General features: G+C 34.7%; 52 protein-coding genes (2 of these 52 running past the window's edge). 20 read left to right on the forward strand and 32 right to left on the reverse strand.

Annotated features, from left to right (window positions below; all coding sequences use genetic code 11):
- The 4 genes from sufD to BUR17_RS12380 form a co-directional block, all read right to left on the reverse strand.
- Nucleotides 1-1101, reverse strand: the 5' portion of a protein-coding gene (gene sufD, locus BUR17_RS12365) for a Fe-S cluster assembly protein SufD (RefSeq protein ID WP_074230672.1). Its footprint begins 207 nt before the window's first position; 1101 of the gene's 1308 nt are visible here — the first part of the coding sequence; it begins with the start codon at nucleotides 1099-1101; its stop codon lies off the left edge, out of view.
- Between the two features lie 101 nt (nucleotides 1102-1202).
- Nucleotides 1203-1946: a Fe-S cluster assembly ATPase SufC gene (sufC, locus tag BUR17_RS12370; RefSeq protein ID WP_074230673.1), complete on the reverse strand. Its 744-nt coding sequence runs from the start codon at nucleotides 1944-1946 to the stop codon at nucleotides 1203-1205.
- A 137-nt stretch (nucleotides 1947-2083) separates the two neighbouring features.
- On the reverse strand, nucleotides 2084-3532 hold the full coding sequence (sufB, locus tag BUR17_RS12375) for a Fe-S cluster assembly protein SufB (RefSeq protein ID WP_074230674.1): 1449 nt from the start codon (nucleotides 3530-3532) through the stop codon (nucleotides 2084-2086).
- 66 nt (nucleotides 3533-3598) lie between these two features.
- Nucleotides 3599-3928 carry a HesB/IscA family protein gene (locus BUR17_RS12380; protein ID WP_066677384.1) on the reverse strand — a complete coding sequence of 110 codons (330 nt, stop codon included), beginning with the start codon at nucleotides 3926-3928 and terminating at the stop codon, nucleotides 3599-3601.
- A 145-nt stretch (nucleotides 3929-4073) separates the two neighbouring features.
- On the opposite strand from BUR17_RS12380, the gene BUR17_RS12385 reads away from it, so the two are divergent.
- Nucleotides 4074-4910, forward strand: a complete 837-nt coding sequence (locus BUR17_RS12385) for a GLPGLI family protein (RefSeq protein WP_074230675.1) — start codon at nucleotides 4074-4076, stop codon at nucleotides 4908-4910.
- 42 nt (nucleotides 4911-4952) lie between these two features.
- On the opposite strand, the gene ypfJ is transcribed toward BUR17_RS12385, so the two are convergent.
- Nucleotides 4953-5813, reverse strand: a complete 861-nt coding sequence (ypfJ, locus tag BUR17_RS12390; RefSeq protein ID WP_074230676.1) for a KPN_02809 family neutral zinc metallopeptidase — start codon at nucleotides 5811-5813, stop codon at nucleotides 4953-4955.
- A gap of 66 nt (nucleotides 5814-5879) precedes the next feature.
- Here ypfJ and BUR17_RS12395 point away from each other — a divergent pair, with 66 nt between their 5' ends.
- The 3 genes from BUR17_RS12395 to BUR17_RS12405 are packed head-to-tail and all read left to right on the forward strand — an operon-like array spanning nucleotide 5880 to nucleotide 7704.
- Nucleotides 5880-6206, forward strand: coding sequence for a hypothetical protein (locus tag BUR17_RS12395; RefSeq protein ID WP_143747584.1), 327 nt, complete (start codon nucleotides 5880-5882; stop codon nucleotides 6204-6206).
- Nucleotides 6206-6538, forward strand: coding sequence for a hypothetical protein (locus BUR17_RS12400; RefSeq protein ID WP_074230678.1), 333 nt, complete (start codon nucleotides 6206-6208; stop codon nucleotides 6536-6538). The genes BUR17_RS12395 and BUR17_RS12400 overlap by 1 nt, the downstream gene beginning before the upstream one ends.
- 5 nt (nucleotides 6539-6543) lie before the next feature.
- Complete coding sequence (locus BUR17_RS12405; protein WP_185116690.1) at nucleotides 6544-7704, forward strand: glutathionylspermidine synthase family protein; 1161 nt, start codon at nucleotides 6544-6546, stop codon at nucleotides 7702-7704.
- Between the two features lie 34 nt (nucleotides 7705-7738).
- On the opposite strand, the gene ribH is transcribed toward BUR17_RS12405, so the two are convergent.
- The 11 genes from ribH to BUR17_RS12460 form a co-directional block, all read right to left on the reverse strand.
- Nucleotides 7739-8254 (reverse strand): 6,7-dimethyl-8-ribityllumazine synthase, encoded by a 516-nt coding sequence (ribH, locus tag BUR17_RS12410; protein WP_074230679.1) that lies wholly within the window; start codon nucleotides 8252-8254, stop codon nucleotides 7739-7741.
- A gap of 3 nt (nucleotides 8255-8257) precedes the next feature.
- Nucleotides 8258-8968 (reverse strand): YfgM family protein, encoded by a 711-nt coding sequence (locus tag BUR17_RS12415; RefSeq protein WP_074230680.1) that lies wholly within the window; start codon nucleotides 8966-8968, stop codon nucleotides 8258-8260.
- 160 nt (nucleotides 8969-9128) lie between these two features.
- Entirely contained in the window at nucleotides 9129-9665 is a 537-nt protein-coding gene (locus BUR17_RS12420) for an adenine phosphoribosyltransferase (protein WP_074230681.1), read from the reverse strand.
- A 4-nt stretch (nucleotides 9666-9669) separates the two neighbouring features.
- Nucleotides 9670-10860, reverse strand: a complete 1191-nt coding sequence (locus BUR17_RS12425) for an NTF2-like N-terminal transpeptidase (protein WP_074230682.1) — start codon at nucleotides 10858-10860, stop codon at nucleotides 9670-9672.
- A gap of 52 nt (nucleotides 10861-10912) precedes the next feature.
- Nucleotides 10913-11932, reverse strand: a complete 1020-nt coding sequence (locus tag BUR17_RS12430; protein WP_074230683.1) for a hypothetical protein — start codon at nucleotides 11930-11932, stop codon at nucleotides 10913-10915.
- Nucleotides 11933-12082: 150 nt separating this feature from the next.
- Nucleotides 12083-13414 carry a quinol:cytochrome C oxidoreductase gene (locus tag BUR17_RS12435; protein WP_074230684.1) on the reverse strand — a complete coding sequence of 444 codons (1332 nt, stop codon included), beginning with the start codon at nucleotides 13412-13414 and terminating at the stop codon, nucleotides 12083-12085.
- An 8-nt stretch (nucleotides 13415-13422) separates the two neighbouring features.
- Nucleotides 13423-14109 (reverse strand): c-type cytochrome, encoded by a 687-nt coding sequence (locus BUR17_RS12440; protein ID WP_074230685.1) that lies wholly within the window; start codon nucleotides 14107-14109, stop codon nucleotides 13423-13425.
- Entirely contained in the window at nucleotides 14102-14623 is a 522-nt protein-coding gene (locus BUR17_RS12445) for a DUF3341 domain-containing protein (RefSeq protein ID WP_074230686.1), read from the reverse strand. Before BUR17_RS12445 ends, BUR17_RS12440 begins: the two co-directional genes overlap by 8 nt.
- Nucleotides 14610-16007 carry an NrfD/PsrC family molybdoenzyme membrane anchor subunit gene (gene nrfD / locus BUR17_RS12450; RefSeq protein WP_074230687.1) on the reverse strand — a complete coding sequence of 466 codons (1398 nt, stop codon included), beginning with the start codon at nucleotides 16005-16007 and terminating at the stop codon, nucleotides 14610-14612. Before nrfD ends, BUR17_RS12445 begins: the two co-directional genes overlap by 14 nt.
- Nucleotides 16008-16037: 30 nt before the next feature.
- Nucleotides 16038-19100 carry a TAT-variant-translocated molybdopterin oxidoreductase gene (locus BUR17_RS12455; protein ID WP_074230688.1) on the reverse strand — a complete coding sequence of 1021 codons (3063 nt, stop codon included), beginning with the start codon at nucleotides 19098-19100 and terminating at the stop codon, nucleotides 16038-16040.
- A 24-nt stretch (nucleotides 19101-19124) separates the two neighbouring features.
- Complete coding sequence (locus BUR17_RS12460; RefSeq protein ID WP_074230689.1) at nucleotides 19125-20483, reverse strand: c-type cytochrome; 1359 nt, start codon at nucleotides 20481-20483, stop codon at nucleotides 19125-19127.
- A gap of 184 nt (nucleotides 20484-20667) precedes the next feature.
- Between BUR17_RS12460 and BUR17_RS12465 the strand changes: the two genes are divergently transcribed.
- Nucleotides 20668-21204 carry a sporulation protein gene (locus BUR17_RS12465; protein ID WP_074230690.1) on the forward strand — a complete coding sequence of 179 codons (537 nt, stop codon included), beginning with the start codon at nucleotides 20668-20670 and terminating at the stop codon, nucleotides 21202-21204.
- A 53-nt stretch (nucleotides 21205-21257) separates the two neighbouring features.
- On the opposite strand, the gene BUR17_RS12470 is transcribed toward BUR17_RS12465, so the two are convergent.
- From BUR17_RS12470 to BUR17_RS12495, 6 genes are all read right to left on the reverse strand, one after another.
- Entirely contained in the window at nucleotides 21258-22532 is a 1275-nt protein-coding gene (locus BUR17_RS12470) for a DUF6080 domain-containing protein (RefSeq protein ID WP_074230691.1), read from the reverse strand.
- A 77-nt stretch (nucleotides 22533-22609) separates the two neighbouring features.
- Nucleotides 22610-23962, reverse strand: coding sequence for a T9SS type A sorting domain-containing protein (locus BUR17_RS12475; RefSeq protein ID WP_074230692.1), 1353 nt, complete (start codon nucleotides 23960-23962; stop codon nucleotides 22610-22612).
- A 67-nt stretch (nucleotides 23963-24029) separates the two neighbouring features.
- A complete protein-coding gene (locus BUR17_RS12480) occupies nucleotides 24030-25571 on the reverse strand; it encodes a protein adenylyltransferase SelO (protein WP_074230693.1) in 1542 nt (513 codons plus the stop codon).
- Between the two features lie 77 nt (nucleotides 25572-25648).
- Entirely contained in the window at nucleotides 25649-28030 is a 2382-nt protein-coding gene (locus BUR17_RS12485) for a penicillin-binding protein 1A (protein WP_074230694.1), read from the reverse strand.
- A 6-nt stretch (nucleotides 28031-28036) separates the two neighbouring features.
- Nucleotides 28037-28498, reverse strand: a complete 462-nt coding sequence (locus tag BUR17_RS12490; protein WP_074230695.1) for a gliding motility lipoprotein GldH — start codon at nucleotides 28496-28498, stop codon at nucleotides 28037-28039.
- A complete protein-coding gene (locus BUR17_RS12495; RefSeq protein WP_074230696.1) occupies nucleotides 28491-29939 on the reverse strand; it encodes a PSP1 domain-containing protein in 1449 nt (482 codons plus the stop codon). The genes BUR17_RS12490 and BUR17_RS12495 overlap by 8 nt, the downstream gene beginning before the upstream one ends.
- 277 nt (nucleotides 29940-30216) lie before the next feature.
- On the opposite strand from BUR17_RS12495, the gene BUR17_RS12500 reads away from it, so the two are divergent.
- The 7 genes from BUR17_RS12500 to BUR17_RS12530 all read left to right on the forward strand — a co-directional run bounded on the left by BUR17_RS12500 (nucleotide 30217) and on the right by BUR17_RS12530 (nucleotide 38069).
- Complete coding sequence (locus BUR17_RS12500) at nucleotides 30217-31455, forward strand: OmpP1/FadL family transporter (protein ID WP_074230697.1); 1239 nt, start codon at nucleotides 30217-30219, stop codon at nucleotides 31453-31455.
- Between the two features lie 9 nt (nucleotides 31456-31464).
- A complete protein-coding gene (locus tag BUR17_RS12505) occupies nucleotides 31465-33030 on the forward strand; it encodes an SGNH/GDSL hydrolase family protein (RefSeq protein WP_074230698.1) in 1566 nt (521 codons plus the stop codon).
- Between the two features lie 85 nt (nucleotides 33031-33115).
- Complete coding sequence (locus BUR17_RS12510) at nucleotides 33116-34054, forward strand: ribose-phosphate pyrophosphokinase (RefSeq protein ID WP_074230699.1); 939 nt, start codon at nucleotides 33116-33118, stop codon at nucleotides 34052-34054.
- 56 nt (nucleotides 34055-34110) lie between these two features.
- Nucleotides 34111-34755: a 50S ribosomal protein L25/general stress protein Ctc gene (locus BUR17_RS12515; protein ID WP_074230700.1), complete on the forward strand. Its 645-nt coding sequence runs from the start codon at nucleotides 34111-34113 to the stop codon at nucleotides 34753-34755.
- A 157-nt stretch (nucleotides 34756-34912) separates the two neighbouring features.
- Nucleotides 34913-36133: an aminotransferase class V-fold PLP-dependent enzyme gene (locus tag BUR17_RS12520; RefSeq protein ID WP_074230701.1), complete on the forward strand. Its 1221-nt coding sequence runs from the start codon at nucleotides 34913-34915 to the stop codon at nucleotides 36131-36133.
- Between the two features lie 47 nt (nucleotides 36134-36180).
- Nucleotides 36181-37296 (forward strand): aspartyl protease family protein, encoded by a 1116-nt coding sequence (locus BUR17_RS12525; RefSeq protein ID WP_074230702.1) that lies wholly within the window; start codon nucleotides 36181-36183, stop codon nucleotides 37294-37296.
- 140 nt (nucleotides 37297-37436) lie between these two features.
- A complete protein-coding gene (locus BUR17_RS12530; protein WP_066678884.1) occupies nucleotides 37437-38069 on the forward strand; it encodes an NAD(P)H-dependent oxidoreductase in 633 nt (210 codons plus the stop codon).
- A gap of 165 nt (nucleotides 38070-38234) precedes the next feature.
- Here the strand turns inward: BUR17_RS12530 and BUR17_RS12535 are convergent, their stop codons facing one another.
- From BUR17_RS12535 to hemA, 8 genes are all read right to left on the reverse strand, one after another.
- The gene (locus BUR17_RS12535; protein ID WP_228418720.1) at nucleotides 38235-38444 is read right to left on the reverse strand and encodes a hypothetical protein; all 210 of its coding nucleotides are present in this window, start codon (nucleotides 38442-38444) and stop codon (nucleotides 38235-38237) included.
- Nucleotides 38441-38677, reverse strand: a complete 237-nt coding sequence (locus BUR17_RS12540) for a hypothetical protein (protein WP_074230703.1) — start codon at nucleotides 38675-38677, stop codon at nucleotides 38441-38443. Before BUR17_RS12540 ends, BUR17_RS12535 begins: the two co-directional genes overlap by 4 nt.
- A gap of 235 nt (nucleotides 38678-38912) precedes the next feature.
- Nucleotides 38913-39944 (reverse strand): uroporphyrinogen decarboxylase, encoded by a 1032-nt coding sequence (hemE, locus tag BUR17_RS12545; protein WP_074230704.1) that lies wholly within the window; start codon nucleotides 39942-39944, stop codon nucleotides 38913-38915.
- 37 nt (nucleotides 39945-39981) lie between these two features.
- The gene (locus tag BUR17_RS12550) at nucleotides 39982-40668 is read right to left on the reverse strand and encodes a uroporphyrinogen-III synthase (RefSeq protein WP_074230705.1); all 687 of its coding nucleotides are present in this window, start codon (nucleotides 40666-40668) and stop codon (nucleotides 39982-39984) included.
- Nucleotides 40668-41324 carry a peptidoglycan recognition protein family protein gene (locus tag BUR17_RS12555; protein WP_074231215.1) on the reverse strand — a complete coding sequence of 219 codons (657 nt, stop codon included), beginning with the start codon at nucleotides 41322-41324 and terminating at the stop codon, nucleotides 40668-40670. Before BUR17_RS12555 ends, BUR17_RS12550 begins: the two co-directional genes overlap by 1 nt.
- A gap of 6 nt (nucleotides 41325-41330) precedes the next feature.
- Nucleotides 41331-41912 carry a DUF1287 domain-containing protein gene (locus tag BUR17_RS12560; protein ID WP_074230706.1) on the reverse strand — a complete coding sequence of 194 codons (582 nt, stop codon included), beginning with the start codon at nucleotides 41910-41912 and terminating at the stop codon, nucleotides 41331-41333.
- Between the two features lie 184 nt (nucleotides 41913-42096).
- Nucleotides 42097-43005, reverse strand: coding sequence for a hydroxymethylbilane synthase (hemC, locus tag BUR17_RS12565; protein WP_074230707.1), 909 nt, complete (start codon nucleotides 43003-43005; stop codon nucleotides 42097-42099).
- Entirely contained in the window at nucleotides 42992-44266 is a 1275-nt protein-coding gene (hemA, locus tag BUR17_RS12570) for a glutamyl-tRNA reductase (protein ID WP_074230708.1), read from the reverse strand. Before hemA ends, hemC begins: the two co-directional genes overlap by 14 nt.
- A 240-nt stretch (nucleotides 44267-44506) precedes the next feature.
- Here hemA and BUR17_RS12575 point away from each other — a divergent pair, with 240 nt between their 5' ends.
- The 6 genes from BUR17_RS12575 to BUR17_RS12600 all read left to right on the forward strand — a co-directional run bounded on the left by BUR17_RS12575 (nucleotide 44507) and on the right by BUR17_RS12600 (nucleotide 50901).
- Nucleotides 44507-45532 (forward strand): rod shape-determining protein, encoded by a 1026-nt coding sequence (locus BUR17_RS12575; RefSeq protein WP_066678895.1) that lies wholly within the window; start codon nucleotides 44507-44509, stop codon nucleotides 45530-45532.
- 31 nt (nucleotides 45533-45563) lie between these two features.
- Nucleotides 45564-46418: a rod shape-determining protein MreC gene (gene mreC, locus BUR17_RS12580; RefSeq protein ID WP_074230709.1), complete on the forward strand. Its 855-nt coding sequence runs from the start codon at nucleotides 45564-45566 to the stop codon at nucleotides 46416-46418.
- A complete protein-coding gene (locus BUR17_RS12585) occupies nucleotides 46411-46917 on the forward strand; it encodes a rod shape-determining protein MreD (RefSeq protein ID WP_074230710.1) in 507 nt (168 codons plus the stop codon). The genes mreC and BUR17_RS12585 overlap by 8 nt, the downstream gene beginning before the upstream one ends.
- A complete protein-coding gene (locus tag BUR17_RS12590) occupies nucleotides 46914-48941 on the forward strand; it encodes a peptidoglycan D,D-transpeptidase FtsI family protein (RefSeq protein WP_074230711.1) in 2028 nt (675 codons plus the stop codon). The genes BUR17_RS12585 and BUR17_RS12590 overlap by 4 nt, the downstream gene beginning before the upstream one ends.
- The gene (rodA, locus tag BUR17_RS12595; protein ID WP_074230712.1) at nucleotides 48938-50185 is read left to right on the forward strand and encodes a rod shape-determining protein RodA; all 1248 of its coding nucleotides are present in this window, start codon (nucleotides 48938-48940) and stop codon (nucleotides 50183-50185) included. The genes BUR17_RS12590 and rodA overlap by 4 nt, the downstream gene beginning before the upstream one ends.
- Before the next feature lie 134 nt (nucleotides 50186-50319).
- Nucleotides 50320-50901 carry a pentapeptide repeat-containing protein gene (locus BUR17_RS12600; RefSeq protein WP_074230713.1) on the forward strand — a complete coding sequence of 194 codons (582 nt, stop codon included), beginning with the start codon at nucleotides 50320-50322 and terminating at the stop codon, nucleotides 50899-50901.
- A gap of 182 nt (nucleotides 50902-51083) precedes the next feature.
- Here BUR17_RS12600 and BUR17_RS12605 read toward each other — a convergent pair whose 3' ends face one another.
- Together BUR17_RS12605 and BUR17_RS12610 are read right to left on the reverse strand one after the other, a co-directional pair.
- Nucleotides 51084-51773 (reverse strand): C40 family peptidase, encoded by a 690-nt coding sequence (locus BUR17_RS12605; protein WP_074230714.1) that lies wholly within the window; start codon nucleotides 51771-51773, stop codon nucleotides 51084-51086.
- Nucleotides 51774-52111: 338 nt separating this feature from the next.
- Complete coding sequence (locus BUR17_RS12610) at nucleotides 52112-54307, reverse strand: glutamine synthetase III family protein (RefSeq protein ID WP_074231217.1); 2196 nt, start codon at nucleotides 54305-54307, stop codon at nucleotides 52112-52114.
- Nucleotides 54308-54523: 216 nt separating this feature from the next.
- On the opposite strand from BUR17_RS12610, the gene BUR17_RS12615 reads away from it, so the two are divergent.
- A complete protein-coding gene (locus BUR17_RS12615) occupies nucleotides 54524-57019 on the forward strand; it encodes a toxin-antitoxin system YwqK family antitoxin (protein ID WP_074230715.1) in 2496 nt (831 codons plus the stop codon).
- A 283-nt stretch (nucleotides 57020-57302) separates the two neighbouring features.
- A protein-coding gene (locus BUR17_RS12620; protein ID WP_074230716.1) for a DUF6909 family protein crosses the window boundary here: on the forward strand, nucleotides 57303-57671 show its 5' portion. It continues 1323 nt past the right edge of the window; the window shows 369 of its 1692 coding nt (coding positions 1-369); it begins with the start codon at nucleotides 57303-57305; the stop codon falls past the right edge of the window.

A 57671-nucleotide genomic window follows, 5' to 3' on the forward strand; every position in this document is an offset into this window, starting at 1 on the left:
CACGTCGTCTGCAAAGATCTCCAATTGAGGTTTTGTATCAATTGTAGCTCCTTCGCTTAAAAGAACGTTATTATTTTGCTGATAAGCATTGGTTTTTTGTGCCAATTTATCTACAAAAACTTTTCCGTTGAAAACTCCGTGAGATTTATCTTTAAAAATACCTTTATAATTCTGGTAACTTTCACAGTTTGGCTGATTGTGGTGAACAGCAGTGTGGTGATCTACCAACTGATCTTTACCGATAATCGTGATTCCGTTCATGAAAGAATTGATATTCGATCCGTTTTGAATAAAATCTAAATTATTTCTAACGATTTTTCCGCCAAAAGAAAAAGTATTAACTGTCGTTAAACTGTCTCTTTCCTGTTTTGCAAAAGTATGATCTACCAAATAAGAAGTATCGTTGTCATTCTGCAATTTATGCCAATCTGCTTTTGCATTCGGTGATGTGAAAATTTCTGTCACAGAATTGGTGAAAACATACGTTTCATCAAAATTGTGGTGGCTTTCAATCACTTCAACTTTTGCTCCTTCTTCTACAATCAATAAATTTCTTGTGTTGTAAAATGTGTTTTCTTCCTGATTTTGAGAAAGATAAAAAACGTGAATTGGTTTTTCAATCACAACGTTTTTAGGTATCTTTAGGAAGAAACCATATTTGCAATACGCCTGGTTCAGATTAGTAAAAGCTAAATCTTTTGCTGCAATTGTATTGAAATAGGTATCGAAAACATCTTTATGATTTTCGTCATTCAAAGCGTAATTGAATGATAAAAACTCTGCGTTTTCAATAGAAATCTTAGAAAGCTCTTTGTGAAGCTGACCGTTTACAAAAACAATCCAGTCAAAATTTTCTTCTCCAAAATGCAGCTCATCAAGCTGCTCTTTGGTGATGTTATGGCTTTCTTTCGGGAAAAAATTATAATCTTTCTCGATGATTTCTTTAATGTTGGTATATTTATATTCTTCGTCTTTCTTTGTAGGAAAACCAAGTTTAACAAATTTCCCTAATGCTTCAACTCTCGTTTCATCTAAAAAACGGTGACGAAGGGTACTAAGAAATTCGCTGTGATTATTTAAAATTTGTTCGTTTAAACTCATTATTTGAACGTTTATTTTGTCGTCGTAAAAAGTTTAGATTCCTACAGAATGACAAATATTGCGTTTAATTTTTAAATTTTTAAATGCTTTGAATCTTTAAATTAATTAAGCAACCAGTCGTAACCTTTTGCTTCTAATTCTAATGCTAAAGATTTGTCGCCTGTTTTAATGATTTTTCCGTTCGCTAAAACGTGTACATAATCAGGCTGAATATAATTAAGCAATCTTTGATAGTGCGTAATCAAAAGAACTGCATTTCCTTCGTTTTTGAAAGTGTTTACACCATCTGCAACGATTCTTAATGCATCGATATCTAATCCTGAATCTGTCTCATCCAAAATAGCTAATTTAGGATTCAGCATCATCATCTGGAATATTTCGTTTCTTTTTTTCTCACCTCCCGAAAAACCTTCGTTCAATGATCTAGAAAGGAAATCTTTTTTAATACCTAATTTCTCAGAATTTTCACGAATCATTGCCAACATTTCTTTTGCAGGCATTTCTTCTAATCCGTTTGCTTTTCTGTTTTCATTTAAAGCTGCTTTAATGAAATTGGTCACAGAAACTCCAGGAATTTCTACAGGATACTGAAAAGAAAGGAAAATACCTTTGTGAGCTCTTTCTTCAGGAGCATCTTCGATGATGTTTTCACCATCAAATAAAATTTCACCTTCAGTAACTTCGTAATCTTCTTTCCCTGCAATTACAGAAGAAAGAGTAGATTTTCCGGCTCCGTTTGGTCCCATGATCGCATGAACTTCGCCCGGTTTTATTTCAAGATTGATACCTTTTAATATCTGTGCGCCATCTTCAATTCTGGCGTGTAAGTTTTTGATATTTAACATTATATATGTTTAAAACTTTTTTATAATTTAATTTTTGTTATTTCGACGAAGGAGAAATCTTTTAATTGAGATTCTTCACTCCATTTCATTTCGTTCAGAATGACAAAAAACGTGTCAGGCTGAGCGGAGCAGAAGTGTTATCCAACAGAACCTTCCAAAGAAATCTCCAATAATTTCTGAGCTTCAATAGCAAATTCCATTGGAAGTTTATTTAAAACTTCTTTACTGAAACCATTTACAATTAAAGCAATTGCTCTTTCCGTATCGATACCTCTTTGGTTACAGTAGAAAATCTGGTCTTCACCGATTTTTGAAGTTGTAGCTTCATGTTCTAACTGTGCAGTTGGATCTTTAATCTCGATGTAAGGGAAAGTGTGCGCTCCACATTCGTTACCCATCAATAATGAGTCACATTGCGAGAAGTTTCTTGCTCCTTTTGCAGAAGGCATTACTTTTACCTGTCCTCTGTATGAGTTTTGAGATTTTCCTGCAGAAATTCCTTTAGAAATAATCGTTGATTTTGTATTCTTTCCAATGTGGATCATCTTTGTACCGGTATCTGCATACTGATGATTGTTGGTTACCGCAATAGAATAGAACTCACCGATTGAACCATCACCTTTTAAGATACAAGAAGGATATTTCCAAGTTACAGCAGAACCTGTTTCAACTTGCGTCCAAGAGATTTTTGCTTTATACTCACAAAGACCTCTTTTGGTTACGAAATTGAAAACTCCACCTTTTCCTTCTTCATTTCCTGGATACCAGTTTTGAACGGTAGAATATTTAATTTCAGCATTATCCATTGCTATTAACTCTACAACGGCAGCGTGAAGCTGATTTTCATCTCTTGACGGAGCAGTACAACCTTCCAGATAAGAAACATAACTTCCTTCATCTGCAATAACAAGTGTTCTTTCAAACTGGCCTGTTCCTGCCTGATTAATTCTGAAATAAGTTGAAAGTTCCATCGGACATCTTACCCCTTTTGGAATATAGCAGAAACTTCCGTCAGAAAATACTGCGGAATTCAGTGCTGCATAAAAGTTATCTCCTCTTGGAACTACTTTTCCAAGGTATTTTCTTACCAAATCCGGGTGATTTTTGATTGCCTCAGAGATTGAGCAGAAGATAATTCCTTTCTCAGCCAATGTATCCTGAAATGTTGTTTTTACAGAAACAGAATCGATTACGATATCAACAGCAACACCCGAAAGTCTTTTCTGTTCTTCTATGTTGATTCCTAATTTTGCAAAAGTTGCCAATAATTCCGGGTCAACTTCATCTAAGCTTTCCAATTCAGGCTTTGCTTTTGGCGCAGCATAATATTTTATTGCTTGAAAATCTGGTTTTTCGTATTTGATATTCGCCCAAGTAGGCTCAGCCATTTTCAACCAAATCTTAAATGATTCCAAACGCCATTCTGTCATCCATTCCGGCTCTTCTTTCTTCGCAGAAATTGCACGGACAATGTCTTCATTTAAACCAATTGGGAAATCTTCGTAGTCAATCTTGGTTTCCCAACCAAATTCATATTTTTTATTTTCTAAGTCGACTCTTAAATCGTCTTCAGTATATTTACTCATTTTAATAGATTTTAGAAATTAGAAATAAGATTCAGATAGTTCCAAATCAATAGTTCCAATGTCTAATTATAAGCTAAAACTCTCTCCACAACCACACGTTCTGGATGCATTAGGATTATTAAAAATAAATCCTTTTCCATTTAAACCTCCGGAATATTCTAAAGTGGTACCTGCCAAGTAAAGTATAGATTTTTTTTCAACAACGATTTTTATTCCGTTATCTTCAAAAATCTGATCTGTTTCGTTTTGTTTATTGTCGAAACCTAACATATACTCCAGTCCTGAACATCCACCGCTTTTTACCCCAACTCTTATATAATCTTCAGCAGGGTTAAAGCCATCTTCTGTCATCAGTTGAATCGCTTTTACCTTTGCCTGATCTGAAACCTTTATCATTGTATTAATTTAGAATGATTTAATCTTGCAAAAATACAAACAATAATCAGTAAATAAAAATCGACGTTTTTATTTTATCGATTTTTATCATCGATGCTTTAACTTTGATGTGTATTTAAAATCAAAACTATAAATCAGGAAAATAATGAAAAAATTGGGCATCCTTGCTGTAGCCTTACTTGCGCAGGTTACTTTCGCACAAACTAACAGATTTGTTTATCAGGTAACCTCAAAACCAGATATCAATAATAAAAGTGATATTAAAACTGAAAATGCTTATTTAGACATTTCAGCAGAAAAATCAATGTTCTATTCTGAGAATAGAATTAAAAGAGATTCTGTAATGAAAGCCAACTTTCAAAGTGGGGGAGCGAGAGGTTTTAACAGAGAACAAATGGATGGTTTGAGAACGAATATTAATTATTCAATCGAAAAAAATAAAAAAGATCAGAAAATTATTTACAAAGATCGTTTGGGAAGAGATCAATATTCTTACGAAGAAGATAGACCTCTGAACTGGAAAATTTTATCTGAAACCACAAAAATTGGTGATTATAAAGTACAAAAGGCTGAAACGGATTTTGGCGGAAGAAAATGGACGGCATGGTTTACCACAGATCTTCCTTATCAGGATGGACCTTATAAATTCAGCGGGCTTCCCGGTTTGGTTGTAAAAGCGGAAGATTCTACCGGAGATTATTCTTTCGATTTAATGAAAAACTATAAGATTTCTGACTTTCCTGAAATGGTTACATTTGGAAACGTTATGAAAGTAAAAAGAACGGATTATGTAAAACAACAGGAAAAATATAAAACTGATCCGGCGTCTTTTATGAATAGCCAACGTGGAGGCGGAGGAATTTCTGCTCCAATGAGAATTGGCGGCGGTGGAAATCAAAATCCTGCAGATATGAGAAAGCGAATGGAAGAAAGAGCAAAAGAAGAGGCGAAGCGAAATAGTAATCCTATCGAGCTAAAATAAAATAAAACAAAAAGGTCTGAAGAAATTTCTTCAGACCTTTTTTTATCTTAAAAGTTGACTAAAAGTGTCTCCCTGTTTGATGTCTCCGGAATTATATCCTTTCATAAACCATTCTTTACGTTGTGCTGATGAACCGTGGGTAAAGCTTTCCTGATTTACATAACCTTGTGATCTTTTTTGGATATTATCATCACCAACTGCTTCTGCAGCATTGAGTGCTGATTCTAAATCTCCAGGCTCTATAAATGATTTTTCTCTGTCACCCGTAACTCTAGACCAAAGTCCGGCATAAAAATCTGCCTGAAGTTCTGTTGCTACAGAAATCTGATTAAGTTGTGCTTCAGAATATTTTCCGCTACGTCTTGCTTTATCGGTTTCATTTAAAGTTCCTAAAAGATTTTGTACGTGATGTCCCATTTCGTGTGCGAGAACATAAGCTACAGTGAATTGGGTTACTTTTGCTCCAAATTTCTCTTGTAGCTCATTAAAGAAACTCATATCCATATAAACAGACTGATCTGTCGGACAATAAAACGGCCCCATTGCAGATTGTGCTAATCCACATCCGGAATCTGTATTGCTTCTGAATAAAACGACTCTTGCCGGTCGATATTGAAGGCCATTTTCTGCGAAAACTTTAGTCCAGGTTTCTTCGTTTTCGGCGGTAATCATTTCGATCATCTCACCAATTTTTTTGTCAGCTTCTGTAAGCTCTCTTTGCTCAGTCTGCGCACCAGTATTTGAAACTCCTGAAGAAAGAATTGCAGAAGGATCACCACCTAAGAAAAATACAATAGCAGCAATAATTATTGTGCCTAATCCGCCGCCAACAATTGCGCCTCCGCTACCGCCTGAAGCACGTCTGTCGTCTACATTTGTACTTCGGTCTTCAGTCCATTTCATATTAAAATAATTTTAAGAGTAAAGTTAAAATTTTAAATAATATTTTTGTCAAAAATTACAATTAAAGTGAGAAAAATTCAAATTGCTCTTTTGTTTTTTAGTTTAATGGGTATTACTGCCTGTAACGACAGTGAATCCAAAGAAGATGAAGTAAAAGATATTGATAAAAAATCGGCAATCGAAACCGAGCTTTCTGTGCAGCACATCGATACTGCAGATGTTTTAATAACAAAACATAAGATCTGGAAAAATAATAAACTCTTTAAAGAAATTATAAAAAGAGATACTATTCCGAGTTTGGGAGATACATTGCAGACCGTAGAAGATGAGGCCGGAAATGAGCATAACGCTAAAGTGAAAAAAGATTACGAATTTTATATAACCGTTCAGTAATGAAAAAGTCTAGTTCTATAAAATTACTTTTCGTCACAGGAATTCTTGCTTCCTGTTCTCAGGAAAAGCCAAAAAATCACTGGGATAAAGAGAAAAAGGTTTACATGAGATCAGATACTACTGCATCTTATTCCAGATCGCATGGTTTTATGACTGGTTTTTTGTTGTACCATGCATTCCGACCTTATGGAGCATACAGCAATGGTGCTTATCAAAAAGCGGGATATTACAGCGATGCCATCAGTACAAAATCTAATATAGGAAGAAGCACTTATAAAGGAAATGTAGTAAGAGGAGGATTAGGAAAAAGTGGTTTCAGAGCATCATCTTAGATATTATGAAAAGAATACAATCGCAATTCCGAAAAAATTGGGAACATAAACTTGAAAACCTTGGTTTTGGCTATCATTCTTTGGAAGGTCTTTACTGGGATGAAAGTCATTACTACGAATTTTCATCAGATGAAATCAACAAAATAGAAAACGCTACGACCGAATTGTGGCAGATGTGTCTTCAGGCTGTAGATTATATTATTGAAAAAAATCTTTGGGACAAATTTAATATCCCCGAATCTTTTAGAAATTATATTATTACAAGTTGGGAAGAAGATCATCCTTCTATCTACGGGAGATTTGATTTTGGTTTTGATGGTGAAAACCTGAAGCTTCTCGAGTTCAATGCAGATACGCCGACTTCTTTATACGAAGCGTCGGTCATTCAGTGGTATTGGCTGCAGGAAATGTTTCCATACAAAGATCAGTTCAATTCTATTCACGAAAAATTGGTTGATTATTGGACGTATCTTAAAAAATACATGAATCCGCATTATATTTATTTTGCTTCATTAACGAATATTGAAGACGTAACCAATGTGGAGTATTTACGGGACTGTGCTACACAAGCAGGTTTTGAAACAGAATTTATTCCTATCCAAGATATTGGTTGGGCAGAAGATATTGAAGAATTCCTTGCCGGAGACAAAACCATTATGGAATATATTTTTAAATTATATCCTTACGAATGGATCCTGGAAGATGGTTTTGGCGAGAAATTAATCCGTAATAATTTCAGATCTCAGTGGATGGAACCTGCCTGGAAAGTTCTTCTTTCCTCAAAAGCTATTTTGCCGATTCTTTGGGAACTATTTCCTAATCATCCGTATTTGCTGGAATGTTATTTTGAACCAAAACATTTGACAGACTTCGTTAAAAAACCCATCTATTCCAGAGAAGGAGCTAATGTAAGTTTATTTAAAAATAATGTTGCGATAGAAGAAAATAGCGGTGATTACGGCAAAGAAGGTTTTATTTACCAGCAATTATTTGAGCTTCCCAATTTCAATGGAAATTATCCTGTCATCGGAAGTTGGGTAATCGGGCAAGAATCTGGCGGAATTGGGATCCGAGAAAGTGTACATTTGATCACTAATAACCAGAGTAGGTTTATCCCTCATTTGATAGATTCAAACAAAATTTACATGCAAGAAAAGGAGCTGTAAAAAGCTCCTTTTTTTATTTCAATAGATTCAGATTTTAATTTCCGAAACCGATATTTCCTTTTTTATCAGAAAGATTTCTTTTAAAATTGATCATACTTAAAGCCGTAACTGCTGCTTCAACACCTTTATTTCCTAGATCACCCCCGCTTCTTGCGATTGATTGCTCTTTGGTATCATCTGTCAAAACACAGAAAATAGTTGGAGTGTCGGTTAAAATATTACAGTCTTTAATTCCTTGTGCCACTGCATCACAAACGAAATCAAAATGTGGAGTTTCTCCTCTGATAACGCATCCGATTGCAATTACTGCATCAAACTTTCGTTCTTTGCAAAGCTGCATGCTTGCATAATTTAATTCAAAAGCTCCCGGAACGGAAAACTGTTTTATATTTTCAGCTTTTACGCCTTCTTTTTCAAGAATTTCTAAAGCTGCATCGCGTAGATTGTATGTTACAAAGTCATTCCACTCAGAAAAAACAATGCCGATAGAAAAATCTTCGGCATTGGTTATATTAAGTGGCTTGTAATCTGAAAGATTAACTGTTGCCATGTTTTAATTTAAATATTTAGTCATTTCGATATAAGAATCAGACATTCCGTTGTCGTAGTCCTGATATTTTTCGTCGATTGTTGCAAAGTATTTTTTAGCTTCTGCATTTTTCTTCATTCCTAAAGCTACAATCCCTGCTTTTCTTGTAAAATAATAAGAAGTATAAGGATCATCAGATGCTGAAGCAGCTTTGTCTAACAATGCTAAAGCTTCGTCATTTTTATTAAGACCAGATTTTGCATCTGCCATTGCGCCAAACTTCATTGCCATCAATGTTTTGTTATCAGAAGAAAATTTGTCTAAAAGATCATGAGCTTCCTGAAATTTTCCTTCTTTTAATTTTAATAAACCTGCGTTGTAAGCAGAAAGTTTACCCACTTTCGTAGAAGAATATTCGTTATAAGTTCCTAAAAATCCAGGATTAGCTGCAGATTTTCCACCTAAAGCCTCTTTATCTTTACCTTCTGTAAGGTTTTTTTGTGCTGCTAAATAAGTTTTTACAGCTTCAGCATTCTTTGGAGCTACCACAAATTGCTGGTATCCGAAAAAGCCTAAAACTCCCAAAACAACAACCCCAAAAGCAATGCTTAATGGTTTCTGATATTTTTCTAGGAATCTTTCTGTGTTTAAAGCCTCTCTGTCAAGGTCTTTAAAGAATTCCACTGTTTCTTTACCTTCTTGCTCATTTGGAGCATTTTTTCCCAATTTTGCCATAAATTCTTAAAAAATTGAATTGCAAATTTAATTGTTTCTGAGTGATTTACAAAATCTTTATCTGTATTATTAATAAAAGAGAATGAAAGACTTGTAAATATTGTGAATTGTTAATAGAGAATTGTTATTTTTTGATTTATTTGAACTCTCTTTACTAAATTTAATATTCTAACGTGTGATAGATTTCAGCATTAAACTTTTTAAGTTTTTCGTCACCATTTAAATCTTTCAAACCGATTAAAAAACTAAACTGAACGACTTCTGCGCCTTGTTTTTCTACCAGTTTTGCTGCTGCTTCGGTTGTTCCTCCCGTTGCTAAAAGATCATCATGAATTAAAATTCGTTGTCCTTTTTTTATTTGTCCTTCTCTGGTTTCTATTTCTGCGCTGCCATATTCCAGATCATATTTTTCTGAAATAATTGGCGGAGGAAGTTTTCCTTTTTTTCTGATCAAAATAAATGGAACTTCCAAAGCTACTGCAATCGCAATTCCGAAAAGATAACCACGGCTTTCAATTCCACAGACTGCATCTACTTTTCCTTTACTGAATTTTACCAGATCTTCGATTACTTCTTCATACAATTTAGGATCAAGAAAGATCGGTGTAATATCTTTAAACTGAATTCCCGGAATCGGAAAGTCAGGAATGTTTTCTATGGTTTCTTCCAGTTTTTTAATGAGTTCCTGAGATGCCATATTTTTAAGGATTGATCTTATAACTTGAGATTTTCCACTCTCCGTTTACATTTTTAAGACCGAAAGTCACCTTTAAAGAGGTCGTCTTTCCGTTTTTATCGGTCACATCGTATGTTGCATTAACACTTGATGAATTGGTGCCGGTTGCGTTTGTAGAAATGTTTTTAACACTTACATTTTTTACAGCTCCAAAACCTGAAGTAGGATTTGAGAACGATTCGTAAGATCCCCAACTTGGGTTGCTTGAAGAATCGAAAGCTGCTTTTAAGTTTTGTGAACTTACATTATTTAAAAACTTACTTACCGTATTTTTAGGATCTGCAGTCGGCTGTTTTGGTTGAGACGGAACTGCTGTTGCCGGGTCTGTACCCGTTGTTGGCGGAGTTGTCGGATTATTTGGGTCAATTACCGCATTCGGATCCTGAACAATCATTGTAGAATCTGTTTTTGGTACTTCAGGAACTTTTAAAGCTGAAGGATTTACATCTAAACCAATTTTCGACATTTTGAAAGTCTTCGCAGTGGTTTTTACCGAAACAGTAATATCAATTTTATTGTCAACAATTTTTGAAGCCAATAAAGATGAAAATTTAAGATGAAAACCTTTAAAATTATTATCCTGCATTAGGTTTTTCGCTGTTGAAAGCTTTACGCCGTTACTGAATACTTCTAACGTAGTTTCTAAACCTGCACCAGTAAACGCAATAGGATTTCCTGCATTGTCAACCAATCTTGGTACGATTTGCATTGCAGTTGGGCCATTTCCTGTGTCTCCAGAAAGTTGGGTAAGAATGCTTAATGAGCTTGCTCTTACATCATTCGGATCGCTTTCTTTAGCGGTTTCGTCACCAAAGATATTCATTTCACCTAATGACGGTGGAGCTGTACTTGCCCATTCGATACCGTTTTGCTGTGCAACCTGATCTGCCAATGATAGAATTTCTGGCACTTTTTTACCGTTAATCAACTGACCCAATGCTTTCAATTCGTTTACATCGCCTTCTGCTTCTACACCGAAAGTTTTAAGAATATATAGCGCTTCATTAAATTTTATCTGCTTAATGGTGGTAAGATCAGACGCCATATCATTGATACTCGACTGCAAAGTCTGTGTCGTAGTTGCATCTACATGATCTTTTTTGCATGCTGTGAAAAGCAACAAGCTGAAGATGAGTAGCAAAGAAAACTTTTTCATTTTAATTATGGTTTATGGCAAATTTAGTAAAACCTTTATTAAAACTGATTTTTTATTTTTTGTTTTCTTTTTCTTTTAAATCATCTTTGAAGAATGAGCTGAAAATTGCCTGCATATTTGGAAAAGATGCATCCTGCCAATAATTTGATTTGTAGTTGCTGTAGTTTTTATTTAATTTCACTTCTCCTTCTACATCATTATTATCACTGAAATCTAATTCTGTTGGATAAAAGTTTTTATAAGAAATAAGCTGGTTGTAATCTGGTTCACTTTTATGTTTAAATTTAATGTAACCAATCTCGTTTGATTCTAAAAAATCTCTCAAATCTTTTTTAGAGTCTTTTTCGTAAGAATGATTTACTAATGCTTTAATATCATAAAGTCTGTATCCAAAAAGAGCCATTTCTTTTTCCTGTAAAGCAGTTCCGCTTATTTCTATTTCGTCTTTTGTTTTTCCTTTCAATTCTTTGATAACGGCTTTTTTATTTTTGTACTCTTCAATATTTCCAACATTTGGTAATTTAGGAAGGTCTAAAAATGCATTGTAATCTAAAAGTCCGGTTTGTTTTCTATCGGTTGACGGATTTTCTAATCTGAAAACTCTATATTGTTGTACGTTTGTGCTTTTCAATTTTTTTGTTTTATTATCAAAAACATAAGTCGCTATTCCATCCAAGTAACAGTTTAGCTTACCATTTACGGTTAGATAAGCATTAAAATTTCCTTTTACCAAAACATATTTTGCAGGTTTATTGTTTTTAATAACAACCGCTTCGATATCTTTTACTCTGTCATTTAGTTTTACAACCTCTTTATTGATTTCGTTAAATGATAAAGTGGCGATAGAAATGTTATCATACACCAACTGAAATTTTTCCTGTTCGGGAGAAAGAGCTGATTTCTCAATTTTTCCGTCAATGTCTGATGTTGCCAAAATATTTCCGTTTTTTCCAAATACCGAAACTTTAGGAAGTGGTGCGTCTGTTTTTTCTGAAACGAAAGTAATGCTTTGGGCATTGACTACATTGAATAGAATGATCAACAGAAAGTTTAAAAGAAAAGTTTTTTTCATAGTTTTTAATTTAGTTTAAAAGGTAAGCATTAAAGTCTACTCTTATGACGAAATATTTTTGAAATGGTTGCCTAGCTTTTTTTGATTATGACAAAAAAAAAGACTGATTATTAAAATCAGTCTTTTTTAAGTTTATTTTGTTACAAGTCCTTAGAAAGGATACTCATAAATTTCAGATTCGTGTAAGTAAGGGTTACCTGTAGGAATCAGTTTCAATTTAGCTAATGCTGAAAGCACTGTAAACATAAACAATCCTGCGATAAATAAAATAGAACCCAATACTAATAACAGAACTTCCGGAGTATTCCAGTAAGGTCCTACTGTTCCTGGCATTACCATATTGAAGTAATCTAAAAGGTGACCTAAGATTACAATGATTGCCATCGTTGTTACTACTTTGTAGTTTCTCTTGATGCTGCTACTTACTAATACCAATAAAGGTAATAAGAAGTTTACAACAAGCATTGGTAAGAAAGTAGGAGAGTAGTGCTCAAATCTTCCGAAGAAATAATTTACTTCTTCCGGGATGTTTGCATACCAATACAACATGAACTGTGCAAACCAAGTGTACGTCCAAAGCATACTTGTAGCGAAAAGGAAAACTCCTAAATCGTGCAAGTGATTGTCGTTAAACTGTGGTAAGAAACCATTTTTCTTAAGATAAACACTTAATAGAATGATTACCGCAATACCACTTGAAAGGCAGCTAACCATTGAATACCAAATATACATTGTAGAATACCAGTGAGGGTCAATAGACATCAACCAATCCCAAGCCCAAGCTGCAGAAGCAAACCCGAAGAATGCGATATATCCCACTGCCCATCTGTAAAGGAACTGATACTCAACCAAAGATTTTGTATCGTCTACTTTTTTAGACTGAGCTTTTAATTTCCATGCGAAGAATGAAGCTCCAATTACATAAATTAAAGTTCTTACTGCGTAGAAAGGAATATTTAAGAATATTTTCTTTTCAAATAAGATGACATCAAAGTGTGGAGATCCTTCTTTTGTTAATTCAGGATCCATCCAATGGAAAAGGTGACCGTTGTGTGTGATATTAAGAATCATCAAGATTACTAAAATAGCACCACCCCAAGGAATGTAAGAAGCAATAGCTTCCATCACTCTCGTGATAATAATTGGCCAACCTGCGTGAGCGGCATGCTGAATACAGTAAAAGAACAATACACAACAGCTTACTCCGAAGAAAAATACTGCTACAAAATGAATTGAAGCTAATGGCTGATTGTGAACCTGCATTTCTGCGTGCTCTAGGTGAGCAGCATGATCTTGAGGTCCTACCATTTCGCTTGAATGTGTAGGAGAATCATGACCAGCAGAATGCACTGCTTCCATCATGTGTTCTATTTTTTCTGTAGTAATTCCTTTATTTAAAAAGAAACCTGCAGCAAATAAAACTAAACCTACAACAAGAAGGATAATAGAAGTTGATTTTAATTTTGGTGAAAAACTATACATTTCTTTTCTTATTTTTTAGTTTCGGTAGTCTCAGTTGTTGCTGTCGCTGCTGCGGGAGCCGGAGCTGCACTTTTTTTGAAAGCACTCATTACATACATTGCCACTCTCCATCTGTCTCCAGGATTTAATTGTCCTGCATAAGATCCCATAGCATTTCTACCGTTTGTTAATACATAATGTACAGATCCTACAGTGATTTCTCTATCTGCATAATTTGGTACACCAGAATAAGCTCCGCTTTGTACGATTGGCCCTTGTCCGTCACCACCAGTTCCGTGACAAGCTGAACAAGTACGATCAAAAAGCATTTTACCTCTTTCTATATCTTTAGCTGCATTAGCAGGATTAAGAGGAGAAGCGCTTATTGCTTTTGAAGCATCATAACCTGCGTTATATTCGTCCGGAGTTTTAGGAAGTTTACCTTCTTCAAATACTCCATCTTTATTTTGAGCTACTGAACCTTCTACAGGAGCAAGGCCAGTTGCACCGTTGTTTCTTACAAATGCAGGAATTTCATTTTCATGATCTGAATAAGCATCCTGGGCTTTCATCAACGGATCGTATGCCACTGGGAAATACATATCCGGGAAATATACTAGAGGTGCATTTTCATTTGGTCCGCAAGAATTAAGTAAAACTGTAGTTAAACCTAAAATTGCTGTAATTTTTAATACATTCTTTTTCATTTTAAGCATCTTTAACAGTTATTTCTTCTACTCCCGTTTCAATAAGCAACTGCTTTACAGATTCTACATCTTCAGTTACAAACTCCATAAGGAATTTATCATCTGTAGTTCTTGGATCTGGGTTTTGTGCAGGAGCTCCAGGATACATTTTATTTCTTACAAAGAAAGTAAGAGACATCATGTGTGCAGCACAGAATACCATCAATTCAAACATCGGGTCAATAAAAGCAGGGAAGTTGTTTACCCAGCTAAAAGATGGTTTACCACCAATGTTTTGTGCCCAGTCATGGTTCATAATGTACCAAGTAACCGTCAAACCTATAGAAACTCCATAAAGTGCATAAATGAAAGCAGCATCAGAAATTCTGGTTTTCTTTAAACCTAAAGCTTTGTCTAGGCCGTGAACAGGAAATGGGGTATAAACTTCGTTTATTGCAATTCCTTTATCGTTGAATGCTTTAACGCCGTTCATTAAATCGTCGTCGTCAGCATAAAGTCCGTATACAATTTTAGTGGTGCTCATCTCCTTCTTTTACTTTATAAGTTTCACCTGAGATTTTCAAGATCGATTTTAATTCTGCCTGTGCAATTACAGGGAATGTTCTTGCGTATAATAAGAATAATACAGAGAAGAATCCGATTGTACCTAAATATACACCTACGTCAATAATGGTTGGTTTAAACATCGTCCAAGAACCAGGCAAGTAATCTCTTGAAAGGTTAATTACGATGATGTCGAAACGCTCAAACCACATACCGATGTTAATAATTAATGCAATGATAAATGTTGCAATAATATTCGTTCTGATTCTCTTAAACCAGAACAACGCCGGAATAACAAGGTTACAGATAATCAACGCCCAGAACGCCCACCAATATGGTCCTACTGCAGCACCTGGTGAAAGGTAAGTAAAGTCTTCATATCTTGAACCAGAATACCATCCGATAAAATATTCAGTAGCATAAGCTACAGTTACCATACCACCTGTAAGAACGATTACGATGTTCATAATTTCGATATGATACATAGTGATGTAATCTTCCAAGTGACAAACTTTTCTAGCAATTAACAATAGTGTTTGTACCATTGCAAATCCTGAGAAGATAGCTCCAGCAACGAAGTAAGGAGGATAGATCGTAGAGTGCCATCCTTTAATAACTGAAGTTGCGAAGTCAAAAGATACCGTAGTGTGTACTGAGAATACTAGTGGAGTTGCTAAACCAGCCAATACTAAAGATACTTCTTCAAATCTCTGCCAGTGTTTTGCTTTTCCACCCCATCCAAAAGATAGTAGGGTATAAATTTTCTTAGTCCAAGGAGTTTTAGCTCTGTCTCTGATCATAGCAAAGTCAGGAATCAACCCGATAAACCAAAATACTGTTGATACAGAGAAATACGTACAGATTGCAAATACGTCCCAAAGTAGAGGAGAGTTGAAGTTAGTCCAAAGAGAACCAAACTGGTTAGGAAGAGGGAATACCCAATATCCTACCCAAACTCTACCCATGTGAATAAGCGGGAAGATTGCCGCCTGTACAACTGCGAAGATTGTCATTGCTTCCGCAGAACGGTTTACAGACATTCTCCATCGTTGTCTAAATAATAATAATACTGCTGAGATTAGGGTTCCGGCGTGACCGATACCTACCCACCATACGAAGTTGGTAATATCCCAACCCCAGTTAATAGTTCTGTTAAGCCCCCATGCTCCAATACCTGTTCCGATAGTATAAGCGATACAGCCGAATCCGTAGATGAAAAGAACTAAGGCTGCATATAGTGAGATCCACCATAATTTACCTGCTCTTTCTTCGATAGGTCGTGCAATATCTTCTGTGATATCGTGATAAGTTTTGTGACCAATAATCAGAGGTTCCCTTATCGGAGCTTCGTAATGTCCTGACATTTTTTACCTATTTATTATTTAAACTTTATTTTATACTCTATTTCTTACTTTAGCGTGATAGAACACATTTGGTTTGGTTCCGATCTCTTCAAGTAAATGATATCTTCTGTTGCTAGAATATAATTTTCTAACTGAAGATTCTTTGTCATTCATATCTCCAAACTGCATTGCTCCAGTAGAACATGCTGCTGCACAAGCACAAGAATTTTTAAATTCGTCGTCTGTTACTTTTCTGTTTTCTCTCTTCGCAGTCAAAATAGTTGCCTGAGTTTCCTGAATACACATTGAACATTTCTCCATTACCCCTCTTGTTCTTACAACAACATCAGGGTTAAGAACCATTCTTCCAAGATCGTTATTCATGTTGAAATCGAACTTGTCATTCAAGTTATAGGTAAACCAGTTGAAACGTCTTACTTTGTACGGACAGTTGTTTGCACAATATCTTGTTCCGATACATCTGTTGTAAGCCATATGGTTTTGTCCTTGCTTACTGTGAGAAGTTGCCGCAACCGGACAAACAGTTTCACATGGAGCGTGGTTACAGTGTTGACACATTACCGGCTGGAAGATCACATCTGGATTTTCTGCTGGGTTTTCTAATGCTCCTTCAATACCAAGTACGCTACTTCCGTAAAGTTCAGGAACTGCCATACCTTGTTTAAGACCATCATAAACAGTAACTTTTTGTTCAGATGAATAGTAACGGTCAATTCTTAACCAGAACATATCTCTCGACATTCTGATCTCTTCTTTACCAACTACAGGAACGTTGTTTTCTGCCTGACAAGCAATGATACAAGCTCCACAACCCGTACAAGAGTTTAAGTCTACTGATAAGTTGAAGTGAGGACCATCTGTATCATCAAAAGCATCCCAAAGGTCAATTTTACCTGCTGGAAGAGCTCCACTGATGGTGTGATATTCCAAAGGTTTGTTCCATCCTTTATGTTCGTCATCGAAAGGTACATTAATAAACTCTGCTAAAGGTACTTCTTTTGCAATTTCATAACGTCCCATTAATGTATTCTGAAGCTGTACTCCTGCAAACTCGTGCTCTTCACCCGTTTTCTCAATTGAAACGTTTGAAATCACTAAGTTTGAACCGTCAAATAAAGGATAAGCATTTACCCCAGTATCTGCAGTAGTTCCAGAATCTTTTTTACCATATCCTAAAGCAAGACCTACAGATCCGTCTGCCTGACCCGGCTGAATGAATACTGGTACGTTTTCTATTTTTACTCCGTTTACTGTAAGATTTACAAGAGAACCATCCAACTGCATTCTAGCGTTTAGACTGTTTTCAATTCCTAATCTTTCAGCATCTTTAGTAGAAATTGTTAAGTAGTTATCCCAAGACATTCTTGTAATAGGATCTGGTAATTCTTGCAACCAAGGGTTGTTTGCCTGAGTTCCGTCTCCGATAGAAGTCTTTGTATAAAGTACTAATTCTAAATCTGAAGCTTTAAAATTACCTAATTCAGCTACAGCTTGAGCACCGTTTCCTCCAGCATAAGACAACATCGTTGCATTATTAGAAGAAACAACACCGTTGTATAAAGCTTTGTTGAAAGAAGTTGCTCCTAGAAGAGAAGCTGCATTAGCTTTTAAGTAATCGTAATAGTTATTTGCAGCACTGTTTTTTCCGTTTTTCCAAACCAATAAAGATTCTTCGATCTGTCTTGATTTATAAATTTTTTGGATAGTTGGCTGCATCAATGTATAAACTCCAGTCTGAGGTTCCATATCACCCCAAGATTCTAGCCAGTTAGCTACCGGAATTACAGCTTTCGCCGCTTTATACATTTCGTTTTTCTTATCTGTAACCGCAATTACATAAGGAACTTTTGCCAAAGATTTTTTGAAATCCTGACCTTTGTTGTTAGAATAAATCGGGTCAACGTTGTTTGTAATTAATACTCCAACCTGTCCTGCATTTACCCAACCTAAAAATTCCTGATATCTTGCTTTATCAAATTCTTTTAAGAAGTTTGCTTTACCTGTGAAAGCAACTGAACCTAATTTTTGGTTAATTAAGTGTGCTAAAACTTGTGCCGCTTTAGAACCGTCAGCTAAAACAACAGCTTTGCTTCCTTTAGCCTGCAATTCTTTTACAATTTCTGTAGCAACTTTACTTGTCGGTGCAGATCCTGTAACGATAGCGTTGTAAACTTCAACCAAAGCTTTGTTTACATCACTTGGTTTTACTCTGTATCTAGAGTCTGAGTTTGCACCCGTTAAAGACATGTTAGATTCAACCTGAATGTGTCTCAACATGTTTGGTCCCGGAACTCTTGCTGCTGCATAAGAAGTTTCTAAGCTAGCTGCATTATAATCTCCTAAGAAATCAGCCTGGAAAGCAACAACCAATTCAGATCCTTTAAGATCGTAAACAGGCAATGCTCTTTGTCCGAAAACTTCCTGAGCTGCATCTAAAGCTGCAGAGTGAGGGAAAGCATCATAAGTTACTAATTCAGCCGTAGGATATTTTGCTTTAAATTCAGCAAATAATTTTTTGAATGTAGGTGAAGCGAAAGACTGAGATAAAAGAACAATCTTTTTACCTGCAGACTGAGCCTCGTTTAATCCTTTCAAAACGAAATCATCTACTTTATCGAAAGTTTCGTCTTTACCGTCAAGCTTAGGTTGCTTTACTTTATCGTTATCATAAAGTGAAAGTACACTTGCCTGAGCTCTTGCGTTAGTTTTACCTAAATCTCCAGCTGCCGGGTTCGGATCAATTTTGATGGGTCTACCTTCTCTTGTTTTTACTAAAACACTTGCGAAGTCGAAACCGTCAAAATATGTTGAAGCGTAGTAATTCGGAACCCCAGGAATAATTTCGTGTGGTTTCACTACATAAGGAATCGTTTTGATTACCGGAGCTTCACAGGCAGCCAAAGTTACTGCTGCTGTAGAGAATCCTAATAATTTTAGGAAATCTCTTCTAGAGGTACCGTCAGTTTTTTCGGCACTTTCTAGAAAATCTTCTACCGGAATTTCTTCTTGGAACTCTTTAAGAGCCAACTTACCGTTTAAGGCAGGGTCTTTAAGTTCGTGAATACTTCTAAATTGTATTTTGTTTGAAGCCATTTTATACTTCTAATTTTTTAGTTATTAATAATGACATTTACCACACTCAAGACCTCCAATTGCATCTACAGTGATTTTACCACCATCTTTCGGGTATTGCTTTTTAAGCTTTTCGTGTAGATTTTTGAAGTATTCTTTATTATAACCGTTGTTCATATCAATTTCGGTTGTTCTGTGACATTCGATACACCATCCCATAGTGAAATCGTTCGCCATTTGTACAACGTTCATTGTATCGATTTTTCCGTGACAAGCTTTACAAACTACGTCGATTTTATTGTCTGGATTTTTCTTGTTGAATGAATTGATAATCGCCTGCTCACCTGCTACTACGTGTTGAGAGTGGTTGAAGTAAACGAAATCTGGCATGTTGTGGATTCTTGTCCATTCTACAGGAGTAGTTTTACCGGTGTACTGTTGTTTCTCAGCATCCCAACCTGTTGCAGCATATATCTTCTGGATTTCTCCGTCGTAGAATGCTTTATCTTTTCCTGGCTCAAGGTATTTACCGTTGTATTCAGAAATAGATCTGTGACAGTTCATACAAACATTCATAGAAGGAATTTCAGATACCTTACCGTATTTAGCACTTGAGTGACACAGTTGACAGTCAATTTTGTTTTCTCCAGCGTGAATTTTGTGAGAGAAGTAGATAGGTTGTTCAGGCTTATACCCTTTGTAAACACCGATCCACATGATCCAGTTCCAGATACCGTAAGTTGCTAAAATAGCTAGTACAGCCAATAGACCTTTACCGATAAAGTGGTACTTTTCGTAGATTTCACTGAAAGATTTTACTCTGGTTTCATTAAGCCCAGTAAGTTCTTCAGATTGACCTAATTTTACCAATTGTCTTAGTTTGATTAAGATCCAAACTAATAAACCAGCGATTGCAATAAGTGAAATGATTACAATGCTTGAAGTTGTGTTGTTTGCTGGTGCAGCATTTGCTGTATCAGCTGCTGTTCCTGCAACAGGAGCCGGATCTGGTTCCGGAGCAGGAGGATTAGTTGTATAAGCTAAAATGTCATCAATGTCCTTATCTGAAAGATTCGGAAATTGCTGCATAACAGTCTTGTTGTTTTTTTCAAAAACTTCATTAGCATACTTGTCGCCTGAAGCTCTCAAAGCTACATTGTCTTTAATCCACTTATGAAGCCAATCTGTGTCAAGTCCTTGCTCAGTTTTCAGTCTTTCTACCACACCTTTCAGCGCCGGTCCTACAACTTGTTTGTCTAAAGCGTGACATGCCGTACAGTTTGCCTTAAAAAGTTTCTCGCCATTTTTAGGATCGCCGTCTTGCCCGTAAATTGAAGCACTTGTTGATAGCAATAAACCTATCGCAATCAGCCCTTTTTTATAATGCTTTCTCCAACTAATCATTTAAATTGTCTTATGTTAGTAAATATTGAATGTATAATCAATCCCGCAAAAATAATATTTTTAAGAAGAATTTAACGGCTTTAACAAAAGGTAAAATGTCATATAGCTTTAATTTGTAACTATTCTAAATAACTGTGTTTGCTGTATTTTTTAAATTATTATAACTTTGCGGAAATAAGTTTAAATGAAAAATTTCATCAAAATATTTTCGCTACTCTCTTTAATGAGTTTTTATACTCTTGAAGCACAGCAGGTTGTAAAGAAAGATACACTGTCTGGAACCGAGCTGACTATCACTATGGATTCTCGTGTAAGTGAAGCTTTATCGGCGATTGAAGATCGCTGTGCAAAGACTACGGCAACAAGAGTTTCTTCAGGTATTGACGATGATGCTCCTGCAAAACCAACGAAAATATTTGTTCCTAGCAGAGAATTGACCAATGCTGAAATCTGTAGAAAAAATCCTAGAATATTAGGCTTCAAAATTCAGATTACAACGGTGAAAAGTAATGACGAAGCGAATGAAATTAAAGCTTATTTCAGAAAAAGATTTCCAAATTTAAAGGTTGAAACCGATGCTTCTTTAAGACCAAACTACAAAATTTTGGCAGGAAGTTATTTCACAAAACAAAGCGCAGCAAGCGATTTGGCTAGAATAAAAGAGTATTTTAAATCCGCAACACCAATTCAGTACAGAGTTTTCTGTGCAGAAGCAAAATAAAGATTTAACTAAATAAAAATTAAAAGGCTGAGAATATTTTTCTCAGCCTTTTTTTATCTGTAAAATTGATTGACAAAATCATAAAATTCCCACATTCTCATGTAATTGTTAAGGAGTAAATACACTAACATTATTCCAATGATTGATGTAAAGGCAGACATCATTTTTGGTGATTCTCTGTAAGAAAAAAAGAGCCACCCCAACATAATAGGAAAAACAAAAACAAAATGTCCTCCGTAAATGTAAGAAGTATGAAGTCCGAATCTGAAAACACAATGAATTAAAATGTCAACCAATAAAGAAAGCATGATGATTTGCACCAATTTATTCTTGAAATTTCTAAAATAACTCCATAAAACAAGTCCTAAAAGTAATCCGATGAACAAATAGGGGATAACTGAAGTGTAAACATCCATGAAAAGTGCTTTATAGTAAAAACCTTTCATATTATGTTTTTCACGAATAAAAAAGCTTGGAAAAAGGATACTTCCACCAAAGAAATAGGAGTAAATCATATCCCAGATCGGAGTAGATTTTACATTAGAAAATTTCTCGTACTGCTCTCCGGATTTAGACAGTATATTTTTGTATTTAAAATCGATTCGGTAAAGATAAAGCAAGATAAAAGTTGCGCAGGTAAGTGCTACTCTTAAAGCGGCATTCCCGAATTTTTTCCAGCTTTTAAAAATACCTTTTTCAAATGCAATCGGAATGAAAACTTTTACAATATTTGTCACGGTTAATCCTCCAATCATAACTCCTGCCAAAACCAAAGCTGAACCGGCAATTTTTTGATCTTTTTTAAATTTTATTGCCGTGTAATAATTGAATAACACCAATAAAAATAGTGTGTAAGTATAGGTTTCCGGAGTAAATGATAATAAAATGTTAGTTGAAAAAACACTGAAAAAAGCAACAATCAATAGGTTTAGTCCTATGGGAAGATAGGTGATGTTTTTTAAATATTTATAGATCTGAATCAGGCTTAAACTGATGGTAATATTACTCAGCCAAGCTAATGTTAATCTGAAATTACTTCCTGTTTTTCCATCAGAAATATAAAAAGCAAGCTCCCGAATCCAATTGAAAAAATAATAAGATAAAGGATGTCTTTCGAAGCTTCCGCCGCTCATTACGATGGCTTTATTATCGAAACTGAAATATCCGTCCCAAGGAATTCTTGAGTCAAAAATAATGCGGTAATGTTGTGCTAAATAGGTTCCGAATATGCCGTAAACAACAATAAAGAATACGAATAATCCTAATTCTACATACGAAGAAGGGAAAACGATTTTGAAAAAGTTTAAAAATTTTGATTTGAATGACACTAACTGTAGTTTTTGCAAAAGTAAAATAAAAAACTCACCTGAAAAGGTGAGTTTTTGTAATATTGAAAATATCTTAATTAATCTTTAATGATTTTTTCTGTTTTGCTGCTTCCGTCAGAAAACTCTACTTTAACTAAGTAAGTCCCTTTAGTAAATGCACTAAGGTTTACTGTTTCAGAACTTCCTACTGTAAGAACTTTTCCTGATAAATCTAAAACAGTTGTTGATTTTATTTTCTTATCAGTTTTGATGTTTACTTCTCCTTTTGTAGGATTAGGATACATTGATAAATTATTAATTCCTTTATTAATATCTAAAACACCTAAATTTTGAGATGATTTAAACATTCCTCCAACTGTGGCTGAAGTGTTAAATCCACCAGAGTAACAAGTATTAGCATCAGAACATCTAACACCTAAATGTTGTACAGCGGTATCAAGAGCTGTCCAAGTTGAACCATTATCTAGACTTTTCCAAGATCCTCCTGTTGTTTGGCTTGAACTTGTTGCTACTAAAATATTAGTTCCTGGAACATAAGTTATGTCGGTGATATTATTTGCTGCTGTAATTCCGGTAAAGGTTACTGTAGACCAAGTACTTCCTCCATCTGTCGTTCTATAAATTGCTAAAGCTGTAGGATTACCTGCTGTATTGTAATTTTTTTTAATTACAATACCCCGGTTTGCATCGCTCCAAGCCATGTCTCCACTTACAGTAGCAGATCCAAAATCTGTAAGACCATATGTAGAGCCAGTAAAAGCAATTGTCCAATTTAAACCTTTGTCAATTGATTTATAAATTCTTCCTTTATTTGTGTAAAAGAAAATATTATTACCAACAGCATAATATCCGGCATTGTAACCATATTCTCCAGAGTTAGGATTTGGTACGTTTGCAGCTATTACTCTTGTCCAAGACGAACCTCCATTAGAAGTTGTATAAAGTTCAAATTCGCCATTTTCAGGATCTCCACCAACAATTACATTATTAGCATCAAAGGCATGCACAAAATTTAAGTATGATTCATTAGCCGTCGAAAAAGTTTGTTGAGCGGTCCATGTGGTACCACCATTTACTGTTTTATAGACTGCGCCTAATCCATCGGTTGAGGCAGATAATAATGCTCCTACCCAAGCTGTAGTACCGCTAACACCTGAAATGTTTGTGATTGTTAAAGCCGGATTTCCAACATTTATTAATCCTGAAGTCCAAGTAGTACCACCGTTAGATGTTTTTGTAAACTCTTGGATATTATTTGTAGATGTTACTCCGTCATAAGCAAATGCCCAAGCTGTATTGGCGTCAAATACTTCTATTCCCGAAATACCTCGTGATGCTGCTGTAAAACCAGTGTTTTGCGTAGACCAAAATTGAGAAAATGCTGATGAGCTAATTGCTAACGCAATAGCTGAAAGTAGAATTTTTTTCATGGAAATTATTTTTTTTCAAAATTAATAAAAATAATTACATATAAATGTAAATATTTTTATTAATTATTTAAGAACTACAAGAAAGCATTGAACATCCTGGAATATCATCATAATCAGAAGGTCTTTTTACCGAAAATTCAGGAAAAATTTCTTCGTATGGATTTTCTAAAGCTTTTGTCAGTTTTTGTAATATTTCGGTTTTGCCATTGTTGATTTCTTCAATACATTCAAAAAGAAGATAGTTTCTTAGAAGAAATTTCGGATTAGTTTTTTTCATTAAATCTAAAGACTCTTCTTTTGAAATAGTATTAGTTTTTAGTCGGAGGGAATAATTTTGAATGAAATCTTCAATCTTTTTTATTTTAGCATCATCTATAAAACCGTAAGATATTTTCTGAAATTCTGTTTTGATGTCGGAAATGCTTTCAAGCTTTTCTAAAAGATTAAAAAATAGAGTATAATCGAATTGAAGTTCCTGCATCAAACCTTGCCAGTTGATGAAAAACTCTTCATCTTCTTTTTTGAATTCATCAAAGCCAAATTTTCGGCAGAGCATTTTATCATGAGCTTCCCAAAAATAATTTCCGTAAGAATTTAATGTTTCTTCTAAAAATTTTTCATCTTTTATCAATGGGAAAAGTGCATTGGCAAGTTGCCAAAGATTCCATTGTGAAATTTGTCCCTGTTTTCCAAAAGCATATCTTCTTCCGGGTAAATCAGTCGTGTTGGGTGTGAAATTTAAATCATATTCATCCATCATCGAATAAGGTCCATAATCGATTGTTAAACCTAAAATCGACATGTTGTCTGTGTTCATCACACCGTGTACAAAACCAACTCTAAACCAGTCGACCATTAAATCTGCTGTTTTGGTGCAGATTTCACTGAAAAAGTCTTTGTATTTCTGTTCGCCTTGAGAATTTATACTTTTAAAATAATTTTTAATCGTAAAATCTGTCAGTTCGGTAAGTGTTTTTATTTCTTTCTGAGCAGATATCAATTCAAAATGACCAAAACGAAGGAAGCTTTCGGCAGTTCTTACAACGACTGCGCCTTTTTCTTTCTGAGGGTTTCCGCTGTACATCATGTCGCGTACAACCTCTTCACCTGTAAAGCATAAACTTAAAGCTCGGGTCGTAGGAATTCCCAAATGATGCATTGCTTCGCTCATTAGATATTCGCGAACGGAGGATCTCAAAACGGCTCTTCCATCGGCATGACGAGAATAAGGTGTCGCTCCGGCTCCTTTCCATTGAATTTCGTTTTTTTCTCCTGCTTCATTGGTGATTTCACCTGCAAGAATTGCACGGCCATCTCCTAACTGACCTGCCCAGTTCCCAAACTGATGACCTGCGTAAGCTGTCGCATAAGTTTTTATATTTTCAGGTAAATGGGTTGCTGCTAAAAAATTAAGGTCGTCTTTATTAAATTCTCCCAAACCTATTTCTTCTGAAAGTTTTTCATTAAAAATAATTAATTCAGGATTTTCAAAACCGACTGGTTCTACGGTTGAAAAAAGAACTTTAGGTGTGTTTCTCTGAATCGTGTTTCCTGAAAAATCTCCAGGGAAAATCTTTGTAAATGGCTGGGTAATCTTGTCGATATTCATAGTTCAAAGATATTAAAAGTAAGAAATAAAAAAGACCTTCCAATAATTGAAAGGTCTTATAATGATTATAAAGAAATTTATTTATTAAAATCTATATCTTCACTGGTGTTCAAATGTTCATTCACATTTTCTTCTTTTTTACCAGAGTTGTTTTTTGGTCCTGTGTCTGCAGGCCGTGGATTTTTTAAGTCATCGATGGTTTGCAATCCTCCATCATCACCGTATCCACCGCTAAGTCCCTGAAGATTTGAGCATCCGTCTTTCCAATCAAGAGGCTTTACAAATTTATCGTCTGGTGATATTTTTAGGCTTTTATCTGCCCATACTTTTTTCATAAATATTGCCCAAATTGGTAATGCCATTTTTGCTCCCTGACCTTCTCCTGTTCCAAAGAAGTGGGTTGCTCTGTCTTCCCAACCAACCCAAGCTCCGGTTGCCAGTTTTGGAGTAATTCCCATAAACCAACCATCAGAGTTATTCTGAGTTGTTCCTGTTTTTGCAGCAATTTCAATGTTTTTAGATACTCCTCGTCTTCCCAGTTCTCCTGAAGCGGTACCATATTGAGCAACACCTTTCATTAATTCGATCATGGTGTAAGCGTAATTAGGATTCATTACTTCTTTCGGTTCTGAGATTACTTCTTTTATCACTCTTCCGTTGACGTCTTCAATTCTCCAGATCATTTCCGGTTTGTTGTAATTTCCGTAATTGGCAAATGTGCTGTAGGCTCCAAGCATTTCATAGATTGTAATATCAGAAGCTCCTAAAGCCATTGGTAAGCTTGTAGAAATTTCTTCGGTAACCCCCAAATCTCTTGCGGTCTGAATTACGCTTTGTGTTCCTGTCATTTCAGCTAATCTTAATGCAACAGGGTTTTGAGAGTGTGCTAAAGCGTCTTTCAAAGTTAACATTCCTCCTCTTCCGGGTACATGATAGCTTCCTTTGTTGAAACTAGCATTTGAAATCGTTGAACAAGGTGTTAAACCTAATTTCATAATCGCCGTTGCATAAACAAACGGTTTAAAAGTAGATCCTACCTGTCTTTTTCCTTGTTTGATGTGATCATATTGGAAGTGTTGCCAATCGATTCCTCCAACCCAAGCTTTAATTTCGCCTGTTCCCGGAACCATAGACATTAAACCTGCCTGTGCAATTTGCTTGTGCCATCTTATAGAATCCCAAGGAGACATTTCAACTTCTTCTTCACCTGCCCAAGTAAATCTTGACATTTTTATCGGTTTGTGGAATTCCATTAAAATTGAATCTTCAGGAACTCCGGCTCTGCTTAATTGTTTGTAACGACCGGTTCGTTTTACCGCCTGCATCATTACTTTGTTTGCTTGTTGATCGTTAAGGTAGTAAAAAGGTCTGTTTTTTCTGCCTCTCTGTTCTGCATCAAATCTTTTTTGAAGATCAGTTAAATGTTCTTTGATAGACTCTTCCGCATACTTCTGCATCTTAGAATCAAGCGTTACATATATTTTTAATCCGTCTTTAAATAGATTTAATGGTTTTCCTGTTTCTTTTTCGTAATCTTTAAGATAGGTATCTATTTCCTTTTTTAAATAGAACTTATAATATGCTGAATAATCATCAGTAATATTTTTAATAGGATGATAATCTGTCGTAATAGGTGTTGAAACTGCTTTGTCGTAAGTTGCCTGATCTACATAACCTGTTTCAAGCATTTGGGATAATACCACATCTCTTCTTCTTTTTGCTCTGTCAGGATTTCTTAATGGGTTATTTGCAATAGGTGCTTCAAGCATAGATACAAATACTGCTGCTTCCGGAAGTGTAAGTTGTGATGTAGATTTATTAAAATAAATTTTAGACGCCATCTCAACGCCGTTTGCGTTGTAAGTAAAATCAAACTTGTTGAAATATAAAGTGATGATTTCTTCCTTGGTATATCTCTTTTCTAAACTTACGGCAACCACCCATTCTTTAAGCTTTTGAATTGCTCTTTTTACGGGGTTTTTTGAAGGTTCTTTTGTAAATAAAAGTTTTGCCAGCTGTTGAGTGATGGTAGAACCTCCACCTCGGTCACCACCGTATCTTACTGCTCTCAAAATAGATTTTAAATCAATACCCGAATGTTCTTTAAAACGCTCATCTTCTTTTGCCTGAAGTGCATAAATCAGGTAGGGAGGTAAATCTTTATAAGTTACCGGCTGCGTTTTCTCTTTCTCAAATTTGCCTAAAAGAACTCCATCTGATGAATAAATTTGAGAGGCCACATAAATATCCGGATTTTCAAGTTCTTTTACATCGGGCATTTCACCAAGAAAGCCTTGGGAAACTGCAAAGAAAAGCCCTGAAATACCTAAAACTACTGCAATAAACCCAATCCAGATGAATTTTACCCATCTTTTCCAGGCAGAGTTTTTGGTGCTTTTTTTAGGAGGAAGGGGGAACGTCTTTCCCTTGTTTCCTTTATTTTGTTTGTTTTCTTCCATGTATAATTACGGTTTAGCCGTTTCTACTTTTATACCTAAGTCTTCAATTCCAGGAAGATTGTCGTTTCTCATTGCCTGAGCAACTGCAATTTCATAATTGCCTTTTTCCGGGAATTTGTAATTCAATTTATACTGAAACAAAGTTTCTTTCGTTTCTCCAAATCCTGTTCCAAGCCATTCTCCGTTTGGTTTTGCTAAAATATAATTCAGCGTATCAATCTGTTTGGCTTTGGTTTTAGGGTTGGTAAGATTAACAATGAATCTTATATTACTGTAAGGGTACTCATTGTTGTTCCTTACAACAAATATAAGATTTTTAGGATTTTGCGGATCCGAAATTTCAAGATTAAATTTTTGTTGGGTCTTCTTATTCCATTTATTATCAACGTTATTCATGATAACGTCTTCTCCGGTAGCGTTGCAGCTTACCAAAAAAACAAGGAGAAAAAGTCCTGAAATTTTATGCATTATTATCTTTTTTTGGAGGAAATTTCTTTTTAAACTTCTTTTTGGGCTGTTGATTCTGTGGTTTTTTATCAACATCATTATTTACTGCTTCAGTTTTTTCCAACTGCGGTTTTTCCGATTGTGGTTTCTGCTGTTGCGGTTTTTGAGGCCTTTGATTATTATTTTGATTAGGCCTTGTGTTTTTTTCAGGTCTTTGCTGACGTTCAGGTCTTTCTGTTCTTTCGCCTTTATCTGCTCTGTCCTGTGGTTTTTCGTTGTTTTCAGGTCTAGGCTTTCTAGGTCCCTGATTTTGATTGTTGTTTGGTCTGTTTTGATTCTGATTTCCTTGATTTCTGTTTTTGTTGAAACCTCTGTTTTTCTTTTCAAAACGATCGACACTGTTTTCTTGAATTAAATCTACCGTTTTAATAGAAATTTCAGGTTGTTTCAAATCTTCGAGAGGTAACGTTTTTTCACCTCTTTTATTTTGTGAAATCATTTTTTTAACCAAATCAACGTCGAAATCGTACCACGCCATCGAGCTGTCAACGTAAGCAAACCACATTTTCTTTTTGAAAACATCAATTTTTATACAGAAAGCTCTTCCTTTTTCGGTATCAATCATGGTTGAAGAAGAAGGGAAGTGGCTTAATGCATCAAGATAGCTGTCTAATTCATAGTTTAGACAACATTTAAGTTTACCACATTGTCCTGCTAGTTTTTGAGGATTGATGCTCAATTGCTGATATCTTGCAACATTGGTGTTTACCGATCTGAAGTCAGTTAACCAAGTAGAGCAACACAATTCTCTTCCGCAAGATCCTATTCCGCCTACTTTTGCAGCTTCCTGTCTGAAACCGATCTGTTTCATATCGATTTTTGTACGGAAAGCTCCTGCAAATTCTTTAATCAACATTCTGAAATCCACTCGGTTATCGGCGGTGTAATAGAATGTTACTTTAGAAGAGTCGCCTTGATATTCCACATCAGTAATCTTCATTTCAAGACCTATTCTGTGTGAAATTTTTCGGGCTTCAATTTTTACATTTTCCTCTTTTTTTCTAGCTTCCTGCCAAACTTCAATGTCTTTTTGGTTGGCTAGCCTATATATTTTAAGTGGGTTTTCTTCTGAAGCTCTTTTTTTCTTCATCTGAATTTTCACTAATTCACCAGTGAGGCTTACTACGCCTACATCATGTCCCGGACTAGATTCTACTGTTACAATGCTACCTATATGTAAAGGAATATTATTTACATTTTTATAAAATAATTTTCTGTCATTTTTAAATCTAACTTCTACAAAATCACACCTGTTTGATGCAGGGTTTTGTACGTTAGACAGCCAATCGAAAACACTTAATTTATAACTATTACCGCAGGTATTTACACTTTCACAGCCATTCGCAGATTTTGTTCCGCAAGAATGTGCAGAATCGCCGGATGTTTTACATCCACAACTCATATTATAATTTGTTTAATCTTGCAAATTTATTGATTTTTATCTTTATACAATTCCAAATGTACTAAATATTAATTTTTGAAAATGTTTAATATTAAACATGGTGAAAATTGATTGTCTGGATTCTCTTTAATGCAATGTTATTGAGTGTGTTATTTTAATTTATGCAGGAGATATTATTTTAAACATAGTTTTCTTTTATTACTTTGTTTAAAATTTTAAGATTTATTAACAGACCTAAACAAAATAATTTTATATTTGGGTTATATAATAATAGTCTATGAAAAAAATATTAATATCAACCGCTTTATTGGCTGGAGTTTTATCTTATGCAGGAGGCTTTAGAGTTTCTTTGCAAGGGGTAAAGCAATTGGCAATGGCACATACAAGTGCACATGCTGAAGATGCGAGTGTTGCATTCTTTAATCCGGCAGGTATGTCATTTATTCCTTCTAAACTAAGTATTGTTGCAGGAGGTTTTGGAGCAAGTAATAAAGTTACTTTTCAGAATTTAAATACTTTACAAAGTACAGAGACTGATAATCCGTTGGGTACACCAATTTATGCAGCGATTGCTTATAAGCCGATTGATAAATTATCGATTGGTTTTAGTTTTTCTACGCCTTTTGGTAGCACAATTCAGTATCCTTACGATTGGGAAGGAAGAGAAATGGTACAGAAACTTGAGCTGAAAAGTTTTTATTTCCAGCCTATGGTTTCTGTGAAAATGGCAGACTGGGTTTCTTTCGGTGCGAGTTATATTTACGCAAGAGGATCGGTAAATTGGGATAAAGCAGTGACGCAATTTGGCGGAACGGTTAATATTAACGACGAGAAAGCAAGTGGTCACGGTTATGGTTTTGGTTTTTATTTCAGACCAGATCCAAAATTTGATATGAGTATTGCATACCGTTCACCCGTTGATATGAAAGCTAAAAAAGGAACTGCAACTTTCGTAGCGCCTGCACAAACTACTGTAAACACGCTTTTAGGATTGAACGGAGCGGGACAGGATAGTTTCACAGCAACTTTACCTCTTGTAGAAGAATATACAATTGGTTTAACATATAGAGTTACTCCAAAATGGCAAATCTCTGCAGATTTCAACTACCATGGTTGGGAAAGATATAGTAGACTGACTTTAGATTTTGCTAATGCACCAATTGGAAATCAGGCAGATCCTACAATATTGGTTGCTCCAAAGAACTTTAAAAATTCAAAAACAGTAAGATTAGGAACTCAGTATGCATTCACTAATATGATTTATGGTCGTTTAGGTGCTTATTACGATGAATCTCCTTATTCTGATGAAAACTTCATTCCAGAAACACCATCTTTTGACTCTTTTGTGTTGACAGGAGGTTTAGGTTTCAAGCTTAATAAATTCGGAGTTGACGTTGCTGGAGGTTATGCAATGCCACAAAGCAGAGATGTGAAAAATAATTACTTAGGTTTCTATGGTCAGGCAAAGGCTAAAGCATTCTATTTTGGTCTAGGTTTATCTTATAATGCTTTTTAATTTTAAATTATGAAAAAAATAATAATATCTACAATAGCTGTTTCTGCACTTTTTTTTACAGTAAGTTGTAATACAGATTTTGATACTGATGTAGAAGACATCGTTGTAACGAAAGGTGAAGCAGATTTCTCTAATTATGTTGCACTGGGAAACTCACTTACATCAGGTTATAGAGATGGAACACTTTACAGTGATGGCCAAAACGAATCTTATCCAAGTATGATTGCAATGCAAATGAAACTTGCAGGTGGAGGAGCGTTTAAGCAGCCATTGATGCCCAATAATGTTGGAGGCTTTACAAATTTACCAGGCTTCCCAGGAAAACTCGTTTTAAAAATGGTTAATGGAGCTTTAGCTCCTGTTGCGTCTCCTGCTGCTGCAGCTTTAGATAATGTTGCTGCAGGTAGACCATATAATAATATGGGAGTTCCCGGTGCAAAATCTTTTCATCTTGTAGCTCCAAATTATGGAAGTGCTGCAGGTTTGTCTACAGGAACTGCAAATCCTTATTTTGTAAGATTTGCCTCTTCAGCAACGACGAGCGTTTTAGCAGATGCAATGGTACAAAAACCAAGCTTTTTCTCTCTTTGGATTGGTAATAATGATGTGTTGTCATATGCAACCAATGGTGGAACAAACTCGCAAACTACAGGAGGAGTTACTACATATACTGCTGCGACAGTACAGAACGGCAATACAAATCCTGCGACATACAGATCAAATGATATTTCAGATGCTAATGTAGTAGCAGGTTCTATAAAAGGTGTTCTTGATGGGCTGAAAAGTGTAGGATCTACAAAAGGTATTATTGCAAATATTCCTGATGTTACCAATATCCCGTTTTTCACAAGAGTTCCTTATAATGCTATACCTTTAGACGCAGCAAAAGCACAGTCTTTAAATACTCAGCTTTATGGACCTTTAAAAGCAGCGCTTACTGCATTTGGACAAGGTGATAGAATTAATCCTGTTGTGGCAGGAAATAATCCGGTGCTTATTATTGATAACAAATTAGCTAATCTTTCAGCACAGCTTACCGCTGCGCTTACTGCAGGTGGTGTTCCGGCAACTCAGGCTGCATTTATAGGAAATGCTTTCGGAAGAGCACGTCAGGCAAAACCTGGAGAATTAATGCTTCTTACATCAAGTGCGCTGTTAGGTTTAGATGCAACAACTAATCAACCTGCTACACCAGCTTCTGTATTTATTTACGGAGCAAGTTTCCCAATAGGAGATCAGTATTCATTAACGACAGATGAAGTGAATAATATTTCTACAGCTGTTAAAGCTTATAATACCTCTATCAGATCTATGGCAGATTCTTATGGTTTAGCTTTTGTTGATATGAATGCTAAAATGATTGAATTAAATTCTAAATCAGGAATTTCTTGGAATGGAGTGAAATATACAGCTACTTTTGTTACGGGTGGTACTTTCTCTTTAGATGGAGTTCACCTTACCGGAAGAGGATATGCAGTGGTTGCTAATGAATTTATAAAGGCAATCAACATGAAATATAAATCGACTTTACCGCAGGTAGATCCTAATAAATATTCAGGAATTACATTTCCTTAATCGGAGATAAAAATAAATAATAGAAACCACAGGATTGATTCTTGTGGTTTTTTTTTAAATTTGCAAAATCTTTTAAAAAGTAAAAATGGCCGATCAGTTAAGTTATCTATTTTCTACAAGAACCAGTAAGGATCTTGCAGAAAAAATTGCCCAGCATTATGGGAAAGAATTAGGAAAAATCAACTTTCAGGAGTTCAGCGACGGAGAATTCGAACCTGTTTTAGACGAATCTGTAAGAGGAGGAAGAGTTTTCCTAATCGGATCTACGTTTCCGCCGGCAGACAATCTTTTAGAATTGCTTCTAATGATTGATGCAGCAAAAAGAGCTTCTGCAAAAAGTATTACCGTAGTGCTTCCGTACTTTGGGCTTGCAAGACAAGACAGAAAAGACAAGCCAAGAGCGCCGATTGGTGCTAAATTGGTGGCAAATCTTTTAACTGCTGCAGGTGCAACTAGAGTAATGACGATGGATTTACATGCAGATCAGATTCAAGGATTCTTTGAAATTCCTGTTGATCATTTGTATGCTTCTACCATCTTTGTAGACTACATTAAGAATCTTAAGCTTGATAATCTTACCATTGCTTCTCCGGATATGGGAGGTGCAAAAAGAGCAAAAAACTATGCAGGTCACCTTGGTGCAGACGTAGTAATTGCCTATAAAGAAAGAAAAAAAGCAAACGTTGTAGAAGAAATGTTCCTTATCGGGGATGTTGAAGGTAAAAACGTTATTCTTATTGACGACATGATTGATACTGCAGGAACACTTTGCAAAGCTGCAGATATCTTAATGGAAAAAGGAGCGAAATCTGTAAGAGCAATGGCTACTCACGGAGTGCTTTCTGGGAAGGCTTATGACAATATTGAGAACTCACAATTGTTGGAAGTTATTGTAACTGACTCAATTCCTGTGAAAAATGGTTTGTCATCTAAAATAAAAGTGCTATCTTGCGCCCCATTATTTGCAGATGTTATGAAGATGGTGCACGAGCATCAATCTATTAGCAGTAAGTTCGTTATCTAGTTGATAATTAGCTAAATGCAATTTAAATCGAAACAATTTTTTTAAATTTTTTATAAATGAAATCAATTACAATTCAAGGTACAAAAAGAGAAAGCGTGGGCAAAAAGTCTACAAAAGCTTTACGTGATGCTGAATTAGTTCCTTGTGTTGTTTACGGAGGTGGTGAGCCATTGAATTTCTCTGCTACAGAGAAGTCATTCAAAGGTTTGGTATATACTCCTGAAGCACACACGGTATCTATTGAAGTTGACGGACAGGTAATTCCTGCAGTTCTTCAAGATATTCAGTTCCACCCAATTACAGACAAAATTATTCACGCAGACTTCTACAGATTATCTGACGATAAGCCGGTTATTATGGAAGTTCCTGTAAGAATTACAGGTCGTTCTAAAGGTGTTGTAGCTGGTGGTGTTTTACGTCAGACTTTCAGAAAGTTAAAAGTAAAAGCTATTCCTGCAAACTTGCCAGATGAGATCGTTGTAGATATTACTCCGCTTAAAATTGGTAACAAACTTTATGTAGGAACTATCAAAGCTGAAGGATATTCTTTCATGCACCCAGACAATGCAGTTGTTGTAGCTGTTAAAATGTCTAGAAATGCAGCGAAAGGTGGAGCGGCAGCTCAAGATGATGATGAGGATGAAGAAGTTGCAACTGAAGAAGGAGCAGCTCCAGAAGCGGCTGAAGCTTCAGCAGAATAAGAATTTTCTTACTCTAAATAAATTAACCTGTCATTTTTTGGCAGGTTTTTTTGTTTTAGATAAAAACGATCACTCTATTAATCTGGCAGACTTTTAGATAAAAAATCGTAAATTTGATGCGTTCTAAATAAAGAACCTTTTAATTAAAATTGTAATAATGTTTGACATTCAGGAAATCAGAAGTCAGTTTTCTATATTAAATCAGGAGGTGAACGGTAAACCATTGGTTTATTTAGATAATGCAGCAACGTCTCAGAAACCCAACTCAGTACTTGAGGTTTGGAATCAGTATTATACAGAACTCAACGCTAATGTACATCGCGGAATTCATACATTGAGCCAACTAGCAACCGAAGAAATGGAGCTTTCAAGAAGAAAAATCCAGAAATTTATCAATGCTAAACATGATTTTGAAGTTATTTTTACCAAAGGAACAACCGAAGGTTTAAATCTTATCTCTTATATTTTAACTCAAAAGTTAAAGAAAGATGACGAGATCATTGTCTCTTATCTCGAGCATCATTCGAATATCGTTCCATGGCAATTGCTTTGCGAAAGAACAGGTGCGAAACTTCGCGTCATCCCAATTGATGAAAACGGAATTCTTCAGCTTGATTATTTAGACGAATTTTTAAGCGAAAAAACAAAAGTAGTTTCTGTTAATCAGGTTTCCAATGCTTTGGGAATTGTAAATCCTGTTGAAGAAATTATTGCTAAAACAAGAGCCAATTCAGATGCTTATATCGTGATTGACGGCGCTCAGTCGGCTCCTCATTTTACAATTGATGTGCAGAAATTAGACTGCGATTTCTTTGTATTTTCAGGGCATAAAATGTATGCTCCGATGGGAACGGGAATATTGTACGGAAAACAGGAAATTCTTGAAGATTTGCCACCTTTCCACGGTGGAGGTGAAATGATTGCGGTATGTTCGTTCGATGCAACAACGTATGCTGGTTTGCCTTTTAAATATGAAGCTGGAACGCCAAATGTAGGCGGAAATATTGCTTTAGGTGCTGCTATTGATTTCATTAAAAAAGTAGGACAGGAAAATATCCAAACTCACGAAAATGCTTTGCTGGAATATGCACAAAAACAACTTTTAGAGATTGAAGGTCTAAAAGTATATGGCGAAAAAGCTCACAGAACAGGTGTCGTTTCGTTTAATTTAGAAGGAATTGGCATTTCTTCGGATGTAGGAATGATTCTCGATAAAATGGGAGTTGCGGTAAGAACCGGACATCATTGTACACAACCAATTATGGATTTCTTTAATATTGCAGGAACTGTAAGAGCAAGTTTTGCAGTTTACAATACATTTAATGAGATCGATTTGCTTGTAGAAGGTGTGAAAAAAGCAAAAAGAATGCTTTCTTAATAACTTAACAGACTGTTTCTTTGAAGCAGTCTTTATTTTTTAATACGATGAAATACAAGATTTTTTATGCTTTTGCGCTATTGTTGTTCCCCCTGATTTTTAGCGCAACAACAATTCCTTTTGAATATATTGATGGAAAAATAATCATCAATGTTGATATCAAAAATAAGAAACATAATTTCATATTTGATACCGGTGCTTTAACGATTATTTCTTCTGAACTAAAAGGTTCGTTGAACGAAAAAAAGAGCAACGCCATATTTGAAGGTACAGATGCTAATAATTCTACATCAAGGATGGATCTTTTCTCAACCAACGAGTTGAAAATTGATGATCTGAAATTTAAAAATATAGACTTTTCATTTGCAGATACTAGCTGGATGGATTCTCGTGCGTGCAAGAAAATCAGTGGAATTTTCGGAGCGAATATGATGAACAATAAAGTTTGGCGAATAGATTTTAAACTTAAAAAAATTATTATTTCAGATAAAGTAACAGAGAGTTCTGCTCAATCGATATCAATCCCATTTTCTGAAGAAAATTTCACTCACGTTCCTACAATCAGTGTCAATATAAGAAAGCAAAATTTCAATGTGTTTTTCGATACAGGAGCGGGTTCAGGTTTTACACTAAATTCAAGATCTTATCAATTAGTAAAAGACAATAATTTTTTGATTTTTGAAGGACTTTTATCTCAATCATTAAGCAGCATTAGTAAAGGCGAAAGACAGCTTGATGTGATGGAAGTTGAGGTTGATAATAAAATTTTGGGGAATCAGATTGTTGACACGAGTTCAGATTCACGAAATTTGGTGGGAACAAGATTCATGGAAAATTTTCTCATCGATTTAGATTTCGTCAACAAAAAAGTCATTCTCAATCCAACAGGAAAAACCGCAGAATATAATAGCTTCGGAATTGCTTTTGCTCCTGTAGAGAACCATTTGGTTATCGTTAATAAACTAAAAATTCCTCAGTTGTCAGAATTAAATGTTGCCGATAAAATTATTAAAGTAAATAATATTGATATTTCAAAAATCAATGCTGAAAAATTTTGTGAAGTTAAAAAGCTTATTGATAACAGTTCTGAAATGACTATTCAAAACGAATCTGGAAAAGAATTTAAACTCGAGAAGAAAAATATTTTACAGTATTTAAATTAATTTCAATTTAAAAAACAGCAATTTCATTTTGTAATCAATTTTGTTACATTATAGATTTTAACAATTGTTCAAATTAGCTTTTTAGCGATTTTCTTAAGATTGTTTACGCTAATTTTGTCCGGTAAAATTTTATTCAATCTATGGAATTATTAGATAAATTAAACTGGAGATTTGCTACAAAAGCAATGAACGGGCAAAAAGTGCCACAGGAAAAACTAGATAAAATATTAGAGGCGGCAAGATTGGCGCCTACATCAAGCGGTTTGCAGCCTTTTGAGATCATTGTGATCAGCAATCAGGAAATCAAAGAACAGATCAAACCTCACGCTTGGAATCAGCCTCAAGTTACAGATTGCTCACATCTTTTGGTTTTTGCAGCTTGGGATAATTATACCGAGGAAAGAATCAATAAAATGTTTGATTTAACCAACGATGTAAGAGGTTTTAAAAATGAAGGCTGGGAAAATTACAGACAACAGATTTTGGCAATGTATCCTCCAAGACCAGCTGAAGAAAACTTCACACATGCAGCAAAACAGGCTTATATTTCTTTTGGTGCAGCGATTATAGCAGCAGCTTTCGAAGAGGTAGATTCTACGCCAATGGAAGGGTTTTCACCTGAAGCAGTAGATGAAATTTTAAATTTAAAAGAAAAAGGTTTAAGAAGTGTTCTTCTTTTGCCAATCGGTTACAGAGATACTGAAAACGATTGGTTGGTAAACCTTACCAAAGTGAGAAAATCGAAAGAAGATTTCATCACAGAACTTAATTAACGGCTAATTTTTTTCTTCATAGAAAAATCCCTTTCAAAGGTATTTTTGAAAGGGATTTTATTTTTCTCGTTCTATCTTTTCTGGATTTTGTCTGTTGTCAAAAATCGGCAATTTTAATGAACAGATTATCATTATCAATAGAATAAATGATTTTATAATTTGATTCTACAATATAATGATACTCAATATTCCGGTTTTCCAGCAAAATTCTCTTTGACCTATTTTAGGATTGTAAATTAATTTATCGGGAGCTAAAAGAATTTTAGTGATAATTTTTAATGCAACTTGATAACTCTTAGAAACTTCCTTGTAATAATTGAAAATTTCATCAATCTGTTTTTCAGAAAATTCAGACCAAATAACTTCGTATTTCAATTTGAATATTTTGAAAGTAATTCGGAAGTTGTTTTAAATTTTTTATTTTCAAAATCATCTTCTGACTTTGAAATCCTTTCATTCATTTCTTCAATAGTTAGCTTTTCAAGCTTATTTTCTTCCTCAATATTTTTAGCTTTTTTCAATAACTTTTCAAACTGAGCAATCACTTCCTCGCTTTGAAGCTTAAGAAAGTCTTGTATAAACTCTAATTTTCTTGATTGAATATCCATTTTAGAAATATTTGATAATCAAATGTATAAAAATAATTTTGGAATTGAAAATCCCTCTCAATTAGTTTGAAAGGGATTTTATTTATAATGAATTTTAAATTACGTAAAGTTTGTCATTCCGTAGGAATCTTGACAATGTATTTGCGTAATTTTTAAAGCTAAATTTAGATTCCTCAGGAATGACAAACGTATTGAAAAATCTGTGTCAATCCGTGAAGATCTGTGGGAATAAAATTTAATTATTCGGCTTCCAATCTACCACCGCTCTGATAAACGCTTCCGCATTTTCCAAAGGAATATTTGGTAAAATTCCGTGTCCTAAATTGGCAATATATCGGTCTTTTCCGAAACGGTTTATCATTTCATTCACCATTTTCTTAATTGTTTCAGGTGTAGAATGCAATCTTGCAGGATCAAAATTTCCTTGCAGTGTCATGGTGTGATTCGTCAAAGTTCTTGCAAATTCCGGCTTGATTGTCCAGTCAACTCCCAAAGCTGAAACTGGAGCCATTGTCATTTCTTCCAAAGCAAACCAGCATCCTTTTCCAAAAACTACAACGTGTGTTAATGGGCTTAAAACCTCAACGATCTGGTTGATGTATTGCCAAGAAAATTCCTGGTAATCTTCTGGAGAAAGCATTCCACCCCAAGAATCGAAAACTTGTACTGCAGAAACACCTTTTTCAACTTTTCTTTTCAGATAAGCAATCGTAGTGTCTGTAATTTTCTGAAGTAACAAATGTGCAGCTTCCGGTTGTTGGAAACAGAAAGATTTAGCAATATCAAAAGCCTTACTTCCTTTTCCTTCTACGCAATAGCAAAGAATCGTCCACGGAGAACCCGCAAAACCAATCAATGGAATATCGTTGTCTAATTTGATTAAAGTCAGTTCTATGGCATCAAAAACGTATCCTAAAGTATCGTTCACATCAGGAACAATTATATTCTGTACGTCTTCCATCGTTCTGATCGGATTATCCAACCATGGACCTACATTTTCCTTCATTTTAAAATCAATTCCCATTGCTTGAGGAACCACCAAAATATCAGAAAATAAAATCGCAGCATCCAAAGGATATCTTCTGATGGGCTGAACTGTAATTTCAGAAGCCAGTTCCGGAGTCTGACATCTTGTGAAGAAATCGTATTTGTCGCGAAGTGCAATAAATTCCGGCAAATATCGTCCTGCCTGTCTCATCATCCAAACCGGTGGTCTTTCTACAGTTTCACCACGAAGTGCTTTTAAATATAGGTCGTTTTTAATCATAATTTTAATTGATAATTGACGGTTTTTAGTTGATAGATTATAAAATATCTTTTAGTAATCTATTTTTTATGACCGACAATATGTTTAATAAAGTATTTTCTGTACTCGTAAAAATCTCAGATTTTGTATGTTTTCTTACCTCTTTAGAAGTAGTTTCTCCTATTGAAAAAAGAATAGCATTTTCTAAAGAATTATTTTTCGCAAAACTACGAACTCCGCTCGGGCTAAAAAAAACTATTGCATGATATTTTTCATGTATCACAGGATTAAGTGCTTCGGTCTCATAAACAGTCACTTTTTTGTACGAAATATTCTGCAGCGGAAGTTCCTTGTCTAAAACATCCAATGCTAAATTTCCACAAAAATGAATGAATTTTTCGTGAACGCAGTTTTCAGTAATAAACTGAGATAATGTTTCAGCATTTTTTAAAACCTTAAAGGTTCCGAAACCGTTTTTACGAAGCTCTCTTTTGGTTTTTTCGCCTACACAGTAAATCTTATTGTAGTTTTTTGCAGTAAAATCTTCATTAGGCTGAAATTTGTTTTCAAAAAAAGATTTTACACCGTTGGAACTTGTGAAAATAAGCGATCGGTCTTTCAGGTCAAAACGTTCTACCGAGATCGATTTTGTTTTTATTACCTCAATACAATCGACCGAAATATGATTTCCCAGTTTTTCAGAAATGTATTTAGGATCGATGTTTTTGGTAAATAAAATGTTCATTAAGGTTTGTCTTTTAAATGTAAATCTGCGACTTGCTTTCTTACTTTTGTCATGAAGTCTTTTCCTGGATCTTCTTTTCCTGTGAAATAATTGGGATCAGATTCTTTCCATAATTTAGAATTTCTGAAAACTCCGTATTCTGAATGGCCAATAAGATATTCTATTTTGTATTTTTTGGTTAAATATCTTACCAGTTGTGCGTTGGCTTCCACTTGCTTTTCAGTAAGCGGTTGTTTTTTACTTCCTATATTTTCAACTCCGATGGCGCAATAATTTAAACCAATTGTGTGTCTTGCAAATTGAGTTGGTTCCATCAACTGATAAATAGTTCCGTCCCGGTCTATAATGAATTGCGAAGAAACATTTAAGGTGCTTTGTTTTTTTAAAGTATTTCTTGCGCTTTCAAGATGGGTTTTGTTGAAATATTTGTGGTTGCTTTCTACTGTTCCTCCCGCTGTATAATGCAAAACAATCATTTTCGGAACAATCGTTGGCGTTTTTTGAGTTAAACCGTGATGTTCTTTTAAATATTCTAAACTTAATTGAATTCTTTCCGCAGAATAAATGATCGGTTTATCGACGATTTTTAAGCTTGAATTCTGTGCCGAACTCAAGTTTAAAATAAATAAAAACAAAATGAAAACTACCTTTCTCATCATATATTATTTTGAATATTGGTAATGTCCGGTAATTGTAAATTTAAACAGGCAATCTTCAATAACCTGTCCTGCGCCGATATTATGTACAATTAAATATCTTTTTCCGTCTGCCGATTTTTTGTTAACCACAATTCCGATATGTGTTAAATTTCCTGGAAGAAGCCACGTTACAATATCTCCGGGAGCATATAATTCAGGTTTGGTTTCGATTGATTTAGATTTTCCAAATTTCGCAAAGAAAACCATCAGGTTTGGAACTCTTCTATGATCAATATTCGTGTCTGGTTTTTTCAAACCAAACTTTTTAGGATATTTAGAAAAATTCTTCTTCATATCTTCATGCACTTCTTTTTGCAAATCAATTCCCAGTTTTCGATATGCTCTTATAATTACGTCGGTACAAACTCCTTTGTCTGAAGCTACATCACCATTCGGATACTTGATTGAATAATAAGCGGGATCGTAAGTCACTTTGTCTTTCGTCAAGCTCAAAGCCGCATCGGACAATTTTTGAGCAAATTGAGCTTGTGCTTTTCCAAAAAAAACAAAAAGTAATACAATGAATATTGAAAAGAATTTTTTCATGGGCTTAAAATTTGAATTGAAAAACGAGTCTTGTAAAGTTCAAAAATTAATTTTAAACATGAAGATTCTTTAAGCATAAAGAAATGTTAAGATTCAGAAAATCTTAATTTTGCCTAAAACCTAAAACCTAAAACCTAAAACCTAAAACCTAAAACCTAAAACCTAAAACCTAAAACCTAAAAGCTTAAAGCTGAGTTTTAATTTCAGTCATCAATTCTTTACCTCCGTTTTCTAAAACAATATTGGCAAATTTTTCGCCAAAATTTTCTTCTTCATTATATTCAAAACTTTCGTCGGTGGCGATATAGTTTTTTCCATCCAAAGAGCAAAGAGCAGCCTTGAATCTGATCTGGTTTTCAATTTTTTCAGCAAAAGCTCCAATTGGTGCGGTACAACCTCCTTCAAGAGTACTCAGGAAATTTCTTTCAATCTCTACACAAATTTGAGTTTGCTTATGACTAATTTGTTTCAGAATATCGTTGATTTCTTTTTTGTCGGAATGTCCTGCAACGGCAACCACACCTTGTGAAGGTGCAGGAATCATGAATGGAAGAAATTCGTAATCGATATCCATTTTCATTCTTTTAATTCCGGCCAGAGATAAAATGGTTGCATCAAAATCCTGTTCTTCAAGTTTCTGAAGTCTGGTCTGAATGTTTCCTCTGATGTCAAAAAATTCTGTATCGGGATAATTTTTAGACCAAAAAGCTCTTCTTCTTAAACTGCTTGTCGCCAATTTAAGTTCGTGAAATTCTTTATTCATTGCCGATTTTCTTTTGATCAAAACATCTTGTGGATGGTCTCTTTCAAGATAAGCGACGATTTCTATATTTTCGGGTAATTTTGTGGGTACATCTTTTAGGGAATGCACGGCAATATCAATTTCGTCATTCAGCAATGCGATGTCTAAATCTCTTGTAAAAACCCCTGTAATTCCTAAAGAATAAAGAGGCTGATTAAGATTTTTGTCGCCTGAAGAAACGATTGGGACAATCTCGGTAAGATAATTAAGGTTTTGCAAATGTCTTGCAACTTCTCTAGCCTGCCAAAGTGCAAGTGCAGAATTTCGGGTTCCTATTCTAATGCTTTTCATTGAATTCGTTATTGGGTTGTTCGACTAAAATTTCGTGCATTAATTTACTAATTTCCTCCGCTTTTAAAGGGTTGTCGATGATATATTTTGCAAAACGGTTGGTTATTTTCTGAATCATCTTCTCAGAAAGCTCCATGTCGTTGATATTGATGTACTTATTTTTTCTGTAAAAATTGTGCATTTCGTTACGCTCCATGTTTTTCAACACTGCTTTGAAATGATGAATATTGGGCGCCAGTTTTCTCTTTTTTTCCCATTCCAGAAAATCTTTGGTCATTTCTTTAATGATAACCTCGGCTTTCGGGATCTCTTTTTCTCTTTGTTGAATAGTTTCCTGAATTTGTTTTGAAAGTTCATCAACATCGATCAAAGTAACATTATCGAGTTCTGAAACATTTTTATCAACATTATGAGGAATAGAAAGATCAATAATCAGAATTTCTTTTCCGTTTTTTAAATGAGATTTGTTGATGATCGGATTTTTTGCTCCTGTAGCAACAATTAAAATGTCGGTGTTTTCTAATTCCTTTTCAAAATCATTATAATCAATATTGGGAATATTGTATTTCTCAGAAATTTTTGCTGCTTTTTCCTGAGTTCGGTTAGCGATTTTTATTTTAGGCTGATAAACGTGTTTTACCAAATTTTCAACCGTATTCTGACCGATTTCACCAACTCCGAGAAGAAGAATATTTTTTTCGGTAATTCTTTTCTGATTGTTTAAAATATAATGTACTGCCGCATATGATACAGAAGCGGCTCCGTTTGAAATTCCGGTTTCGTTTTTTATTCTTTTAGAAATCTGAATTGCAGAATTAATCGATCTTTCTAAAAAAGGATTCGAGTTTTGTCTTTCTTTTTTAAAACGGGCATATGCTTTTTTGATCTGTCCGATGATTTCAAAATCACCGATAATCTGACTTTCCAGTCCGGCTGCAACTCTGAATAAGTGATTTAAAGCTTCTTCTTTTGTCGCAATATTGGCAAATTGAAGAAAATCCGAAAGGTTTACGCCAATTGTTTTGCAATATTCTTCGGCTACAAAAAGATAATTGGAAGTCGTGGTATAAATTTCCGTTCTGTTGCATGTGGAAACCACAAATGCGTCCCCTAAATTTTCGTCGTGAATTCGGGCAACAAAGTTTTTAATATTGTCATCAAAAAATGCAAATTTCCCCCTTGTTTCTACATCGGCCTTTTCGTAACTGATGGATAATACGGCAAAATTTGACGTCTGATGTATATTGGAATACTGTATCATAAGCAGTCGCAAATTTAAGCAAATTTTACTTAAAGATTCTCTGATTGTTTGTATGATAATTATCGTAAAAAGCTATAAATTAAATATCTAAGATTTTATGACTTTTCTTAAAACTTACAAAAACAATTAATTAAGAAAAAATTTCAATTTTAATAAAATTTTAACCAAATTATATAAAACTTTGTAATCGTTACTATTGTATAATTTATATCTTTGTAAACTTAAATCAAGGAGAAAATTATGAGTTTATTCGATATGTTTACGCAAGAAATTGCGATAGACCTTGGAACTGCCAACACGCTTATCATCCATAATAATAAAATTGTTATTGATCAACCTTCTATTGTTGCAATAGAACGTTCTACGGGAAAGCCGATTGCTGTTGGAGAACAGGCAAAACATATGCAGGGTAAAACTCATGAAGATATAAAAACTATCCGTCCATTGAAAGATGGAGTTATTGCAGATTTCCACGCTTCAGAGCACATGATCAAAGAATTTATCAAAAAAATTCCGGGAATCAAAGGAAGATTTATTCAGCCTGCTTTAAGAATTGTGATCTGTATTCCTTCAGGAATTACAGAAGTTGAAAAAAGAGCGGTAAGAGATTCTGCTCAGAAAGTAAACGCAAAAGAAGTACGTTTGATTTATGAGCCAATGGCTGCTGCAATAGGAGTTGGTATCGATGTACAGAAACCAGAAGGTAATATGATTATCGACATAGGTGGTGGTACTACCGAAATCGCTGTTGTTGCTTTGGGAGGTATTGTTTGTGATAAATCTGTAAAAATTGCAGGTGATGTATTTACTAACGATATTGCTTATTTTTTAAGAACGCATCATAACTTATACATCGGAGAAAGAACTGCTGAAAGAGTGAAAATTGAAGTAGGTTCTGCAGTTGAAGATTTAGATGTAGATATCGACGATATTCCAGTACAAGGTAGAGATCTTATTACCGGTAAACCAAAAGAAATTATGGTTGGGTATAAAGAAATCGCTCGTGCTTTGGATAAATCAATTATCAGAATTGAAGATTCTGTAATGGAAACTCTTTCTCTTACGCCGCCGGAATTGGCTGCAGATATTTACAAAACAGGTATTTATCTTGCGGGTGGTGGTGCCTTGTTGAGAGGTCTTGCAGACAGATTACACAAGAAAACGGGGCTTCCGGTTTTCGTGGCAGAAGATCCTTTGAGAGCTGTTGTTCGCGGAACGGGTATTGCACTTAAGAATATGGATAAATTCAATTTCTTAATTAAATAAATTTTTTAACTCTTTACGACTTTTTATCTAAATGGGATTTTTGCTGAGATTATTTTCGAAGAATGCTCTTTTTGTATTCTTTATTTTCCTGCAAATTATTGCTCTCATTTTGATATTCTCTAAGAATGCTATGCAGCAATCTTGGCTTGCAGGTCAGACTGCGGCTTTCAATTCCTGGGTTTCAGGATATATTGATGAAGGTGTTTCTTATTTAAAACTGAAACAGACCAATGAAGATCTTGTTGCTCAAAATAAGGCTTTAATGGTTGAGCTTTATGGAAAACAAGGCGCTGCAAATCCTCAATTCAGAAAAGTACACGATACTTTGGGAGGCGGGCAAATCTATACTTTTGTAGATGGCGAAATTGTTTTCAACAGCATTAACAGAAGAAACAATTATTTTACAATTAACCGTGGCACAAGAGACGGTGTTTATCCTCAAATGGGCGTAATGGCTCCAAAAGGAATTGCCGGAATTGTTATTAATTCTACCGACAGTTATGCTTTAGTGCAATCTGTTTTGAGTGTAAATAAAATCAGGATTAATGCTTCACTGAAAAACTCAGGATATTTCGGAACTTTAACGTGGAAAGGAGATAATTCCCGATTGATGCATTTGGCAGATGTGCCAAAATATGTTTCCCTGAAAATTGGTGACACGATAGAAACCGACGGAAAATCAGCGATTTTTCCTAAAGGGGTTATGATTGGTAAAATTGCGGGCTACACCGTAGATAATAAAACAGGATTTTGGGATATTTCAGTAGAATTAAGTGAGAAAATGGGAGCTTTGAATAAAGTTTACGTTGTCAAAAATCTTAAAAAAGCTGAGGTTCAGAAAATTCAGGATACCATGCAAGCTGTAATAAAAAAAGAAAATGATTAGCAGAACCGTATTTACAGATCTTTTGATCATGGCTTTTCTGGTTGCATTACAGATTTTTGTATTGAACAGGATTACGCTGTTCGGTAAATTCACTCCGGTTTTATATCCGGTTTTTGTTATGTTTTATCCTTTTTTCAGAAATAAATTTCAGTTTTTAGCTTTAAGTTTCTTAATCGGTTTGTCAATTGATGCCTTTTTATATTCTTGGGGAATCAATGCTTTGGCGACTACAATGATTGCTTATTTCCGTACGTTGATTTTCCGTACGTCTACAGATACTTCTACAGATTTCTTTTCATTTCAGTCTTTGCAATGGACGCAGTTTTTATTGTTTCTGTTTTCAAGTATCTTCCTGCATCAGCTTTTGGTGCAGTATATCGAGTTCTTTAAATTCAGCAGAATTTTTGAAATCTTACTTAATGTGTTGGTAACTAGTGGAATTTCCTTTATATTTATCATAGTTTACGCATTAATCTTTAAAATCAAACAGAAAGTTTGAACACACGCCATATAAAAATCTTAACGATTCTCGTTGTCATTGCTCTTATTTTTGTAGCAAGGCTTTCTTATTTACAGCTGTTTACAGATCGTTATGCACTGAATGCAGCCAATACTTCCATCAAAACCGAATATGTAATTCCACAACGTGGAGTTATTTTCGACAGAAACGGGAAAATTATGGTGGGAAACCAGCCTGCTTATGAAATTTCTTTTACTCAGGCTTTGATGAAACCCGATTTTGATACTTTGGCTTTCTGTAGTTTAATGAAAATTGAGAAAGGAGATTTCATTAAAAGAATCAATTTAATTAAAGCTGAAAAATACTATTCCAAACTCACGCCGATGACTTTTATTAAAGATCTGAGCAGAGAAGAAATAGCAAGAGTTCAGGAAATTATATTTAAATATCCGGCTTTCAGTATCGTTCAGCGTCCGCAAAGACAATACGAAGTTTCTACTTCCGGAAATCTTTTGGGATATACAAGTGAAGTCAACGATAGGGAAATTAAAAAAGATTCTACTTATTACCTTCCGGGTGACCTTATCGGTAAAACTGGTGTTGAAAAATCTTATGAGAAAGAACTTCGTGGAATAAAAGGAATTAAATATATCCAAAAAGATATCAAGCTCAGAAATGTTGGACCCTACAAAAACGGATCTTTAGACAGAGATGTTATTACTGGAAAAGACATTACTTTGACGATTGATTATGATCTTCAGAGAATGGCTGAAGAAATGCTGGTGAACAAACATGGTGCAGTTGTGGCTTTAGATCCAAATAATGGTGAAGTTTTGGTTGCAGCAACCGGACCGGATATTGATCCAAATCTTTTTACAGGACCAAACAAATCTAAAAATCTTTACGCCCTTTCGAAAGATACTATTTACGAAAACAAACCGACTTTCGACCGTTCTTTACAGGCGGGTTATCCTCCCGGATCTACTTTCAAATTGTTGACGGCTTTGGCAGCGATGCAAATGGGTGTGATGGATGAAAAGACAATTTTCCCATGCGGTGGCGGATTTTTCTACAAAGGAAAAAGAATTAAAGGTCACGGTGGAGCAGATCCTTTGATTCCTTCAATTCAGGTTTCTAGTAATTGTTTCTTTACTTACGCATTTATTGCAATCATTAAAAAATATCCTGGAAATCCATCAAAAGGTGTTGACGAATGGAAAAAAATCATGAGCAGCTTTGGTGTTGGTGAATTTTTAAATAATGATTTTGCAGTAGGGGCAAAAGGAAGAATTCCTTCGGGGGATTTTTATGAAAGAAGATTTAAAGCCATCATCAAAGCAAATGGTTCTACAAGACAAGATTACAAGAATTGGGATGAAATGTCAACCGGAGCAATTTACAACGGAATGGGGCAGGGTGATGTAATGGTAACGCCTTTACAGCTTGCTAATTATGTTGCAGCAATTGCCAATAGAGGGTGGTATTTTACGCCACACATTGTAAAATCGATTGATGGTAGACCTAATCCCGATCCGAGATTCAAAAAGAAACATCATACTTTAGTTGATCCAAAACATTTCGAACCTGTTTTAAAAGGAATGGAAGCGGTAGTTTTAAGAGGAACTGCAAGAGGTTTGATGTCTAAAGATTTTACTCAGTTGGCAAAAACCGGAACTGCACAGGTTCCGCAAGGAAAAGATAATTCAATTTTCGTTTTAATTGCTCCTGCAGATAAACCAAAAATTGTGGTAGTTGCTGTAATGGAACATGCCGGATTTGGAGCAACTTGGGCAGGTCCCGCTTGTACGGTAATTGCCGAAAAATATATTACTGGAGATCTTAAACGTGAACATCTTTACAAAAAAATGATTACGTCAAGCTTTATGCCTGAATATAAAAGGCAATGGATTGTCGATCTGAAAAGAAAAGGTCTGTATAAAGAACCAAAGCCAGATTCTATAAAGCTTAAAAGAATACAGGATAGTTTGAATCTTGTGAAAAAAGCAAAAGAAAAGTTGCAAAAAGCCCAAAATGTTAAATCCCAAAAAACCGTAAAACCATGAAGTGGACAGAAGGAATAGATAAATTAGGTCTTGGGTTGTATTTTTTGCTTTGCTTATTTGCGATAGCCAATATTTACAGTGTAGACGAAGGTTTGGGTAAAAAACAATTGATCTTTTTCGGAATTTCAATTTTTGTAGGCTTAATTATTTTCTTCAGCAGAAGTAAGTTTTTCGAGAACATGTCGGGGATTATTTATATTGGCGGAGTTTTGATGCTTGCTGGTCTTCATGTTTTCGGAACAGAAATTCTCGGACAGAAAAACTGGTATAAATTCGGAAGTTTCACGATGCAGCCCGTAGAGTTTTCAAAAATAGGAACAGCTTTAATGTTGGCAAATTATGTCTCCGGAGCAGACTTTGATCTTAAAAATACAAAATCATTATTAACAGCGTTGGCAATCATTGGTATTCCTGCGGTTGTTGTACTGTCAATTCCCGATGTTGGATCATTGCTTGTATTTACTGCATTTTTTATTGCGTTATACAGAGAAGGTCTTTCTGGGAAATTATTTTTGATTGGTGGACTTTTTGGGGCGGTATTTCTTATTGCGAATTACCTTAATGATCCATTGAAATGGAGCTTGTGGTATTTCACGGTGTTTATTATTGTAATTGGTCTTTTATGGTTTTTATTTAATGCAGCTCTGCTTCGTAAAAATATTTACACCCTTTTACCGGGAGTAGGAGTGATTCTGTTATTGGCGGCATTGTCATTTATTTCGCCTGTTATTTTTGAAAAATTACCAAAACACCAACAGGAACGTGTCGAGGTTTTGTATAAAGGAGAAAGAGAATTCCGGGACACTTCAGGATATAATTTATTATATTCAAAAACAGCGATTGGTTCCGGAGGAATGTTTGGTAAAGGATTCCGTGAAGGTTCTGTAACCCAGGGAAAGTTTGTTCCTGAGCAGGAAACCGATTATATTTTCTGTACCGTTGGAGAAGAATGGGGTTTTGTAGGAAGCGCAGTTCTTGTTTTTGCTTATATGATTTTTATCGGGCGGATCTATTATCTTGCAGAAAAGCAGAAATCCATATTTAACCGGGTTTTCGGGTATTGTTTTGCTTCCATCCTGTTGATGCACTTTTCGATTAATTTAGGCATGGTTATGGGCTTGTTTCCAACCGTTGGAATTCCGTTGCCATACTTCAGTTACGGTGGAAGTTCGTTGCTTGCCTTTTCTATGATGACCTTTATTTTCTTTAAACTCAATTACGCAGACAAAAACAGTTTGGTTTAGAGCTGGAAGTCAGGAGCGGGATGATGGAAGTTTACAATCATTCTTTAAACATTATATTTAAAATCTGCTCAATCTGCAAAATCAGCGAGATAAAATTTCTATTAATTTTCCATTAAATAAAATCATAAAAGTTTATGAGAGAAGCTTACGTTATTGATGACAATTTCGATAATATAAATTTTGTACAACAGCCTTTAGAACTTGGCGAATATGAGAATTGTACTTTCCAAAACTGCAATTTTGAATATGTAAATCTCTCAGAATTCAAATTTACCAACTGTGAATTTGTCGATTGTAATTTAAGCATGACCAAATTAGCCGGAACTGCTTTTCGTGATGTTGTTTTTAAAGACTGCAAAATGTTCGGAATGCATTTCGATGACTGTAATGAATTTGGAATGTCTTTCAGGTTTGACGGATGTGCTTTAAATAATTCGGTATTCTATAAAACAACGATTAAAAGAACATTATTTAAAAATTCTAAACTGATTGAAGTTGATTTTGCAGAATGTGATCTTTCTAATTCTGTCTTGTCAAACTGCGATTTTAGCGGAGCGACATTCGAAAAAACCAATTTAGAAAAAGCAGATTTAAGAACTTCATTCAATTACACCATCAATCCTGAATCTAACAGGCTTAAAAAGACCAAATTTTCACTTTCTGAAGTTCATGGGCTCTTGCGTCGATTTGATATAGAAATTGATAAAAACAGCTGATTTAAATTATTTAAAGAACTGAAATTTCACATCGCATCAATAGGAACGGGCTAAAGCCCGATTCTACAGATAAAATTTGAATTTTTAATAGTTTCCACTTCAAGATAAAGTAAAGAAAACAATATAAAAAAATTAAAGCCATCAAATCTGATGGCTTCATTTATATAATCAATTATTTAAGACTAAAAACTAGTAGATGCTAAGTTGTTGTAGTTATCTCCGTTTTCATTGATTACTCTTTTTGCAAACCTGAATTTTGGTCCCCAATAAGAATCATTCAATGATGAGATCATTACCCCTTTTGATGTTGCTGCGTGAATAAACATTATTTCACCTTCTTCAGTTACGTTTTCTACAATTCCTACGTGAGAAATTCTTTTTCCGTGAGAGAAGAAAATTAAATCTCCTTTCTGAAGGTTTTCTTTATCTATCGCTTCTCCTTCCTGAGATTGAGACGCTGCCACTCTTGGTAAAGTAAGGCCAGCTGCAGCTCCGAATACTGATAATACAAATGCTGAACAATCAATTCCTTTTCTTGTCATTCCTCCGTATCTGTAAGGAGTTCCAATATAAGTTTGAGCTTCTGCTAAGATATTATCAATTGTCTTATTATGTTTGATCGCTTTTGCGATTTCAGAATTTTTTAAAGAATTTTTTGCGTTTGCAAGTGCCACTGCTTTTTCAGAGATGAAAGAGTTGATTAACAACTTTTTATCATTCTCCATCTTAGTATCTATTGTAGCAAGTTTGGCATCTGTTTTGTATTCTTTAGTGTAAGTTGCCGGTTTTGAAACCACGTAATTGGTTACGCATGATTGTAGTGATATTGTTGAAACGAAAGCAACTAAATAAAACAAAACTCTTTTCTTCATATTTTTTAATTTCCGGTTGAAAAAGAAATATTTATTTCCCTAAAGCCTTACAAAAGTAGAGATTCTTGCTAAGGCGACCTCAGTATGATTATTATCAGGTTCTTGATTTAACACATTTTAACATCTTGCTTAACTATGTTAAAGAAATAATGGCTGTAATGCGCCTGTTTTAGTGATTGTGCATTTTTTTTTATTAAGATTTTTTAACAAAATATATTCGAATTCCTTTATTTATCAGAGTTTCTTATTTCTTGCAATTCTAAAAATAGTATTAATAAGTTATAAAAAAAGTTCCCCGGAAAACCGGAGAACCTCACTAATATGGAACTTTACAGATGTTATCTTGTAAATAACATTTCTCTATATTTCGTCATTGGCCAAAGCTCATCATCAACCATCATTTCAAGATCATCAGAAGCATCTCTGATAATATCAAATAGAGGTTTTACTTTGTTGCAGTAATCTTCTGCCTGCGTCTGACTTTCTGTTACAGCTTTTGCTGCTTCTCTTGCTTTAATCAAATCTTCAACGCCTAATTTAATTTTAGAAACGTTTTCAGAGATATTTGTAATCAAACTCATTTGCTCTTTAGCCAATGTTTTAAATTCTTTATCTCCGAAGATTTCTTTAAGACCTTTTACATTCTCAATTAATCTGTTTTGATAATTTAAAGCGGAAGGAATGATGTGGTTTCTTGCGATATCACTCAATACTCTTGCTTCAATATCAATAACAGTAGAATATTTTTCTAGTTTGATTTCGTTTCTTGCTTCTACTTCTCTGTGGTTGAAGATTCCTATTTCTTCGTAAAGATCTACAAACTTCTGGTTCATTTCCTGTTTCAATGCTTCAGGAGTGGTTTTCCAGTTGTTTAATCCTCTTTTTTCAGCTTCTATAGCCCAGTCTTCAGAATATCCGTCACCTTCAAACATAATGTTTTTACACTGTTTGATGTATTCTCTCAAAACATTGAAAATTGCTTCGTCTTTTTTAAGACCTGTTTCAATTAAAGCATCAACTTCTTTCTTGAAATCGTTTAATTGTTTTGCAGCAATCGTATTCATTACGGTCATAGATTCTGCACAGTTTGCAGAAGAACCTACCGCTCTGATTTCAAATTTATTTCCTGTAAATGCAAATGGAGAAGTTCTGTTTCTGTCGGTGTTGTCCAACAAAATTTCAGGGATTTTTCCAACAACATTTAGTTTTAAATCTGTCTTTTCGTCTGGAGAAAGTTTTCCTTCAGTTACCTTTTCAAGCTCTTCCAAAACTCTGAACAACTGACTTCCGATAAACACAGAAATAATTGCTGGTGGAGCTTCGTTTGCACCCAATCTGTGGTCATTACTTGCCGAAGCAATACTTGCTCTCAAAAGATCTGCATATTCGTGTACTGCTTTAATAGCGTTTACGAAGAATGTTAAGAACTGTAAGTTTTTCTTAGGATTTTTTCCAGGGCTCAACAAGTTTTCACCTGTATCAGTGGCTAAAGACCAGTTGTTGTGCTTTCCGCTTCCGTTTACTCCTGCGAATGGTTTTTCGTGGAATAAGATGTGGAAATGGTGTCTGTGAGCAATTCTTGCCATAACGTCCATCAACAAAGAGTTGTGGTCAACAGCAACGTTTACTTCTTCAAACATTGGAGCTAGCTCAAATTGGTTTGGCGCAACCTCATTGTGTCTTGTAGTAACCGGAATTCCCAATTTCATACATTCGATTTCCAACTCTTTCATAAAGTTCATTACTCTTGTAGGAATTGAACCGAAATAATGGTCATCTAATTGTTGTCCTTTTGCAGGAGAATGTCCTAATAAAGTTTTACCTGTTAAAACTAAATCCGGACGAGATTGATACAATGCTGAGTCAACCAAGAAATATTCTTGCTCCCAACCTAAAGTAGGAGTTACTTTCGTTACATTTTTGTCAAAATACTGCATTACGTTGGTTGCAGCTTCATCTACAGCATTCAAAGCTCTTAATAAAGGCGCTTTGTAATCTAAAGTTTCTCCTGTGTAAGAAATAAAGATTGAAGGAATACACAAAGTAGTTCCCATGATAAATGCCGGAGAAGTAGGATCCCAAGCTGTATAACCTCTTGCTTCAAAAGTATTTCTGATACCACCATTCGGGAAAGAAGATGCGTCCGGTTCTTGCTGAATCAATAAGTTTCCGCTGAATCTTTCGATGGCTCTTCCACCTTCAATTGGAGTGAAGAAAGAATCGTGTTTTTCTGCAGTAGTACCTGTTAATGGCTGAAACCAGTGAGTATAGTGGGTAACCCCTTTGCTCATTGCCCAGTCTTTCATTGCTACAGCTACCTGATCTGCGATGTGTCTCTGGATTTTTGTTCCTTTTTTCATCGCATCCAAAATAGATTGGAATGCCTCTTTTGTTAAATATTCTCTCATCGTTTCTTCAGAGAAAACATTTTGACAGAATAGTTCTGACAATTTCGCAGGAACTTCTATAGAATTATCTTTTCTAAAGTCCTTGAATGGTAAAGTTTCTAACGCTTTGAATCTTAAAGTTGACATATTGGGTTTGATTTTACAGTGCAAATTTACAAAAAATATGGTTTCAAAATAAAACACCCCTGTATTTTTCATGATATTTTTTATTAAATAGTTTAAAAATGAATTGACCCCTGTTTGTTTTAAGGGTGTTTGTTTTGTTGTTGGTTTAAATTGATTGTTCCTAAAAAGAAGCAAATCCAGCTTAGAATTTCTTATTTTTGAGTAAATCCAGCTTAAATGATAAAAAAAACGGCACTCATTATTTCTTTTTTATTCTTTCAAATACTTTTCTGCCAGAATGCAGATCCTGTTTATTATGATCAGGATTGGAAAGTAACCACAAAAACAAATGCATCTTATTATAGATTGGTGCCGATGAAAGAAGTTGGCGAATTGGTTTTGATTCAGGATTTTTATATGAATGGAACGCCACAGTTTGAAGGCTATGCTTTTAAAAAAGATGAAAATGCTTACGTAGGAGACGTTGTTTGGTATGATGAAAACGGAAATGATGATAATTTTCGTCAATATCGAAACGATACAAAAAACCTCAGCTTAACTTATTACCACACCAATGGTAAGATCCGAAAAAAAGTACAGTATAAGAATGGAGTAAAACATGTCGAGACTGTAATTTACAGCACTAACGGAACGGTTTTGATGAAAGGACTTTTTGAAAAAGGGAAACCAATCAGCGGAAGTTTTGAAAAAGTAAAAAATAGTGACAATTACGACTATAACGCAAAAGTTGAAGAAGTTTCTATGTCTGAAGATGAATCACAAAATAAAACGGATATTTTGGCTGTTCCGCCACCGCCACCACCGATTCCGGAAACGGTTGGAGTTGAACCACAAACTGTAGAGCTTTTGGCACCAATGCATGAGGTTGGAAGTTCTTCAAAAAAAGCCAAAAACAGAAAGACTGTCACTGAAAAAATATTTTGGAAAGATTCGAAGCAGGTTGCCCAGGAAATAGTTTATGAAATCAGTTCGTATGGTTTTAAACCTATCGGACAGAAGAATTTCGATAAATCAGGGAAGTTAATTCAATCTTTAAATGAAAGTCATTTTGAAAAATACGGAAACGGAATCGCAAATGGAACTGAATATACTTATTACCTCCACAATAATTTTGCAACGGGTTTAAAATCTGCTTCAAGTTTTATTAATGGAGAAAAATCGGGTAAGGAAACTTTGTATTTTCCGAAAGGTGAGATTTCTTATGAAACTAATTATCGCAATGGTTTGAAAGATGGTGAAGAAATAGAATTTTCTGAAAATGGAAAGTTGAAAAACAAAAGAACATATAAAGAAGGAGAATCATTTAATGGAAATTTTAATGAAAATGTAGGCGAACTTATTGTGAATTTAAATTATGTAAATGGCATTAAAGAAGGAGAAGCAATCGCAAAAAATGAAGATCAACAAATTGTAGCAAAAGGAACTTATAAAAAAGGAGAACCGTACAATGGAATCTTTGTTGTTGAAACTGGCGATAATGTCGCGGAATTAATTTCAGTAGAAAATTTTAAGAAAAAAGGTTTGCAGAAAGTTTTCAGCTACAGATTAGAAAATTTACAAAAAACCTATACTGTCAAAAATGAAAAGCTAGACGGAATGACTACTTTTTATGATGATGGAAAAATCGTAGGAACTTTAGAGTATAGAAATGATGAGCCTTACAATGGAACTTTAGTTGGCGACGATAAAACTTCAGTTTTCAAAAACGGAAAACTTACTGAAGAGGTGTTTTTTGAAGATCGTTATAATAAGGATAACATTAAAAAACAAAAACTATATGAAAACGGAATTTTGGTAAAGGTTAAAGATTATTCTTTTACAATCTCAGAAAAGCCACAGGGTTCTTACGAAGGTGTTTTTAAAAATGGAAAACCTTTTTCAGGATATTTTGAAACCGAATACAGTCATGAGTTTAAACAGGTTGATTATTTTGAAAACGGAATTCCAAAATTTCAATATTCGAATGATTATCTGAAAAATATGGATAATTACAGACATCAATATTATGATATCAAATCAACTTATAAAGACGGAAAAATATTTGATGGCGCAGAATATGTATTAAACGGAAAACGATTTGTAATCAGGTATTGGAAAAACGGAGTCTTAAAAAGTTTTGATTGGGATCTGTTTGCGATGCATTATTTTAACCGGATTCATTTTGAATTGAAAAATAATACAATTGAGATTAATGATATGCAGGCAAATAAAAAAGCAGTCATTAAAATTGAAGCTTCGCAAAAAGAATTTAAAAAGGAGCTTTTTATTGATGGGAAATCGGTTGATATTATTTCAAACAATCCAATAAATCAAAGTAATAAAGAAGGTGTTATTCTTTATTTTGAAGAAAACGGAAAAATAATTTCCAAGAAAATGGATGCTGTAGATCAGTCTATACAACCGAGCGAAGGAACTGAATTGTTTTATAAAGCTTATATTTCTATTGATGAGGCTTCTTCTGTTCAGGAGGTTTTCAATAAATTATCAGAAAATATTCTTGGCAATAAATTGATGGAAGAAACGGATGAAAACCGAATTGTTGCAGGATTACAAACTGACTCTTCAGGAAAACCAAAAGACGGAATTTTAATTACGCCAACTCAAAACAATACTTATACTTTACAATTATATCTGAAAGGAAAGTTGATGAAAACCGTAGAGAAAATATCTTTCGATAAAGTAGAAGAAGAAATCAGAAATATAGAAGAATAACCTTCGACTTCGATCAGGCAAAAAGTGTTTAAGAATTAAGTTGATTTTTAAAGATGTCACATTGAGCTAAGTTGAAGTGTCGTTGCTGATTAAAGCTTTCTCAATATGAAGAAAACTTATTCTCAATTTCTTTCGGAATAGAAGGGTTAATCTTAACTTTAAAAAACTTTTTAATGAGCAGTCAGTTTTTCTTGCTGAATGCTTAAATTGTTGATTTTTAACATTTTAAATTATTAAAAATAATTTTCGTAACTTAGCAGACTTTTTATAAAAATTTTAATATATGACAAATTCTAGAGCAAGAGAAACCACCGAGGCAATTGAAAGACTATACATATCTATGAGACACCTGTTTTATAGAGGTTTTTTTAAGCCGAGTGGAGTTTCTGGAGAAAGCATTAGAAGTTTGTTGAAGACGATCAATCCGGAAATTTACGGTACCATGAGCATTCCAAGCAAATTGGAATTGGATGGTTTGATGTATGTTTTAGACAGACTTCCAGAAGGTATTGAAGAATGCGCTTTCATTCATCTTACATCAGACGAAGGTTTTGATAAAGGAAGTTTCGAGCCAATCGTTCCTAAAAAGAGAAGAAGAAACTGTTACCGAATCGATGAGCACCAAATGAATATTGAAGTTCTTTTGGGTCGT

It is taken from the genome of Chryseobacterium scophthalmum (assembly GCF_900143185.1).
GTDB lineage: Bacteria > Bacteroidota > Bacteroidia > Flavobacteriales > Weeksellaceae > Chryseobacterium > Chryseobacterium scophthalmum.

What these genes read in the sequence shown, in the direction of transcription:
- sufC (WP_074230673.1), bottom strand. Translation starts at nt 1,946, where the DNA reads ATGTTAAATATCAAAAACTTACACGCCAGAATTGAAGATGGCGCACAG.
- sufB (WP_074230674.1), bottom strand. Translation starts at nt 3,532, where the DNA reads ATGAGTAAATATACTGAAGACGATTTAAGAGTCGACTTAGAAAATAAA.
- BUR17_RS12380 (WP_066677384.1), bottom strand. Translation starts at nt 3,928, where the DNA reads ATGATAAAGGTTTCAGATCAGGCAAAGGTAAAAGCGATTCAACTGATG.
- BUR17_RS12385 (WP_074230675.1), top strand. Translation starts at nt 4,074, where the DNA reads ATGAAAAAATTGGGCATCCTTGCTGTAGCCTTACTTGCGCAGGTTACT.
- ypfJ (WP_074230676.1), bottom strand. Translation starts at nt 5,813, where the DNA reads ATGAAATGGACTGAAGACCGAAGTACAAATGTAGACGACAGACGTGCT.
- BUR17_RS12400 (WP_074230678.1), top strand. Translation starts at nt 6,206, where the DNA reads ATGAAAAAGTCTAGTTCTATAAAATTACTTTTCGTCACAGGAATTCTT.
- BUR17_RS12405 (WP_185116690.1), top strand. Translation starts at nt 6,544, where the DNA reads ATGAAAAGAATACAATCGCAATTCCGAAAAAATTGGGAACATAAACTT.
- ribH (WP_074230679.1), bottom strand. Translation starts at nt 8,254, where the DNA reads ATGGCAACAGTTAATCTTTCAGATTACAAGCCACTTAATATAACCAAT.
- BUR17_RS12415 (WP_074230680.1), bottom strand. Translation starts at nt 8,968, where the DNA reads ATGGCAAAATTGGGAAAAAATGCTCCAAATGAGCAAGAAGGTAAAGAA.
- BUR17_RS12420 (WP_074230681.1), bottom strand. Translation starts at nt 9,665, where the DNA reads ATGGCATCTCAGGAACTCATTAAAAAACTGGAAGAAACCATAGAAAAC.
- BUR17_RS12425 (WP_074230682.1), bottom strand. Translation starts at nt 10,860, where the DNA reads ATGAAAAAGTTTTCTTTGCTACTCATCTTCAGCTTGTTGCTTTTCACA.
- BUR17_RS12430 (WP_074230683.1), bottom strand. Translation starts at nt 11,932, where the DNA reads ATGAAAAAAACTTTTCTTTTAAACTTTCTGTTGATCATTCTATTCAAT.
- BUR17_RS12435 (WP_074230684.1), bottom strand. Translation starts at nt 13,414, where the DNA reads ATGTATAGTTTTTCACCAAAATTAAAATCAACTTCTATTATCCTTCTT.
- BUR17_RS12440 (WP_074230685.1), bottom strand. Translation starts at nt 14,109, where the DNA reads ATGCTTAAAATGAAAAAGAATGTATTAAAAATTACAGCAATTTTAGGT.
- BUR17_RS12445 (WP_074230686.1), bottom strand. Translation starts at nt 14,623, where the DNA reads ATGAGCACCACTAAAATTGTATACGGACTTTATGCTGACGACGACGAT.
- nrfD (WP_074230687.1), bottom strand. Translation starts at nt 16,007, where the DNA reads ATGTCAGGACATTACGAAGCTCCGATAAGGGAACCTCTGATTATTGGT.
- BUR17_RS12455 (WP_074230688.1), bottom strand. Translation starts at nt 19,100, where the DNA reads ATGGCTTCAAACAAAATACAATTTAGAAGTATTCACGAACTTAAAGAC.
- BUR17_RS12460 (WP_074230689.1), bottom strand. Translation starts at nt 20,483, where the DNA reads ATGATTAGTTGGAGAAAGCATTATAAAAAAGGGCTGATTGCGATAGGT.
- BUR17_RS12465 (WP_074230690.1), top strand. Translation starts at nt 20,668, where the DNA reads ATGAAAAATTTCATCAAAATATTTTCGCTACTCTCTTTAATGAGTTTT.
- BUR17_RS12475 (WP_074230692.1), bottom strand. Translation starts at nt 23,962, where the DNA reads ATGAAAAAAATTCTACTTTCAGCTATTGCGTTAGCAATTAGCTCATCA.
- BUR17_RS12480 (WP_074230693.1), bottom strand. Translation starts at nt 25,571, where the DNA reads ATGAATATCGACAAGATTACCCAGCCATTTACAAAGATTTTCCCTGGA.
- BUR17_RS12485 (WP_074230694.1), bottom strand. Translation starts at nt 28,030, where the DNA reads ATGGAAGAAAACAAACAAAATAAAGGAAACAAGGGAAAGACGTTCCCC.
- BUR17_RS12490 (WP_074230695.1), bottom strand. Translation starts at nt 28,498, where the DNA reads ATGCATAAAATTTCAGGACTTTTTCTCCTTGTTTTTTTGGTAAGCTGC.
- BUR17_RS12495 (WP_074230696.1), bottom strand. Translation starts at nt 29,939, where the DNA reads ATGAGTTGTGGATGTAAAACATCCGGCGATTCTGCACATTCTTGCGGA.
- BUR17_RS12500 (WP_074230697.1), top strand. Translation starts at nt 30,217, where the DNA reads ATGAAAAAAATATTAATATCAACCGCTTTATTGGCTGGAGTTTTATCT.
- BUR17_RS12505 (WP_074230698.1), top strand. Translation starts at nt 31,465, where the DNA reads ATGAAAAAAATAATAATATCTACAATAGCTGTTTCTGCACTTTTTTTT.
- BUR17_RS12510 (WP_074230699.1), top strand. Translation starts at nt 33,116, where the DNA reads ATGGCCGATCAGTTAAGTTATCTATTTTCTACAAGAACCAGTAAGGAT.
- BUR17_RS12515 (WP_074230700.1), top strand. Translation starts at nt 34,111, where the DNA reads ATGAAATCAATTACAATTCAAGGTACAAAAAGAGAAAGCGTGGGCAAA.
- BUR17_RS12520 (WP_074230701.1), top strand. Translation starts at nt 34,913, where the DNA reads ATGTTTGACATTCAGGAAATCAGAAGTCAGTTTTCTATATTAAATCAG.
- BUR17_RS12525 (WP_074230702.1), top strand. Translation starts at nt 36,181, where the DNA reads ATGAAATACAAGATTTTTTATGCTTTTGCGCTATTGTTGTTCCCCCTG.
- BUR17_RS12530 (WP_066678884.1), top strand. Translation starts at nt 37,437, where the DNA reads ATGGAATTATTAGATAAATTAAACTGGAGATTTGCTACAAAAGCAATG.
- BUR17_RS12540 (WP_074230703.1), bottom strand. Translation starts at nt 38,677, where the DNA reads ATGGATATTCAATCAAGAAAATTAGAGTTTATACAAGACTTTCTTAAG.
- hemE (WP_074230704.1), bottom strand. Translation starts at nt 39,944, where the DNA reads ATGATTAAAAACGACCTATATTTAAAAGCACTTCGTGGTGAAACTGTA.
- BUR17_RS12550 (WP_074230705.1), bottom strand. Translation starts at nt 40,668, where the DNA reads ATGAACATTTTATTTACCAAAAACATCGATCCTAAATACATTTCTGAA.
- BUR17_RS12555 (WP_074231215.1), bottom strand. Translation starts at nt 41,324, where the DNA reads ATGAGAAAGGTAGTTTTCATTTTGTTTTTATTTATTTTAAACTTGAGT.
- BUR17_RS12560 (WP_074230706.1), bottom strand. Translation starts at nt 41,912, where the DNA reads ATGAAAAAATTCTTTTCAATATTCATTGTATTACTTTTTGTTTTTTTT.
- hemC (WP_074230707.1), bottom strand. Translation starts at nt 43,005, where the DNA reads ATGAAAAGCATTAGAATAGGAACCCGAAATTCTGCACTTGCACTTTGG.
- hemA (WP_074230708.1), bottom strand. Translation starts at nt 44,266, where the DNA reads ATGATACAGTATTCCAATATACATCAGACGTCAAATTTTGCCGTATTA.
- BUR17_RS12575 (WP_066678895.1), top strand. Translation starts at nt 44,507, where the DNA reads ATGAGTTTATTCGATATGTTTACGCAAGAAATTGCGATAGACCTTGGA.
- mreC (WP_074230709.1), top strand. Translation starts at nt 45,564, where the DNA reads ATGGGATTTTTGCTGAGATTATTTTCGAAGAATGCTCTTTTTGTATTC.
- BUR17_RS12585 (WP_074230710.1), top strand. Translation starts at nt 46,411, where the DNA reads ATGATTAGCAGAACCGTATTTACAGATCTTTTGATCATGGCTTTTCTG.
- rodA (WP_074230712.1), top strand. Translation starts at nt 48,938, where the DNA reads ATGAAGTGGACAGAAGGAATAGATAAATTAGGTCTTGGGTTGTATTTT.
- BUR17_RS12600 (WP_074230713.1), top strand. Translation starts at nt 50,320, where the DNA reads ATGAGAGAAGCTTACGTTATTGATGACAATTTCGATAATATAAATTTT.
- BUR17_RS12605 (WP_074230714.1), bottom strand. Translation starts at nt 51,773, where the DNA reads ATGAAGAAAAGAGTTTTGTTTTATTTAGTTGCTTTCGTTTCAACAATA.
- BUR17_RS12610 (WP_074231217.1), bottom strand. Translation starts at nt 54,307, where the DNA reads ATGTCAACTTTAAGATTCAAAGCGTTAGAAACTTTACCATTCAAGGAC.
- BUR17_RS12615 (WP_074230715.1), top strand. Translation starts at nt 54,524, where the DNA reads ATGATAAAAAAAACGGCACTCATTATTTCTTTTTTATTCTTTCAAATA.